The organism is Roseomonas chloroacetimidivorans (assembly GCF_049629625.1).
In the GTDB taxonomy this organism is placed as follows: domain Bacteria; phylum Pseudomonadota; class Alphaproteobacteria; order Acetobacterales; family Acetobacteraceae; genus Roseomonas; species Roseomonas chloroacetimidivorans.
The window spans coordinates 54,644-110,432 of sequence record NZ_JBNBZS010000003.1 but is presented as its reverse complement, the minus strand read 5'-3'; the positions used below and the strand labels follow the sequence as shown (position 1 = coordinate 110,432).

Below are 55,789 nucleotides of genomic sequence, written 5' to 3'. Positions count from 1 at the left end.
GTTGCAAAGCTTCAGCACCTGCGCCTGCCCCGCCTTCTCGCCGCAGAAGAAGGGCTTACCCATGACGCGCAGCACAGGCTCCAGCGCCTCGTACTCCGCGCGCGGGCCGGAAACCATGATGGCCAGCGTTCCCTTTTCCGCCCCGGTGATCCCGCCGCTGACGGGCGCATCGATGGAGGTCCGCCCCTTCTCCTCGAAGGCGGCCGCGACCTGCTGGGCCACACGCGGCCCGGTGGTGGAGAAGTCCACGAAGCGCCGCGCCCGCTGCCCCTGGAGCACCCCGTCCGGCCCCAGCCCCACGGCGCGCACCACATCCGGCGTCGGCAGGCTGGCCAGCACGATGTCCGCCAGATCCGCCACCTCGGCCGGGCTCGCGGCCCGGCGCGCCCCCCGCGCCACCAATGGCGCCGCGGCGGCCTCCACGGGGTCGAAGACCACCAGCGCGTGCCCGGCATCGATCAGCCGCGCCGCCATGCGGCTGCCCATCTGCCCCAGCCCGACGAAACCCAGGACCTCGCCCGCCATCTTTTCCTCCCTCGGCCTAGCCGGCCCTTGCGGGTCTATGCAGCCAGGGTACCAGGCACAAGCAATTTCATGATATCGATATCAGAAATCGGTTCAGGTGCTGCCCCGCTGGATGATCTCGAAGCCCAGATCCACCGCCACCCGCTCGTCGGACCGCCCCTGGATGCGGTCCAGCAGCACCTCCGCGCTTCGGCGGCCGATCTCCTCGCGCGGCAGTCGAAGGGTGGTGATGGGCGGCACGGCGTGGCGCAGCATGTCGATATCGTCGAAGGCGGCGAGCGCGACCCGTCCCGGCACCGGCCATCCGCGCCGCTGGCACTCGAACAGCGCGCCGGCGGCCAGCACGTCCCCCGCGAAGAAGATGGCGTCCGGCGGCGCGGCGCCTCCCAGCAGCCGCACCACCGCCTCGGCGCCGGAGGCGAGGCCCGGCGGCATTTCCAGCACCAGCCGCGGGTCCTCCTCCAGCCCCAGCTCCGTCAGGGCGGCGCGGTAGCCGCGCCGGCGCTCCCGGCTGCGGTCGTTGTTCGCCGCCGGCAGGCTGACAAAGGCGATGCGCCGGTATCCCAGCCGATGCAGGTGCATCACCATGGCGCGCGCCGCGTCGTGGTTGGAGTAGCTGACGAGCATGTCCAACGGGTCGGGCACCAGCGTTCCCGTCTCCACCACCGGCAACCCCGCGCGGCGGATCATCCCGCAGGCGGCCTCGGTGTGGCGCGTGTCATGCAGCATCAGCCCGGCCACGCGCTGCCCCAGGAAGGCGGTGATCAGTTCCTCTTCTGCCTCCGCGCTGTAGCCGCAATCCGCGATCATGAGCTGGAACCCGCTGCCCCGCAGCACGGCCGAGACACCCTGGATCGTTGGAGCATAGAGCGAGTTGCTCAGCCCGGGCACGATCAGCCCAATGACGTTGGATCGCATGGAGGAGAGATTGCCGGCCACGCGATTGGGCACGTAGCCCACGGCGCGCACCGCTTCCTCCACCCGGCGCCGCAACTCCTCGGACACCTTGGTCGGGTCGCGCAAGGCGCGCGACACGGTCATGGGCGAGACGCCGGCCCGCTGCGCAACCTCGCGCATGCGGCTGGCCGCGCCGCGCCCGCCGCCGTCATCCGGCAAGGCGCGGCGCTCCGGCAAGGCAGGATATGGGAGGACATGGCCAGGCATGAGCCAGGACAACGACACCTACGAGATCCACGCGATCCGCTACGCCCGGCACGACCGCCCGGCGCATGAAAACTTCATCGGCGCCGACCCGCATGACAACGCGCCCATGCCGCTGGACTACTTCGTCTGGGCCATTATTGGCCGCGACCGCCGTTTCGTGCTCGACACCGGCTTCGACGCGGCCATCGCCCGCAAGCGCGGCCGCGAGCTGATCCGCACTCCGGCGGAGGGCCTCGCCACGCTTGGCCTCGATGCCGGGACGATTCCCGACGTCATTCTGTCTCACATGCATTACGACCATGCCGGCAACCATGCCATGTTCCCGTCCGCCCGATACCACATCCAGGACCGGGAGATGGCCTATTGCACGGGGCGGTGCATGTGCCACGGCGTGCTGCGCCAACCCTTCGAGGCAGCGGACGTCACGGCCATGGTGAGCCGGGTCTTCGAGGGTCGCGCCAAATTCCACGACGGCTCAGCCGAGATTGCCCCCGGCCTCAGCGTCCACCATGTCGGAGGCCACTCGCTAGGCCTGCAAGTCGTGCGGGTCAGAACCCGCCGCGGCTGGGTCGTGCTCGCCTCGGACGCGACGCATTTCTACGCCAACTTCCGGCAGAGGCGCCCTTTCCCCATCGTCGCCGACGTGGCGCAGATGCTGGAGGGCTACGACACGCTGGAACGCCTGGCGAGCTCCCCGGACCACATCATCCCCGGCCATGACCCGTTGGTGATGCGGATCTATCCCGCCTCCGCGCCGGGGCTGGAGGGCATCGCCGTGCGGCTGGACGCCGACCCGGCAGAGGGCTGAGGCGCCCCCTCCATGCGGGCGCGCCTTTGTCCTAGTCCTTCGCTGGTAGAACCGAGGGGGCTCCGCCCTCTCCGGGCCTCTTCTGGGATGAACCAGCGGTTCCCGCACCCTCCACCCGGCAGCCGCGAGATACCGATCAAACGGGTTTCCAAAGCCTGATCCACCGATCCGGCCTCCGCAGTCGCCTGAGGTCTCCGACCTCAGGCGCACCGTCAGCCAAACCCGTCCGATGAATAGAAGAAGATGATGGTGGAAGGTCCGGAGGGAGGAAGAATTCTTTCTTCCTTCCTCCGGGACAGGCCAACACCCCAGGAGAGATATCCGCCGATTTCAGACAGCCCGAACCCATCCGCCATCCACGTCCAGGATCGCGCCCTGCACATAGGAGGCATCGGGCCCAGCCAGGAAGGACACCACGCCCGCGATCTCCTCCGGCTGCCCGAAGCGAGCCACGCCCGTCTCCTCCGCCAGAGCGCGGGCGGCGGCTTCGGCATCCAATCCGCGCTCGCGTCCTAGGGTGGCGATACGGCCGGCCAAGCGGCCGGTGTGGATGCTGCCTGGGTTGATCGCGTTCACCCGCACGCCGTCCGCCACACCGCGATCGGCCAGCGCCTTGGTCAGGTTCATCAGCGCCGCATTGACCGACCCGCCGATGGTAAAGTCCGCGCTGGCGACGCGCCCGCCCACCCCCGCAATCAGCACGGCCGATCCGTTGGCCGCGCGCAGGTGCGGCCAGGCCGCGCGGCACAGGCGCACGGCGCCGAACAGCTTGAGCGCGTAGCCGTCGGTCCAGGCGCTGTCGTCCAGCTCAAGGAAATCTCCCCGCTGGGTCGCGCCGGCACTGTGCACCAGCAGGTCCAGCCGCCCGAAGCGAGCCAGGGCCTCCGCCACCGCCGCGGCGGCTGCCTCCGGCAGGGAAAGATCGGCCGCGAAGGCGGCAGCGCCGGGCAGCACCTCCGCCTCCGCCCGCAACGCCGCCTCGCTGCGGGCGACCAGCAGAACCCGCGCCCCGTCCGCCGCCAGGCGCCGTGCAACGGCAAGGCCGATCCCGCGGCTGGCGCCGCTTACCAGCGCCGCCCGGCCCTCCAGCCTTCCTGCCATGATACCTGCTCTCCTACTCCAACGTGATACGCGCCTCGCGCACCACGCGGCCGATATTCTCCATGTCCTGCGCCATCAGGCGACCGAACTCCGCCGGCGTGCCCACGGCGACCTCGGCCCCCATGTCCAGCAGCCGCGCCTTCTCCGCCGGGGTGGAGAGGATGGCAGCGATCGTCCCGTTCAGCCTTTCCACCGCGACCGGCGCCATGTCCCGCGGCCCGATGCAGCCGTACCACTCGTCAATGGCGAACCCCGGAAGACCGGCTTCCGCAATCGTCGGCACGTCCGGCAGATAAGACGCCCGCGTGGCAGAGGTAACCGCGATCGCACGCACGCTGCCATCCCGAACAAAAGGCAGGGTGGAACTGGCATTGCCGAACATGAGCTGCAGCGATCCTCCTACCAGGTCTGCCAGGGCTGGCCCGCCGCCGCGATAGGGCACGTGGACCATGTTCGTGCCGGTCGCCAGCTTGAACATCTCACCGGAAATGTGCACGGCCGAGCCGATCCCGGGAGAGCCGAAAGAGAGCTGCCCTGGCCGCTGCCGGGCGAACGCGATCAGCTCCTTCACCGAGTGAACCGGCAGCGAGGGATGCACCGCCAGGATATTCGCCACCCGCGAGTGCAGCAGGATCGGCACCAGGTCGCGCAGCGGGTCATAGGACCGCGGGCGAAGGACGGCCATCGAGACCAACGTACTGGTCACCAGACCGAAGGTGTAGCCGTCATTCGGCGCGCGGATCACCTCGGCAGCCCCGATAGCACCGGAGGCGCCGCCCCGATTGTCGATGACCACCGGTTGGCCGAGTGCGGCGCTGAGCGGCGCCTGCAACTGCCGCGCAAGAATGTCCGCCGTTCCTCCGGGCGGCCAGGTGACGACGAGCCGGACCGGGCGCGTGGGCCAGCCCTGGCCCTGGCCCCGGGCAAGGCGCGGTGCCGCCAGAAGCGCCGCGCCCGCCAACAGGCTTCTCCGTTCCATAACCTGTCTCCTCCACATGCGCCGGTCTTCCGGTCGCGTCCGGTTCAGGTGGCGGACCACCCCCCATCCATCGGCAGCACCGCCCCGGTCACGTCCCGCCCGGAGGGGCCGCATAGGAAGCCCACCATGTCGGCCACGGCCTCAGCTTCCACGAAGCGTCCGGTCGGCTGCTTGCCCTGCAGGACCGCCGCCGAGGCTGCCTCGTGACTCATCCCGCCCGCCACCAGGCCCCCGATGCGCTCCTCGATACCCGGAGTCAGGCTCGTGCCGGGGCAGATCGCGTTGCAGGTGATTCCCTGCTGCGCCGTTTCCGCCGCGACCGCGCGCGTGAGGCCGATGAGCCCGGTCTTGGTCACGACGTAGCCTACGCGGTCCGCCGCACCGATCAGCCCGTAGATCGAGGACATGTTGACGATGCGGCCCCAGCCACGCGCGCGCATGCCGGGCAGGGCCAGCCGGACAGTATGGAAGGCCGCGGAAAGGTTGACCGCGAGATCCGCGTCCCAATGCTCGGTGGGCATCGCGTCAATTGGTGCGAAATGCCTGGTAACCGCGTTATTGACGAGGATGTCGACTGGCCCGGCCGCCGTCATCATGGCCTCGATCTCCTCGGGCCGCGCCAGCTCGGCGCGGTGGTAGGCCACCTCTATGCCGAACTCCTGCGCAAGGGCCTCGCAGATCTCTGCTGCCTCCTCCGGCATGGCGAGGCCGTGGAGCACGATCCCGCAGCCATCCGCGGCCAGGCGCCGCGCCACTGCCAGGCCAAGCCCACCCACGGAACCGGTGACCAGGGCGCAGCGATTGTGCAGCCGGCCGCTCACTGTCGGCGCCCGCGCAGGGGACAATCCATCATTGCCATTGACCCTTGTCCCCAAACGAGCCCATCGTGATATCGATATCAAGAACGGTCCAGCCAACACCGTCAATGGGCTGAGCGGGACGACGAGGAAACGCCATGACCACCATCGCCCGCCGGAGCCTGCTCGCAGCCCTGCCCGCTACTCTCGCCGCCCCGTGCACCCTTCGCGCGCAGAGCAACTGGCCCCAGCGCCCGGTGCGCATCGTCGTGCCCTATGCTGCTGGCGGCGGCACCGACATCTTCGTCCGCTCCCTGACCGACGGTCTGACCCAGGTACTGGGCCAGACCGTGATCGTGGAGAACCGACCCGGCGCCAATGGCTCGATTGGATCGGACTACGTGGCGCGCGCGGAGGCGGACGGCTCCGTCTTCCTCGCCGACACTGGCAGCCACATCATGAACAGTTATGTGATGCCGTCCCTGCCCTACCAGCCGCTCCGCGACTTCGCGCCGGTCGCGCTGCTCTCCCGCTATCCGCTGCTGCTGACAGCCTCCACCGCCGCTCCCTTCCGCGACGTGCCCGGACTGATCGCCGCCGCCAAGGCCGCGCCACGCACCATCGGATTCGGCACCTCGGACGCCGCCATCTCCTATGCCGGGAACCTCTTCACCCGGCTTGCCGGCATCGAGATGGTGGAGATCCCCTATCGCGGTGCCGCGCCGATCCTGAATGACCTGGTGGCCGGCCACCTGCCGACCGCCTGGAACAGCACCGTGGCCGCAACGCAGCACCTCTCCACCGGCCGCATACGGGCGCTCGGCGTCACCACCACCGCACGCAGCCCGCTGCTGCCCGATGTCCCCACCCTCGCCGAAGCCGGCGTGCCGGGCTATGACTTCGCCGGCTGGTACGCGATGGTCGGCCCCGCCGCCCTGCCCGCCACCATCGCCGCGCGCATGCACGAGGCGGTGGTGCAGACGATGCAGATCCCGCGCGTGCGGGAACGCCTGGCCGGGATCGGCGCGGACCTGGGCGTCCTCAGCCCCACCGAGCTCTCGGCCTTCCTGCGCGAGGACGACGTCCGTTGGGCGAGAGCCGCCCGCCAGGGCCTGATCACCCGGGCGCAGTAGGAATGAGCACCTCCCCTAACCGGCCCTTCGCTGGAGAGGCGCTGGGCGGTTTCGTCGCGGCTTCCCGCTGGCCGGAGATCAACCAGGCGCTTCGCCATGAGGCGAAGCGCTCCCTGCTGAACTTCTTCGGCTGCGCGCTCGGCGCCGCCAGGGATCCCGCCGTGGAGACGGCCGCCCAGGTCATGGCTCCCTTCTCCGGCACTGAGCGCGCGACGCTGATTGGCCGGCCGGAGCGGCTGGACGCGATGGGCGCCTCCTTCGTGAACACGATCGCGGCCAACCTGCTGGACTACGACGACACGCACTTGGAAACGGTCATTCACCCCACCGCGCCGGTCGCCTCGCCCCTGCTCGCCCTGGCGGAGATCCACGGCTTCACCGGGGCAGAGGTACTGCACGCCTTCATCCTGGGCGCCGAGGTGGAGTGCCGGATCGGCGCTGCCGTCTCTCCCGGCCACTACAACCGGGGCTGGCACATCACCTCCACCGCCGGTGTGTTCGGCGCCGCGGCCGGTTGCGCACGGCTGCTGGGGCTGAACGCGCACCAGTGCTGGCACGCGCTGGGCATCGCGGCCAGCCAGTCTGCCGGTCTGGTGGAGAACCTGCCGAGCGCCGCGAAGAATGTTGGAATGGGCAACGCCGCGCGAAATGGGCTCCTGGCTGCCCTGATGGCGCAGGCCGGCTACACGGCTGCCCCCGCGGCCATCGAGGGCCCGCTCGGCTGGGCGCGCGCCATGGGCGACATTCCGGACCTCGATCGCATCACGACAGGCTTGGGACAGGACTGGGAGTTCGCCCGCAACACCTACAAGCCCTACCCCGCCGGCATCGTCTTCCACGCCGTCATCGACGCCTGCCTGGAGCTGCGCCAGCGCGTGCAGCCCGGCGACATTGCCTCCGTCCTCGTAGAGGGCGACCAGCTTCTCCTGGACCGCGGCGATCGCGCCGTCACCAGTGCGAGGGACTGCCGCGTGAGCATCCATCACAGCGCAGCCGTGGCCCTGCTACGCGGCTCCGCGGGCGTCGCGGATTTCTCGGAAGGAGCCATGCACGATCCCGGGATCGTTGCCCTGCGCGGCCACGTCCAGGCAAGGCTCGACGCAGGGCTACCCCGCGGCGCTGCACGCGTGACGCTGCACGACAAGAGCGGGCACGAGTTCAGCACTGTCGTGGTGGGCGCACGGGGCAGCGCGGCCCGTCCTCTCACGGACCAGGAGTTGGAGGCGAAGTTCCGGGAGAATGCGTCCATCGGCGGACTGGAGAACGACGCCGGCCTGCTCATACGTAAGATCTGGGACATAGGCGACACGACAAGTCCTACCGCTCTCCTCCGCTCCCTCGGGGCAGCGAAGGATTAGCCAGTGGCCTAATTTGCGCGGGGTAGCCCGCAAGCCTTATCCCTCTAGCGTGTCCGATGAGGGTCGGAGGCACCGCCTCCAACACGCTGGTTGCGCTCGCCCGGTGAGCAATCAGACCATCCGGAACTCCAAGGTCGCAATCCGCCAAGCGACCGAGCACGCAAGGGGCAACGGCTCGGAGTTCGCCTCGAACGCGGCCATGGACTTTGGCAAGCAGTCCCTCAAGACGAGCCGGGAAGTCATCCAGTCCCCCGGGAGAAGCACATCAAGGCTGTCGCCAAGGCCATTCGGCCGCTCCACCCCGAGTGGCCGGTCGTGATTTGCTGGCTTCGCGCGACCGGGATGCGGGTCGGGGAGACGGCGGCGATACGACGGGGACCTAACCGAGACCGCGGCCGGCACCACCCTGACCATCCCGAGGCCCGAGGGCTACCGCTCCGGCAGGATGAGGAAGATCACCCTGTCGGACGCGGCGGTCGCCATGCCTGTCCGACCCGGCACCAGGTGCCGACCACCCTTCGGCGCATGGCCAGACCAGAAGCGGTGCAGCAGTGACTTCTCGCTATGGAGGCTGGCGAGTCGGGACCAGCCCCAATTCCGGCTCTATGACCTACGCACGCCCATTCGGCCGATTGTCCCACCCGGAACCCTATAATGGCGCGCCCATCAAGGGCAGGTTGGACCGGATGCTGGCATCTCGCCGGAACGCGTCGGCCTTGACGAGGCGGTCACGGCGTAGGTAGGACGGCCACCCGGCGTGCCCCGGAGAGGTGCCAGAGTGGCCGATTGGGCCGGTCTCGAAAACCGGAGTAGGGGCAACCCTACCGTGGGTTCGAATCCCACCCTCTCCGCCATCATGACCCGGAAATCTTGGATTTCAGGTCGCTGTACGGTGCCGGACGCGCCAATCCGCAGCCCGGCCGGTCATGTGCGGTGACAGACATTCGGAGGCTCTGGCCTCGGACAGATACTGGCGTCATTCCGCGAGTTGTCTGCTTCACCCCGCCGGAATACGCTGCCAGATCGCTGGCACGGCCTCCTGAGAGGGCCTGGAGCACCTAGAGAAGCGCCCCGGGCGGCCTTTCCGCGGGAACGAGACCAATATCCATACCGGGGCAGACCCGATGCCACGTCATGGGTCATGTTCCGGAAAGCTGATAGCTCACGCCGGAGTAACCGACCCGCGGAAGGGAAAGAGCATTGAAGGCTGTAATCTTGTGCGCTGGTCAGGGCCGTCGCCTGCTTCCTCTGACGGAACACATGCCAAAGTGCCTTCTCCCCGTTGCTGGACGCCCGATCCTCGAGTGGCAGCTTCGGGGTCTGGCCGCGGCAGGCATTCAGGACGTGACTCTTGTCACGGGCTTCGAAGCCGAGGCGGTGGAACAAGCCATTCCAGGCATCGTCCAGCCCGGGATGACGATCCGCACGGTCTTCAACCCGTTCTTTGCCGTTTCCGAGAACATTGGCAGCTGCTTCCTGGTCCGCGACCTGCTCCAGGCACCGGATACGGTGCTGCTGAACGGCGACACGCTCTTCGAAGCGGCCGTGCTGCAGCACCTGCTCGCGGCGCCCAAAGCCCCGGTCACCGTTACCATCGACCGCAAGCCGACCTATGACGCGGATGACATGAAGGTGTCGGTGGACGGAACGCGCCTCAAGGCGATCGGCAAGACCCTGTCGCCCTCCGAGACGAATGGCGAGTCGATCGGGATGCTGCTGTTCCGGGGGCATGGGGGCGGAATGTTCGCGGCGGGCCTCGAAGCCGCGCTGCGGCAACCGGATGGAATCCGCCGCTGGTACCTTTCAGTGATCCACGGGCTTGCCCAGACCGGCGTGGTGCAGGTGACCTCCATCGAAGGCTGCAAGTGGGGGGAGGTCGACTATCCGGCGGACCTCGCGAATGCCGAGGCACTCGTCCGCTCCTGGCCAGCCGCCGCCTCGGCATTGACCCCCGCAACGGCGGAAGGGCACTGAATGACAGCCGCCCCCCTTCCGACCCTGAACTCCGTTCCCAGGCGGCTCGGGGACTTCCCGACCATGGCCGAAGCCCTCGATTACGCTGCGGCCGGCGTGACGGGGCTCGGCTTCCATGATGGCCGGGGCCAGTTGGCCGAGGCCCTGCCCTATCGCCAGCTGCGCCAGGACGCCCTCGCTCTGGCGCGCCGCCTGACCCATGCCGGCCTTGGGCGCGGCGAGCGGGTCGCCATCGTGGCCGAAACCCATCCCGACGTGGTGACGGCCTTCTTCGCCTGCCAATATGCCGGGCTGGTCCCGGCGCTGGTACCGCTGCCGACGGCCTTCGGCGGGCGCGAGACCTATATCGAGCATATCCGCCGCCTGACCCTGGCAGCCCGGGCCTCGGCCCTCTTCGTACCACAGGCCCTGCAGAGCTGGTTGGAGCCCCTGGCCCGCGAGGCCGGGCTGAAGGCCTTCGGCAGCGTCGCTGCGCTGGAGGAAGCTCCGGAAAGCACCCCCATGCCCTCGCCCATGGGCGAGGACGAGATCGCCTATCTGCAATTCTCATCGGGCAGCACCCGCTTCCCCGTCGGCGTCGCGGTGACCCAGCGGGCCTTGATGGAGAATATCCGGGCTATCCTGCAGCATGGTCTCCAGGTCGTGCCCGAGGACCGCGCGGTGTCCTGGCTCCCACTTTACCACGATATGGGGCTGGTGGGCTTCCTGCTGGCGCCGCTGGCGGGCCAGGTGACCGTTGATCTTCTCTCGCCGCAGGAATTCGCCCGGCGGCCGCATCTTTGGCTGCGCCTTCTCTCCTCCAACCGCGGCACCCTCTCCTACAGCCCCAGCTTCGGCTATGAACTCTGCACCCGGCGGGGCCGCCAAGCGCCGGAGAAGGGCCCGGCGCTCGATCTCTCCTCCTGGCGTGCTGCGGGCATCGGCGGCGACATGATCCGCCCGCATGTCCTGGCCCGTTTCGCCGAGACCTTCGCGCCGGACGGCTTCCGCGCCGAAGCCTTCGTGCCGAGCTACGGCATGGCGGAGGCGACGCTCGCCATCAGCTTCACGCCCCTGGGGACCGGCGTTTCCACTGATACGGTGGATCTCGACCAGCTCGAACGCGAGGGCACTGCATCGCCACCTCCGGCCGAAGCCGGCCGGATCCGGACTTTCACCCTCTGCGGACCGCCCCTGCCAGGCACCGAGGTCGAAATCCGGGACGCGGCCGGCTCCCCCCTGCCGGAGCGCCGGGTCGGGCGCATCCTGGTCCGCGGACCGGGGCTGATGCGCGGCTATGATCAGCACCCAGAGGAAAGCGCCGCCGTCCTCTCCCCGGATGGCTGGCTCGACACGGGCGATCTCGGTTATCGCCTGGGCGGCCAGATCGTGATCACCGGGCGTGCCAAGGACCTGATCATCGTCAATGGCCGCAATGTCTGGCCGCAGGACCTGGAATGGACGGTCGAGCAGACCGTGCCCACACTGCGTAGCGGCGATGCCGCCGCCTTCGCCGTCGAGGAGGACGGGACGGAACAGGTCGTGCTGCTGATCGAGGCGCGCGGCATGCCCGGCAGCGCCGAGCGGGAGCGGCTTGTGGCCGATGCTGCGGGTACGCTCCGCGCCCGCCATGGGGTAGAGGCCCATGTCGTCCTGGTGCCGCCGGGCAGCCTGCCGCGCACTTCCTCGGGCAAGCTCAGCCGGACGCTGGCACGCGCCCGCTACCTCGCAGGGGCCTTTGTGGCCCCCGCCCCAGAGCTGGCCGCCATTCAACGATGACAGACGCGCCGCTCGCGGCCGTCACAGGCGGAACCGGTTTTCTCGGGCGCCATGTGATCACCGCCCTGGCACGCGAGGGCTGGCGGGTCCGCATGCTGGTCCGGCGTGAGGTCGTAGCGCCGCCGGAAGCGCCGCCGGTCGAGACCGTGCGCGGCGACTTGGCGGATCCGGACGCGCTCCGGCGCCTCGTCCACGGGGCGCAGGCGGTCGTCCATCTCGCCGGCCTGACCAAGGCCCGCAGGCGATCGGAGTTTTTCGCGGTGAACCGCGACGGAAGCGCCCGGCTCGGCAGCGCGGTCGCTGCGGCGGCGCCCGGGGCGCGCTGCATCCTGGTCTCCTCGCTCGCCGCGCGGGAGCCCCACCTCTCCGCCTATGCCGAAAGCAAGCGCGCCGGTGAGGAGGCCGCGATCGCAGCCCTTGGCGGAACGGGGCGCTGGGTGGTGTTGCGGCCCTCAGTCATCTATGGGCCAGGCGACCGCGAGGGCCTCGTCCTGTGCCGCCTGGCATCCGCCCCGGTCGTTCCGGTTCCCCGTGCACCGGAGCCGAGGATCGCCTTTGTCCATGCGGCGGATGTCGCCTCCGCCATTGTCACCCTTTGCCGCTCGGGGCCTCTCAGGACAGCCTTCGAGGTCACGGATGAGCGCCATGGCGGTTATGGCTGGCGCGAGATCCTGCACCATGTCGGTGGCCTGTTGCGGCGCGAGCCGCGCTTCCTGCCAGTGCCGGATTCCGTGATGCTCGCCGCCGGCGCGGCGGCCGATACCTGGTCATCCATAAGCGGCCGGTCCGCCCTGTTCGGGCGCGGGAAGGCGCGCGAGATCCTGCACCGTGACTGGGCATCAAGCCCTGAGCGACAGCTTCCCAGCCTCGTCTGGGCGCCGCGCATTCCGTTGCAGCCCGGGCTTCAGGACACACTCGAATGGTGGACCAGCCTTGGCCTGCCCGGGACGGTGGCCCGTGCCTGAATTCCGGCGCACCGCCGCGGAAGCGGCTGCTAATTCCGCAGCCCCTCGCGACGGACAGCCTCATAACGGTAGGTGCAGGAGCTGTGGCCTTCCCGCACAACAGCAGGGGCCGAGATATCCCCGGCCGTCAGGCGGTCGCCTTCGATCCGGCCGGCGGCCATGCGGTCCGTATCGGTTCCCTGCATCACCACCTCACCGGCGGGGGAGAGCGTTCCGGTCATCAGGGAGGTTCCGACAGCGGAGCGCCGATGGCGCGAGCGGCGCATCTCGATGAGCCCGTTCTCGACACGAAACCAGATGTTCCGCGCCGTTTCTCGACATGTGAAGGCGGAGCCGACCGGAAAACGCTGGCCCTGGTACCAGCCTTCGAACCGCGCGAGATCCCCGGCAACAGGGGCAACGGGTTCCGCCGCCTGCACCGGCGCGGCGCTCTGCTGGGCGCAGGCAGCCGTCAGGACCACAATGAACATGGCGAGCCCGGCCGATAACGCCGCCCGCCGCCTCTGGAACGACCGATGAGCCAAGCCAACACCTCCGCCAACCGTCCCGTGGTCTTCATTCATACCAACGCGAAGCAGAGGCTGGGCGCCCTGGTCTCGGCCCATTCCTTCCGCCGTAACGCCCGCAATCCGGACGCCTTCGAGGTCCGGCTGCTCGAAGCTGAGGATTGTGGGCCACTGCGCGCGGCTGAGGGCCGGAGCTTCCTCCGCGACGGGCACAGCCGCGTCTGGCACATGGACGACCTGCAATCCTTCACCCCGCTCCGCTTCGCCGTGCCCGATGCCATGGGCCACCAAGGGGTCGCCCTGGTGGTGGACCCCGATGTCTTCGCCGTGGGCGATGTGGGGGAACTTTTCGCCCGTGACCGCGAGGGCAAGGCCATCTGGTGCCGCGCCCGGCCCGGCCATAACGGCGCCCCGGACTACCTGGCCAGTAGTGTCATGCTGCTGGATTGCGCCCGCCTGCCGCATTGGCGCTTTGAGCCGATGCTGGAGGAGCTGTTCGCCGGCCGGCTGGACTATGTGGAGCTGATCGAGCTGCGGCGCGAGAAGCGGGAAACCATCGGCCTGCTGGAGACGGTCTGGAACGATTTCGACCGGCTCGCCCCCGATACCCGCCTGCTGCACACCACCAAGCGCCGCACCCAGCCCTGGAAGACCGGCCTGCCCGTGGATTTCACCCTTCGTGAGCGCGGCTTCGGCCCGATCCCGGCCGCGGTGGTCCGTCCCCTGCTGCGTCTCTGGACCGCCCATGCGCGCTATCGCCCGCATCCCGACCCCAGGCAGGAGGCCTATTTCTTCGCCCTTCTTGCGGAGTGCCTGGATATGGGCTCGGTGACCCGCGAGGAGGTGGAGCATGGGATCAGGGAACGGCATATCCGCCCCGATGCCATGGCTCTGGTGGAGCGCTGCCGCGGTCAGTTCCCGCCGCCTCGGAGGGCAGAAGCGGCGTGATCCGCGCCGCTGCTATTTCGGCCACGGCGGGGGGCTTGCCGCGTACCGGCGCCTCGATCCTGCCCGCGAGCCCCTGATGGCCGAGCACCCGCCAGAAGAACCAGAGGTCACGCGGCCAGCCGGCCAGGCCGCGCCGCACCAGCGCGCCCCAGGCCCGGCCCGCCATGCGCAGGAATGGTGGCGCCGCCCGCTCCTCCTCTTCCGCCAGCCGCAGGGCACGCATCAGGCGCAGCCAGGCCCCGCCCAGCCTTGCCGGGCGGAGCGGGACGAGGCCGACCGGCTTACCGGCGGTGACCGCGTCCGACATCATCGCCACGCTGTCGGCGGTCACGGCGATCTCGTCCGCGAGCGCCAGCAGGCCGGAATAGGGATTTTCTGCACCCGTGCCGGTGAACAGGGCCGCCGGGACGGGCGCCGTTGCCAGCACCGCCCGCACCCGTTGCTCGATCTCGGCCGGGGTCCGGCGGCTGGGGATGGCCAGCACGCTCCCTCCCTGCGCCTCGGCACGGGCGAGCAGTGTCCGGCAGGCCGCCTCGACATCCTCCGGGCGCAGCCGCCAGGGCCAGGAATTGCCGCCCAGGAGGAGAGCCAGCCGTGGCGCCGGAAAATTCTCCAGCCTCTCGCGCCACTGTACCTCGGCCTCGGCCAGCCGCGCCGGGGTCTGCCGGCTCAGGGAGATAGGAAGTTCGAGCACCGTCGGCCCTGGCGGAACGCCGTATTGCGGCGTGGTCACCACCAGGTCGAACCGGGCCGGGTCGCAGCGCGGGCGGCCGATCTGCACGATCCGGCTGCGGCCGCCGGAGCGGGCGCGGATCCAGCGCGCCACCGGCACGCTCCGCTGCCCGACGCCAATGACGAGATCCGGCCAGGGCGGGGCGAGCAGGGCGCGCGAGGCGGCATCCAGGCTGGCGAGCCCGGAATCGCCGTAGCGGTTCGGAAGCAGCCTGAGCCAATTATAGCGAAGGCGAAGCAGCTCCACGCTGCCGCCCAGCGCCTCGGCCAGCGCCAGCACCTGATTGTTGTCGCCGGTCCGCGGGCCGAGCAGGGCCCAGATACGTGGCCGGTCCGGGTGATGCCCTGTCTCCAACCGGATCTGACCTTCAGAAGAGAGTTCAGGATGAGGACCGCCCGCGCCCTGGGCAAGGGTCCGAGGCTCCGGCCAGGCATGCCATGCGTATAAGCTATGTCGCCGGGACGGCCCTTCCCTCCCGGGTCGCCAGCGCGATCAATGTCCTGAAAATGTGCCGTGCCTTCGCTGCCGCCGGGCATGAGGTAACGCTCTATGCCCGCGGACGCCAGGCAGATGCGCCGTCCATCTTTGCGGCCTATGGCATCGAGCCCTGCTTCGACCTGGTCCTGCGCGCGCCGCCGACCCTGCCGCTCGCCAAGAACCTGCTCTATCCCGCTCTGGTCGCGCGGGCGATGGCCTCACGGCCACCGCCGGATCTGATCTATGGCCGGCATGCCTATGCCCTGGCCCGCGCCATCGGCCGGAGCGCCGCGCCCTTCGTGTATGAGGCGCATGCCCTTCCCCTGCGGATGCCCCGTCGGCTGGCTGAATCCTGGCTGTTCCGTCATCCGCGCTTCGCCCTGCTCGTCGCCATATCCCTCTCCCTTGCGGAGGACTACGCAGGCTATGTTCCGGCGCTAGCCGGGCGGCCGGTGATGGTGGCCCATGACGGGGCGGATCCCGTCGAGGCCCCCCTCCCCCCGCCGCCCGGCTCCTGGCCCGGTCGGCCAGAGGCACCGCAGTTGGGCTATGTCGGCCATCTCTATCCCGGGAAAGGAATGGAGATGGTGGAGGCGCTCTCCACCGCATTGCCGGAATGCGACTTTCACGTTGTCGGCGGGACCGAGCAGGATCTGGCCTTCTGGCGTGCCCGCTGTGCCGGCCGGGCCAACCTGCACCTGCACGGCCATGTGCCGCATGCGCTGGTGCCGGCCTGCCTCGCGCGCTTCGATCTGCTGCTTGCCCCACCGGCGCCCAGCGTCGCCTCCGCGGCAGGGCGGGAGATTGGGCGCTGGATGTCGCCGCTGAAGGTCTTCGAATATATGGCGGCGGGAAAGCCCATCCTGGCCTCAGACATCCCGGCGTTGCGCGAGATCCTGTGCGATCGGGAGACGGCGCTGCTCCTGCCCCCGGGCGAGCCGCAGGCCTGGGCCGCGGCCGCGCGCGGCCTGCTGGGTGATCCCGCGGGGGCCGCGGCGCTCGGCGCTCGGGCCCTCGCCGCCTTCCTCGAAACCTATACCTGGGATGCCCGGGCCGCCCGGATCCTGGCGCGTCTGCAGGAGGCCACGGCATGAGCGACACCACGGCTCGCGTCTCGGCCGATGCGCTGTTCCGCCGCATCCTGCGGAATGCAGGGCTGGTTCTCGGCGGCAAGGTGGCGACGGCGCTGCTCAATCTGGCGGCATTCAGCATTGCCATGCACAGCCTGGGCGCGACGCGGATGGGCGTGCTGGTCCTGGTTCACGGCTTCGCTCAGACCGCCTCCTCCCTCGTGAAGTTTCAATCCTGGCAGGCAGTGCTGCGTTTCGGCGCCGGCAACCTCGAACCGGCACGGCGGGCGGAATTCCAGGCCGTGCTGCGCTTCACCGCGGGGCTGGACCTCGCCTCCTCCGTGGTGGGCATCCTGGCCTGCGCCGCTGCGGCTTGGTTCCTCGGCTCCTCCTTCGGCTGGCCGCCGGAGGTCGTGCCCCTCGCCGCGCTCTATGCCACCAGCACGGCTTTCCTGGTCACGGCAACGCCGATCGGCTTGCTCCGCCTCTTTGACCGCTTCGACCTGCTGGCGCGCCGCGATGCGATGGGGGCGGGCTTTCGCCTCGCGGGGGCGGGGCTCGCCGTGGCGCTCGGCGCCGGGCTGCCCGGCTTCCTCGCCGCCTGGTACGCCGCGACGGTGCTCGGCGGCCTGGTGCTGATCGCCGCCGCCTGGCGGGAGACGGCGCGGCGGGGCCTGCTGCGGCCCGATCCATCCGGCCGGCGGCTGCGCGCGACGCAGGCACATCCGGGCATTTGGGGCTTCGCCTGGTCCACGAACCTGATGACCACGCTCTCCCTGGGCTCCAGCCATGTCGCCACGCTCTGCGTCGGCTGGATGCTCGGGCCAGCCGCCGCCGCACTCTTCTCCCTGGCCCGCCAGATCGGGGAGGCCGCGCTGAAGCCAAGCCGCTTCCTGACCCCTGCCCTCTATCCGGAACTGGCACGGCTGGCGGCGGCACAGGACCGGGAAGCGCTGCGCCGGCTGCTCCGCCGCGGTCTCCGCCTCTCCGCCGCCCTGGCACTCGGCCTCCTGCTGATACTCGCGGCGCTGGGTGAATGGCTGCTCCGCATGGTGGGCGGGGCTGAGGCGGCCGGGGCCTATCCCGTCATGCTGCTGCTGGCGGCCGCCGCCTCCGTCGGCTTCGCCGGTTTTGCCCTGGAGCCGCTGCTGGTTTCGGTCGAGCGCCATGGCCTGGCGCTGCGCCTCCGGGCCCTGACAACAGCGGCTTATGTTCCCCTGGCCCTTATCGGCCTGCATCTGGTCGGGTTGGAAGGAGCGGGTCTCGCCTCCATCTTCTCCGCCTTGCTTCTCCTGGCCGGGCAGGCTGTGCCCGCGCTGCAATGGCTCGCCACCCCTGTACCGCCCGGTTCAGAACAAAACTTGCATTACAGTTCAGGGAAGCATTTAACGGACCATGCCCGGGGGGGCATGGGCGTGGTCGACAGGGGAAGTTGAAGATGCTGGACGAGCAGGCTGCCCTGCGGGAAATCACCGCGGCACTCGAAGAGTCTGGGAAGCTGGCCGGTCCGGTGACAATGGAGACCAGCATTCTGCACGACCTGAACTTCGACTCCGTCGGAGCCATCGATTTCATCATGCTGCTTGAAACACGCCTGGACACCATCATCCCGATGGACCGGATGGCGGAGATCGAGACAATTGGCGATCTCGTCCGCGTGCTGACCAGCGAAACGACTACGGCTGCCTGAACGATGCTGGCAAAGTTTCGTGCGCTGCGCACCGAGCATGCGGCGGTGGCCGCTGCCGGGCGGGATCCCTTCGGCGTGGCTTTCGATGCCGTGCTGTCCGCAACCGAGGCTGTGCTGGGCGGGCGACGCATCCTGCTGCTCGGCACCAACAACTATCTTGGCCTGACCTTCAACCAGGACTGCATCGACAGCGCTGTCGCGGCGACCGAGGCGCAGGGCACCGGCACCACCGGCTCCCGCATCGCGAACGGCACCTATGGCGGCCATGCGGCGCTGGAGCGGCGGCTGGCGCAGTTCCTCGGCCGCCGGTCGGCCATGGTCTTCACGACAGGCTATCAGGCCAATCTGGGCGCGCTGGCCGCTCTGGCGGGACGCGGCGACCACCTGCTGCTGGATGCCGACAGCCATGCCAGCATCTATGACGGCGCGCGGCTTGGTGGCGCACAGGTCACCCGTTTCCGGCACAACGACCCGGACGACCTCCGGCGCCGCCTGCGTCTGCTTTCCAACCAGCCCGGCGAGAAGCTGATCGTTGCCGAGGGCATCTACAGCATGCTCGGCGACACCGCGCCGCTGCGCGAGATGGCCGAGGTAAAGCGCGAGGCGGGCGCCTGGCTGCTGGTGGATGAGGCCCATTCGCTTGGCGTGCTCGGCAAGCACGGCCGCGGCCTCGCCGAGGCGGAAGGCGTGGAGGAGGATGTCGATTTCGTCGTCGGCACCTTCAGCAAGAGCCTCGGCGCGATCGGGGGCTTCTGCGCCTCCAATCTCGACGGGTTCGACGCACTGCGGCTTTCCGCGCGCGCCTATATGTTCACCGCCTCGCTGCCGCCCTCGATCGTGGCCTCGGTGATCCAGGCCATCGAGGTGATGGAGCAAAATCCCCGGTTGCGGGACGATCTGCGGCGGAACGGGCAGCAATTGCATGCCGGACTCGCCGCGGCCGGCTTCGCGCTGGGCGCCATGCCGAGCCCCATCGTCTCGCTGCCCATGCCGGACCGCCAGACCGCAGTGCTGTTCTGGAATACCCTGCTGGCGGAGGGCATCTACACCAATCTCGCCCTCGGGCCGGCGACACCGGGCGGGAAGCCTCTGCTCCGCATGAGCGTCAGCGCCGCCCTGACCCCGGCGCAGATCGACATGGCGATCGCCGCGATTGCGCGGACCGGCCAGGAGCTTGGGCTGATCGGCGCCACACTGGCCGCGGCGGAGTAGGAAACCTGCTTCCGGTTTCCCTTCGGACGGATCTTCTGCCGGGTTCCGTCCGGTCAGGAGCATCCATCTGACCGTGGAGGCTGTAGAGCCCGGTCCGGCGGCCGTCGCGTCGCGGCGGCTGGAGGCCGTTCCTCCAGAGGCGGGGCGCGACATCATCGTCCCGGCGCTGCTGCTGCTCGCGGTGGCGTTGCTGGTGCGCCTGCCCTTCCTCGGCAATCCCGTGATCGAGGGCGACGAGCAACTCTATCTGCTGGTCGGCGACCGGATGCTGCAGGGTGCGCTCCCCTATGTGGATATCTGGGACCGCAAGCCCATCGGATTGTTCCTGATCTACGCCGCCATCCGGTCGCTGGGTGGCGAGGGGATCCTCCAGTACCAAATCGTCGCTACGCTCGTCGCCGCCGCGACAGCCTTCCTCATCACGCGTATCGCCGCCGGGATCGCGGCCGGGCGGGGGGCGCTATTCGCCGGAATCACTTACCTCCTCTGGCTCAACGTCTTCGGTGGCGAGGGCGGCCAGTCGCCGGTCTTCTACAATCTTCCGGTCGCCGGCGCCGCCCTGCTGACCCTGCACGCCGTCGCGCGGCCGGGCTCCCCCGCGCAGCTGTTCAGGCTCGGCGCCGCGGCGATGCTCGCCACGGGGCTGGCGATGCAGATCAAGTACACGGCGGTGTTCGAGGGAGTTTTCTTCGGCTGCGCCCTTCTGTGGCAGGGCTGGCGCTCGGGCGCCGGTCTCCCGCGCATGCTGCTCTGGGGCATCGCCTGGGCGGCCTGTGCCCTGCTTCCGACCCTGGGAGCGCTGGCCGCCTATGCCGGCCTTGGCGAGCTCCAGGCCTTCGTCTTCGCGAATTTCACCTCGGTCTTCCAGCGCAACACAGCCGTTGTGGGATCGGCGCTCGGGCGGCTGGGCGGCATGGCCGGGCTGCTTCTACCGCTGGCCATCTGCGCCGGGCTTGGTATCCGCCTCGCCCTGCGTCAGCAGGCCGGGGAGGCGGAAGCGCGTCGCATGGCGGTTTTCGTGGCCGGTTGGGCGGCAACCGCCATCGCCGGCGTGCTCCTGTTCGGCACCTACTACAACCATTACGCCCTGCCGCTGCTCGTGCCGCTTTCGGTGGCGGCCGCGCCGCTGCTCGGCTGGCCCGCGGCACGGCTGGGCCGCGTTCCCGCCATGGCCGCCCTGTCACTCGTCGCGGTGATCGCCGGCGCGGTGCTCACCACCCTGCACCTGCGGTCCCGGGGCAATGGCTCGGAGGTCCGGGCTCTGGCCGAAGCGGTGACGCCCGGCGCCAGCCTCTATGTCTTCGACGGCGAGACCATCCTCTATTTCCTCACCCGCGCCATGCTGCCGACCCCCTATGTCTTTCCGACGCATCTGAACGATCTGCGGGAAGTCGGCGGGATCGGGGTCGATCCTGTGGCCGAGCTGCGCCGCATCCTGGCCTCGCGCCCCGCCTTCATCATCACGACCGACAGCACACGCGCCCGGATCAACCCGACATCCTGGGCCTTGTTGTCAGAGGCGCTGCGGGCCGAATACCAGCCGGTCCGCAGCGTGAAGATTGGAAACCGCCACCGGGTCGTCTTCCAGCGCCTCCCCTGATCGGAACCACACCGGACGGAACAGCTCCGGGGCGCCTCTTTCAACGCACGGCGCCGCGGCGCCGCAGCCGCCAGAGCAGGAGTGGCGCCGCCAGCACGGGATGCCGGCGCTGCCAGTCCGTCAGCTCCACCGTCACGCCCGAATGGCGCGCGACCTTGGCGGCCAGGTAGTCCGGCCCGCCATCGAAGGTGAAGGCGGCCTTAATCAGGCGCATAACGTTCAGCGCCTTTCCGCAGGCGCGCCGCAGGGCCCAGGATCCGCTCCAGCCCCCCGCTGGCCCCGGCCGCAAGCGCCCCTCGCCATCCGCCGTGGCGGAGAGCCCAAGTCGCGCCAGGGCGGCTGGCAGCGCCGGCCCGTACCAGCCAGGCGATGTGGCCAGCAGCCTGTCCGGCCGGTTGCTGCGCTCGGCGCGGAGTTCCGCGCCATAGGTATGAGCGAAGAGCCCGCGCCAGTAATCAGCCGGCGTCCCGGCGGGCGGCCCCAGCCGCACGGCCCAGAGCACCGCTGTTTCCACCGCCTGGGCCACCGCGCGCTCCACCCGCAGCCGGGCCGCCGGATCGCGCGCATGGACCAGCGTCGAGGGCTGGCAGAACCGGGCCCAAATCGTGGTGTCCAACGCGTCGGCGCGCACCTTCCGCTCGAACTGGCGCAGGCTCATCACCGCCACCTTGGCGCGGACTGGCACGGCGCGGCCCTCCGGGCCGACGGGTGCCTCGCCGCGCCAGTGCAGCACATTCGGCGGCAGCAAGGCGTTGAAGAAGGCCAATGCCGCCCGGCCATAGAAGGCCTGATGGCCGCTGGTCAGCACATAAAGGTCGAGCAGACCCGTCGCATCGCCATCGCGCCGGCAGGACCCATAGAACAGCACCGCCGCCACCGCCGGGCCGTGCCGGGCAAGGATGTCCTCGGCCAAGTGCCGGGCGGCCAGCATGGCGGCGTTCGGCTGAGGCGGCGGAGCGAGCTCGGCGGCGGCCAGCGCTTCCAGCGCGTCACGGATGGGTGGCGTCATGGCGTCACGAAGGCGATGCGGTCAGGCGCGGAGAGCACGAGCCCTTCCGGGCCCGGCTCGAACACCTCCCCGTCCAGCACAAAGGGCGTGTCGAGGCGAATAGCCAGCCGCTCCGCCCGGCCACTGCAATAGCCGGATGCTGGCATCCAGGGGCGTGGCCGGCCCTGTCGGGCGGCCCAGAGCGCCGCCAGCAGCCGTTTCGGCGGCGCCGCCACATCGAGCCACCGTACCGCCCCCTGCCCTTCTCCCCAGAACGGCCATAGCCCCAGCATGAGCCGGTCGAGCGGGGTGGCGAGCACGAGGAAGCGGTTTCCGTCGCGGGCCGGCAAGCCATCCGGCGCCACCCGCATCGGCGCGCCGGCCCGCAGCGGGTGCCCGCGCTGCCACCCCACCCTCAGCGCCACCCCCGCGAGGGCCAGCAGCACTGCCAGCCGGTCATGGATACCACGGCGGTGCAGCGTCCTTTCGGCCAGCAGCTTCGCCTCGGTGAAGGCGCCGGCGCCGAAGAGCAGGCCTCGCAGCGGCTCCACCTCATCGAGGCCGGGTCTTGCCACCTCCAGCACCGGCAGTAGCCGGCGGCGCAGCTTGCCGCGATCCGCGGCCGCCCGCAGCCGCGCCAGCGCTGCCTCTCCTGGCCCAGGGCTGCCCAGCACCCGGGCGGCCAGGTTGGTCTTGCCCGTCGCCAGTATGGAAATCTCTGGCGGATGAGGGCCGAAGGCCTCCGGCAGGGCCGTGAGCACCTCGCGCAGCGTGCCGTCGCCGCCCTGCACGGCCAGCAGGTCCACACCCTCCGCCGCGAAGCCGGCGAGTGCCGATTTCAGTTCCGCGCGGCTGGCAGGCGCCGCCTGCGGCAGTCCCGCGGCCTTCTCGCCCAGTCCGAACCGCCCCTCGCGCAGCGCCCGGCTCAGTGGGTTGGTGATCAGGCCGATGCGACGCGTGCCGCTCATGCCTCCAGCCAGGAACGCAGCGGTGCGCGGCGCCGTGCCAGCCCCGCCTGCACCGTCACCACAGCCTGCTCGACGCAGCCGAAAATCGTCCAGGCCGCCACCGCCAGCATGCCCCAATCCGGGCGCCCGGCCAGGGTGCCGAGGCTGAGGAGCAGCAGATTCGGGTTACGCCGCGCGATCCACAGGCGGAAGAAGCTGTCGAAGCGGCGCCAGACATGGATTTCCATACGGTACAGGGCGAGGAACAGTCCCTCCTGCAGTCGCTGCAGCACATAGCCGCCGAAGACCACCGCCCCCACGGCGACAGGATGGGCGAGCGGCAGGCCGACTTCTCCCAGCCCATAGATCCAGGCAAGCCACCAGAAGGGCGGGTGGATCAGGTCGATCGCGTGGTCGAAGACATTGCCGAAGGGCGTCGAGGTGAGCGTCACCCGCGCCAGCTTGCCATCCACCGTATCGAGGAAGGTCATCACCCAGGCCGCCAGCAGGCCGAGCAGGAAGGCCCCCGTGGCGAATAGCCAGAGCGCCAGGAAGACCAGCACCAGGCTGGCCAGCGTGACCTGGTTCGGGGTGACGCCGAGCGCCGCGCAGCCCCGCACGACATGGAAGGCCGGGCGGGGCCAGACATGCTTGGTGATGGCGTCGGTCACGCCCTTGTAGGAGCCGCCAAACATCTCCCATTCGACCGCCCTCCGGGTCTCAGGGGCGAGCCGCAGCAGATACGGGTTCCCGCGCTTCCGCAGCGCCTTGTTGTAGCTGTCCGTCAGGGCGGCCGGCCGCAGGGAATTCAGCCCGGTGAAGACCGGGTCGTCGGCCTTGCACCCGGCCTCCAGCGCGGCGGCGACGGCGCCGGCCGGCGCCTCGGCGGGCAGGTGCGCGGCGACGGGCAGGCCATCCTCCGGCCGGCAAAGCAGCACGCCCGGGCTTTTCGCGAGGCCCGCCACCAGCGCCGCGTCATAGACATGGTCTGCCCTCAGCAGGAGAAGCGTGCGGCTCTCCGTGCCGGCCTGACCCCAGGGTGCGACATCGGCGATCCCGGCCCGGTTCAGCGCCCGGCGGAGAAGGACGGAGCCAGGCATGCTCCAGACCGGAACGGGTGATTCCCCCAGGAGCCGGGCCGCGGGCGCGGCTGGCGCCGGCGCGGCAGACGGGCGAGATTGGGGCGCCCCATGTCCTTTACCCTCGCGCACCTTTCCGATCTGCACCTGCCTGTTCCCCCTGGGGCTCTTCGCCCGCTCGGGCAACTCGCGGGGAAGCGCTTGCTGGCCTATCTCGCCTGGCGGCGCAAGCGCCGGCGTGCCGTGCCCGCGGCCGGGCTGCTGGCCGATATCGAGGCCGCTGGCGCCGACCATATCGCCGTGACCGGCGATCTCACCAACCTCGCTTTGCCCGCCGAATTCGCCGCGGCGCGGGACTGGCTGGAGCGGCTGGCGCCGCCCGGGCGGCTGACGGTGGTGCCGGGCAACCATGATGCCACCGTGGCCGTACCCTGGGCGACGGGCATCGGAAGCTGGCAGGCCTGGATGATGGATGACGCGCCGGCCCCCGGTGCCGCCCCCTTCCCTTTCATACGCCGGCGTGGGCCGGTGGCCCTGATCGGACTCTCTTCCGCAGTGCCGACCATGCCCGGCTCCGCCGCCGGCAGGCTCGGGCCGGACCAGCTTGCCCGGCTGCCGGCGCTTCTCGACGCCGCCCGGCGAGAGGGGCTGTTCCGGGTCGTGCTGGTGCATCATCCGCCCGCCCTCGGGCCGGGCGGGCGGCGCAAGGCGCTGGGCGACCGCGCGGCACTGCGTGACATCCTGGCCCGGCACGGGGCGGAGCTGGTGCTGCACGGGCATCACCACGTCCCTCTTCAGGATGAGCTTCCCGGACCGTCCGGCCCCATCCCCGTGCTCGGCACGCCACAGGCCCTGGCGGGCGGGCACAACAGGCCGGGATGGCAGCTATGCCGGATCACCCCGGCGGAAACCGGCTGGCTGCTCGAAACCACCCTCCGGATCCAGGACCCGGCCACCGGCAGCTTCCGGGAGGCCCAGCGCCATACGCGCCGGCTTGCGCCTTCGGTCAGTACCGAAGATGGATCGTCATGCGGGATTCACCTGACGGCACGGTGAAGCGGACATCGCCGAAGGATGGCAGCCCCACCGTCGTCGGGGCGTCATTGGAAAAGCCGTAGCCCTCGGCCGGCAGGCCGATCAGCGTGCGGTTGAAGTCGTGATCGTTGTTCTCGTCGTGATAGACGGCGATCGCATAATCGCCGGGTGACGAAAGCGCGAAGCAGGCCTCGGCTGAGGGGCCCTGAAGCGTGATGCGCTGGCGCGCCAGATAGGCGCGGTGGGCCAGGAATTTCTCAGGCCGCGGCCCGTAGATCGTGATGGTGGCATTCCCCGCGACCCGGCGCGCGCCGGTGACCGTCACCCGCAGCCTTGGCCCCTCCGGCGCATCCGGCGCGGCGCAAGCCGCCGCGCGAGGTTCGGACGCCGTGGCCGGGGCGGCCGCGATGAGCAGCGGCGCGGCGATGAGGAGAAGGGCCAGTGTCGGGCGGTGCGCCGGCCGGAACCTGGAACCCGGCCCGAACTGGCGGGCCTGGGGGCCTGCTCCTATAGTCCGCGCGGAGCAGAGCCCGGCCGTTACACTGTCGGAATCCGCTCGGCTCACCCGTAATACCGGTCGCGCGAGATTCCAGATGCCAAGCGCCACGCTCACCAAGTTCGGCTACCCCGCCACCCTGATCGGCGAAACCGACCACTGGACCGTGTTGCTGCGGCCGCAGCAAGTCACGCTCGGCTCGCTGGTGCTGGTCTGCCGCGAGCCGGTCACCAGCTTCGGCGCTGTCAGCCCCGCCGCCTTCGCCGACCTGCATCGCGCCATCACCCGCATCGAGGCGATCCTGCGGGAATTCGTGAGCTATGAGAAGATCAACTACCTCATGCTGATGATGGTGGATCCGGACGTCCACTTCCACGTCATCCCCCGTTACAGCGAGGCACGTACTCATCTCGGCCGCAGCTTCCCTGATGCCGGCTGGCCGGGCCCGCCGGCGCTGGGCCAGGCGGTGGAGCCAGAGGACACGCTGCGCGACGACATCCTCCAGCGCCTCCGCGGTGCCTGGGCAGCCGCGGAAGCGTGAGCCGCAGATTCGCCGCCGGCATCGACCGGGGGCCACCGGCCAGGGGCGGGCTGGTCAGCCGCTACCTGTTGCGGTTGCTGGCGAAGCCCCTCGCGGCCACGCTGCTTCTGGTTCTGCCAGCGCTGCTGCTGGAGCGGCTGCTGCGGCTGTTCAACCTGCTGGTCGGTACCGGAAGCCCCGCCGCCTCGATCGTCGAGCTGCTGCTCTATCTGATTCCGCATTATCTCGGCCTGGCGATGCCGGCGGCTTTGTTCCTGGCCGTCTATGTGGTCGTCGCGCGGCTGAGCCAAGATCATGAGCTGGACGCGCTTCAAGCCTCGGGCTTCTCGCTGGCGCGCCTGAGCTGGCCGTTCCTGGCGGTCGGGCTGCTCTGCGCGGCGCTTGGCGTCGGGCTCTACGGCTATGTCCAGCCGCTCAGCCGCTACTCCTATCGCGCCGCTTTCCATGCCCTGACCAATGCGGGCTGGAATGCGACGCTGATACCCGGGGAATTCGTGCAGATCGGCCACCGGCTGACGGTCTATGTCGAGCGGCGGGACGCCGCGGACGGGCTGCTGCGCGGCGTCTTCCTGCATCAGCGGCGGGAGGATGGCGGCGAAGTGCTGACCACCGCCGCAACGGGCCGGCTGCTTGTCAGCGCCACGGATAGCGAATTGCTGGTGGAGCTTGAGGACGGCCAGCAGATCACCCTGTCTCCCGGCGGAGAGGCCTCGACCCTGCGCTTCACCAATTCAGCCCAGTCGCGGCCCTTCGTCCGGCGCCTGCCTATCTTCCGCCTGCGTGGCGTTGATGAGCGGGAGATGACGATGCATGAACTCTGGGCAGCCCGGAGCCTGCCGGACCCGCCGGTGCCGCAGCGCCGCATGGAGGGCGAGTTGCACGGGCGGCTGGTGCGCTCCGTTTCGCTCCTGCTCCTTCCGCTCCTGGCGATGCCCATGGGGCTTGCGGCGAAGCGGTCGCGACGCTCGGTCGCCATCCTGCTCGGCGCGGTGATCCTGGTGGTCTATCAGCAAGCGTTGCAGCTGATAGAATCCCTCGGCGATGTCGGGCGTATCGACCCGCGCCCCGCACTTTGGATCCTCTTCCTGCTTTTCGCCGCCTTTTCCATCCTGGTCTTCCGGCACAGCAACAGGAACCCGAACGAGGGGGCTTTCGACGGCGTGCTCGCCCGCCTCGACATGGCCGCGAACACCGCCGCCCGCTGGCTGCCGCGGCGCCTGAGAGCCTCTTCGTGATCCTCAACTCGGTTGCCGGTCGCTACCTGACGCGGATCTTCATCAGCCGCACGGCCATGGTGCTGTTGGGGCTGGCAGCGTTGCTGCAGCTCCTGGACCTGCTGGACAAGGCGAGTGACGTGCTGGCCCGCGGCGGGGTTCTGGATATCGGCCGCTACGCCCTGCTGCGCCTTCCGACCACCCTCGGCCAGATCCTCCCCCTGGCCGTGCTGGTGGGGGCGATCCTGACCTTCCGGCGCCTCGCCTCTACGCTGGAGGTGACGGCTATGCGGGCAGCCGGCATCGGCACCTGGCGCATCCTGGGGGCCCTTCTGCCGGCCTGCGCGCTTGCCGTTGCCGTGCAGTTTGCGTTGCTTCTCGGCATCGCGCCACGGACCGAGCGGGCCCTGGCGGACTGGTGGGACAGGCGCGAGGCGCCAAACCAGCCGATTGCCCTTTCGCAGCGCCTCTGGCTGCGCAACGGCACCGATATCGTCGCGGCGGATGCGGTTTCCCGGGATGGCAGCGTGCTTGAGGGCCTGCTGCTCGTCCGCCGGGACGCGCATGGGCAGGCGCTGGCCCGGATCGACGCGCGGCGCGCGGCATACGGGCCGGCAGGCTGGCGGCTGGAGGAGGTGCGCCTTGTCCGGCCGGGCGAGGACCGAACCACCACGGCGCCGGATCTTGCCTGGCCTGAGGGGCCGCCGCCCCGGATGATGCGGGATCTCGCCCGGCCGACCGACGCCCAGCCGCTCGGCCGGCTTCTCGCGGGGCGGCGGGGCGAAGGCGCCGTCACGCGGGGCCCCGCCTATTACGCGACGCGGCTGCAAGTTCTCGCTGCCATGGCGGTGGAGCCTTTCATCATGGTGCTGCTCGCCATCCCCTCGGCCTTCGGCCTGCCGAGGCAGACGGGCGCCGCCCGGCGTGCCGCGGTTGGACTGGTGCTCGGCCTGGGCTATCTGGTGGTTGGCGGCCTGATGAGGGCAGTCGGCGAGGCTGGCGGGCTGGGCCCGGTACCAGCGGCCTGGATCACGCCGCTGTGCTTCTCCGTCGCCGGCTTGCTATGCCTCTGGCGCGAGGAAGCCTGAGGGGACCCGCGTGGTCCATGATCGGGAATCGGGAGAGCAGCATGTATGGTCCGTGGCGCGGCGGACGGAGTTTCGATCTCGGGCGCATGACGCTGCGGGAACTGGTACGCGCCTATGCCGCGCATCCGGCGATCCATCTCTATGTCGTCCTGGCGGTGCTGAGCGCCGGGCTGGCTGTGTACTGGGCGCCGGAAGGTGGGTCGCTCCGCCCGCTCCTGGCCGTGCTCGCCACTATCCTTGCCTATCCGCTGGCCTGGTACCTGATCCACCGCTTCGTCCTGCATTCGCGGTTCCTCTACCGGTCTCCGCTGACGGCGGCGCTGTGGAAGCGGATTCATTTCGACCACCACCAGGACCCGCACCGGCTGGACGTGCTGTTCGGCGCGCCGGTGACCACGGTGCCGACGATCCTGGCCATCCTGGTGCCGATGGGATGGTATGTAGGCGGCGGGCCCGCGGGCATGGCGGCGGCGGTGGCAACCGGCTTCGTCATCACCTGCATCTATGAATTCTGCCACTGCATCCAGCACCTGAACTTCAAGCCGCGCAGCCGCCTGCTGCGGCGGATGAAGGAGTTGCACCTGGCCCACCACTTCCACCATGAGGGCGGCAATTACGGCATCACTAGTTTCGTCATCGACCGGACCTTCGGCACCTATTACGGCGAGGTCCGGCAGCGGCCGCGCAGCCCGCATGTGTTCAATCTCGGCTATGACCGGGCAGAGGCGGCGCGTTTTCCCTGGGTGGAGAAGCTGACCGGCGCGCCGCCGCGCGACCGTCCGGCCCGGCCCGGCGAAACGGCGTGATCCTGCCGCCAGCGCGGGCCTCCTCCGTCGAGATCCTGCCGGTGACCGACCGCGCCGGTCTCGACCGCTTCATCCGCCTGCCCAATGATCTGTTCCAGGCCGATCCCGCCTGGGTTCCGCCGCTTCTCATGGAACGCCGCGACGCCTTGTCGCCGAAGAAGAACCCGTGGTTCCGCCATGGCGAGGCCGCGTTCTGGATCGCCCGCCGGGATGGCCGCGATGTTGGCCGTATCAGCGCACAGGAGGACCGGTTGGTGCCGGGCGGGGACAAGGGACGCCCGGCCCATTTCGGCCTGCTGGCGGCGGAAGACGACGCTGAGGTCTTCGCGGCACTGCTGGAAACGGCGGAAGCCTGGGCCCGGGCGCGCGGGCTCCGCGTGATGCAGGGTCCCTTCAGCCTCTCGATCAACGAGCAGACCGGGCTGCTGGTCTCCGGCTTCGACACCCCACCCATGCTGATGATGCCCCACGACCCGCCCTATGCCGGGCCACGGCTGGAGCAGCTCGGCTACCACAAGGCCCGCGACTTGTTGGCCTATGTCTCGGAGCCTTCGGTTCCGATGCCGCGCGCGGCCGCACGCGCCGTGGCGCGCGGCCTTCCCGCCGGTGTCACGCTGCGTCCCATGCGCCGGGACAGGCTGCAGGAGGAAGTTGCTGTCCTCATCGATATCTTCAACGAGGCCTGGTCCGGCAACTGGGGCTTCGTGCCCTTCACCGCGGAGGAAGTGGCGCATCTCGCCAAGGAACTGCGCCCGCTTCTGAACGAAAGGCTGGTCTGGTTTGCGGAGATGGAGGGCCGGCCGGTGGCCTTCGGGGTCTGCCTGCCCAATCTGAACGAGGCGATCCGCGACCTTTCCGGACGGTTGCTGCCCGTTGGCTGGGCCAAGTTGCTTTGGCGCCTGAAGGTCACGGGGGTTTCCACCGCGCGCGTGCCGCTAATGGGCGTACGCCGGCAATTGGGCGCGGGGCTGCTGGGCCGGGTCCTGCCGCTTTTCCTTGTTGAGGCGATGCGGAAGGAAGCAATCGCCCTCGGCATCAAGCGCATCGAGATGTCCTGGGTTCTGGAGGATAACCTGCCCATGCGGCACCTCGCAGAATCCTTCGGGGCCCGCGTCTACAAGACCTACCGCGTCTACGAGAAGGAACTCCCCGCGTGACCGTTGACGGCGTGACCGCCCTGGTACTCGCCGGGCAGCGCCGTGGGACGGATCCGATGGCCGCGGCCGCGGGCCTGTCACACAAAGCGCTACTGCCGGTGGCCGGTGTTCCGATGCTGCTGCGTGTTCTCGCGGCGTTGCGGGCAACGCCGGGCATCGGGCGCATCGTGGTCTCGATCGAGGCACCGGAGACGACGCTCGACGGTGTCGATGGCCTTGAAGGTGTCATCCTGCGTCGCTCGGAAGCCAGCCCGGCCCGCAGCGCCGCCGCCGTGTTCGAGGAATTCGGCGCACCCTTGCTGGTGACCACCGCCGACCATGCCTTGCTGACGCCGGCCATGGTGACGCATCTTTTGAAAGCCGCCCCGCCGGAGGCAGCGGCCCTGGCGGCGCTTGCGCGGCAGGAGACGGTGCTGGCCGACTTCCCGGACACGCGGCGCACCTGGCTGCGCTTCCGCGACGGTGCCTTCAGCGGCTGCAACCTGTTCCTTCTGGCCCGGCCCGAGGCGGCGCGGGTTCTTCGTTTCTGGCAGGCGCTGGAGCAACGCCGGAAGCAGCCCCTCGCAATGGCGCGGATGCTGGGACTGGTGCCGCTGCTGCGCTACGCGCTGGGGCGCCTGACCTTGCGGGGCGCGCTGGACGCGCTCGAACGGCGCTGCGCGGCCCGGCTCGCCTTTGTCGACATGCCATTCGGCGCCGCCGCGGTGGATGTGGACAAGCCGGCTGACCTCAGCCTCGTAGAGACAAGGCTAAGCGCCAGCGTCAGCTGATCCGCAGCAGATGCGCATGGTTCGCGAAGGATGCTCGTTCTTCTGCGGGGAAGGTCACCGGCTGACTCTCACCTCCTCCGAGCCCCACCATTCCGCAGCAAATCCACGACAGCGCTGCCTGGACGAAAGCGGCGGAGCGCGGCGCACTGACGAGTACCGTTTTTGCTGTGGCCGGGTCGTATAGGGGAGTAGCCCCTGGGGGACCGGCTTCCGGGGCCCGCCTCCGGGTCCACCACAGCCCAACCACATTAACTTATGATAGTTTGGCGATCCAGGTTCAGGCCCTACCCTTCCGCATCAGGAGCAAAGTGACTGGCAGGCTCGCCACGGTCCCGGACGGTGGCCAGTACCGATCGCTTTCTTCGCGGGCTCCTCACTGCACCTGCCTGAGGATCACCGCCGCCCCATCCAGCGGCGGTGTCAGGGGCCGCGCTCTCGGCCCCGATCAGCGCTTCCGCTTATCGGAAGCCTTCGGCGCATCCTTCGCCTTTGTCTTCGCCTCCGCCTTGGACAAGGCCTTCTTCGGCTTCTTCGGCTTGTCGACCGTCACAGGCTCGGCCAGTGCCGCTTCCTTTGACTGGGGAGCCGTAATGTCAGCCGCAATGGGCGCCGGGCTACCCTCTGCCGCAACTTCACGCTCGGCTTGGTCCCAATGCGCCTGATGCTGTCCCTCCGGGCGTCCCTCCCGCTCCCATATCTCGTAGGCGCGTTGCTGGATGCGTGCGCTGTCTGGCATCAACTCCTCACTCCGTCAGACCGCGCTTTGGCGGCAGGAACCCACAGCATCACCACTGAGGCACGCCCTCACAAGGGTTCAATCCTTCCCGGACCGGCAATGCCGCACCTCCACGGCGCCTCAAGGTGGCGACTCCGAGGTTTCGCGCAGTGAAAGATTCGTTTCCATGGCCAGGATCAGATTTTGAACCGAACCGACAACGATCTCGTGTCAATCCTGACCAGGATGGGCCTGCTCATGGGCGCGTACTCTCGGCTAACCTCCGTAGCGGTAGCTGTGGTGGGCCCAGAGGCGGGTCCCGCAAGCCCGGTCCCCAAGGGGTCGCACCCCTGCACGACCCGGCCACAGCAACCGCCCATTCACCGGCGCCGCCCCGATCGCGGCGCCGGTGGAAAGGCGCCAAGGCTGGCAACGCCAATCCTGCATCTCGCCACCGCCTCAACCTGACGCCTGGGCGGCCAGAAGGTCAGTCCAGGTCGTTGTGCCTTATACTATCCTCGATAGTGGTCAGGACGGCATAGGCCAGGTTCAGCTCGTTCCAGGCGGCGAATTCGGCCATGCCGGAAACAACAGAATGGGAGCAAGCGGGAAGCGGCGTGCCAGCCGTAGGCCAGGCCGGCAGAAGGACAGCTTGCCGGGTAAGAGGCCTTGCACGCGGCGTGATACTCTGCTGGGTGTGGCGCTGCTGATTTTTCAGTCCCCTGCGCAGCGTCCGAAGCACGTCACAGGCCAGCGACAGCAACCTGCCGGGAATATTCAACTTCGGCCCGACGACCAGGGCCTTCTGCCACCGGATCAGTGCCTCGCTACCTGGAGAACACCTTTCGACTAGCTTTCCGGGCTTCATGATTCCGTCTTCGGCTGCGTTCGGCGTGCTGGATTCGATGCCCCGGCGGCCTGCTGGGCCGTGATCGTCCCATACCCAATCGTGGTGATCGGGATTTGCCCAGCGCGCAAGCATAGGGATGTGACAATCAGGCCTGCGCCGCGACCTCGCGGATCGCGGCCCGCTCCTGTTCCGCAGCCATCGGCTGTTCCTGTTCTTCCTGCTCGCCGGATCGCTGGCAGGAGCCGATGCGCCGTGCCGATGAAAGCACCAACTTCCCAGCGCCTCAGGCGCTGCCGCGCCGGATCAGTTCGAAGCCCAGATCCCGTTCCGGCCCGCCCGTGGCACCGGACATGCGGCCCAGCACCATATCCGCTGCGGCGCGGCCGATGCCGCGCGGGTTGACGCCAATGGTGGTGACGCCTGGCGGGATCTCGGCCGCGATGTCGAAATCGCCGAAGCCCGTCACGGCGATCCGGCCCGGCACCGCCCATCCCTGCAACTGGCATTCGAGCACGGCGCCGGCGGCGAAGGCGTCGGTCGCGCAGAACAGGGCGTCCATTGCCGGATCGCGCGCGAACAGCGCCCGCACCGCCTCGCGGCCCCGCGCGATACCGGAGGGGCCCTCCTCTGGCTGAAAGACAAGGTCGGTGGGCAGGCCGGCGGCCTGCATGGTTTCGCGGAAGCCCTCGCGGCGGCTGGCGAAGCGATGGGTGGTCACGCGGGGGAAGTCCACATAGCCGATGCGCCGCCGCCCTGTGGCGATCAGGTGTTCCGCCATCCGCCGTGCCGCCAGGTGATTGGAAAAGCCGGCGGCCATGTCCATCGGCGGCTGGTCGAGATTCCAGGTCTCCACCACCGGGATGTCGGCGCCGCGGATCATGGTGCGCGACAGTGGCCCGTGATCCACCCCGATGACAACGAGTGCATCCGGCCGATGGCCGAGAACGGTGGCCACTGCGCGCCGCTCCTCCTCGGGCGCGGGACCGCACTCCGCGATCAGAAGCTGGTAACCCGCCTCGCGCAGAGGGCCGGAAAGGCCCTCCAGCGTGTTGCCAAACTGCACCTCGGAAAGCGAGGGGATGGTCGCCGCCACCACGTGGCTGCGGCTGGAGGAGAGCTGCGCTGCGGCCCGGTTGGGCACATAGCCGAGCTTGGCCGCGGCTTCCGCAATCCGGGCCCGCGCCTCGGCTGAAACGCGGCCGGAGTCCCGGTAGGCGCGGGAAACCGTCATCATGGAGACGCCGGCCATCCGGGCCACATCGGCCATCCGCACCCAGCCGCTGCCACGCTTTCCCATCCGGTCCTTACCGATGAATTCCTCCACGAGAGATGCCATGGATCCAATATCCATCATGGCAATCTTTCCTGGCCGGGCAATTGGAGGACGGACCGATCGCCCGATCCTTCAGAAGGGACGCGCGACGGGTTCGTCGCGATATGGCGCGCCCTGGCATGGGGCTGCGGCCTTGCGGTGCCACGCGCAGGATGTCGGCGTCTTGCGTGGCGGGAGGGCGGCCATGCCTGGACCTGCAACGCGACGTGCGATCTTGCAGATGTAATCCACTTGGGCCGCCGTCATGTCGCGCCAGAAAGGCAGACCGATGGCACGGGAGGCGATGGCTTCCGTGACCGGCAGAAGATCGCGCGGGCAGTCGGCATAGGCGGGCTGGCGGTGACAGCCTTCGCCCCACCAGCGCAGTGTGCCGATGCCCTCCCGCGCCAGCATTTCGACCCCCTCCAGCCGCTCCGCCGGCCAGAGGACGGAGAGGGTGGCGCTGACCCAATCTTCCCCGAAGCCGGGCGCCAGGGGCAACCGGGTCTCGCCAGCCAATGCCTCCGCATAGAGACGCGTCACGGAGAGCCAGCCCGAGCGTGTTTCCGGCCAGACATCCAGTGCGGCGAGGCCGATCGCCGCAGCATATTCCGACAGCTTGGCATTGGTGCCGGCCAGCATTGCCTGCCGCGCGCCGAGGAAGCCGAAATTGGAGAGGCGCCGCAGCCGCTCCAGCCAAGCCGGATCGCGGGAGAGTACCGCGCCGCCCTCCCCGATCCCGAAGCTCTTGGTGGCGTGCAGGCTGACGATGACCGGGCTGTTCCCGGCGCGCATGGGCCCGCCTGCGCGCAGCGCATCGAAGGCGGCGGCGGCGTCGATGATGACGGGAATGCCCGTTCGGGCCGCCAGCGCGTCCCAGCGCACCGTGTCGATCGGGCGGCCAAAGGGCGCGACAACGAGGATGGCGCCGATGTCCCGCAGGTCACGGCGCGCTTCCACCGCATCGGGATCCAACGCCCAGGTCGCGGCGTCCACATCCGCGAAATGCGGCACCAGCCCAGCTCCCCGCACAGCCCCGGCACTGGCGACGAAGGTCCAGGAGGGCAGCAGGCATTTCCGCCCCGGCGCCGCGCCGCAGGCCCGCAGCGCGAGGGTGAGAGCGAGCGTTGCATTCGCCGTCAGCGCCACCTGATCCGGTGCCAGGCCCCAATGGGCAGCCAGCCGTGATTGCAGGCGCTGGCAGAGCTGGCCGTGATTCGCGTACCAGCGATTCGCGTCGATCTCCTGCAGATAAGGCAGGATGGCGCGGGCTTCGGGCAGGCGCGGGCGCGCGACGGGAATAACAGGCGTGGTCCCGCCACGCGCGAGATTCAGGTCCGGCGCGGCGAGCGGACCGCTGCTGGCATCGGGACGGGTCGCATCCAGGGGCATGGGGCCGCTCCTGATCATCCTGATCGGGCGCCGTCCGCCAGTGCGGATGGCCAGGGAGAGGCTAGGGTGGGAATCTTTCCAACCCGTTTCTGTCACGCGGGCTCAGACGGCCCGTGCCGGGACATTGAGGCCGGGTCAGCCGCGCATGGAGGCTGCCGGCAGCCGCGTGCGCGCGGCTGCTAGGCGGGCTGCTGTCGGGAACGTTCTGGCAGCCAGGGCCAGCGGGACTGGCGCGGCGCCGAGCAGCCGTGCCAGCAGCCCGGCCCAGCGCATCGGCCGGTCCAGCCGGCGGTTCAGGGTAGCGTGGAAATCAGGGGCAGGCCGCCCCGCCAGGATGGCTTGCGCGGCAGCGATTCCGCCAACCAAGGCCATTGCCACGCCATCCCCGGCCAGAGAGGGCACCACGGCGAACTGGTCGCCGACGCGGTAGAGGCCGGGATCGGCCCCCTTCCCGTCCCGATGGCGGAAACCATAGGGCAGGCCGGCCACTGCCATCGGGCGGGGCAGAAGCGGCTTGGCATCCCGCAACAGCGCCGCTGCGAGAGCGGAGCCCGCGGCGACACGCGCGAGCAGCGCGGCCGGGTTCCGCGCCTCCGGCCCGGCCTCGCCCAGCGCGGCACAAAGATTGGCCCCGCCATCCGGGCGGGGCTGGAGCCCGGCATAACCGCCCGGGAAGGGCAGCAGCAATACCGCCCGGTCCAGGGGGTCGCGAAGACGCAGAGGAAGCTTCAGCCCAACGGCCTCGCCCCGCGCGCGGCGGCTATGGCCGCGCAGCTCGTGCTTGCCAGTGGCCAGCACCAGCGCGGGGGCATCCAGCTCCGAATTGTCTGAGAGACGGGCCGACCAGTGGTGCCCCTTCCTTGCCGCCGCCATTACCGCCCGGCCGCGCAGAAGCTGCGCTCCGGCCGAGGCGGCAGTCGCAAGCAGCGCCTCGTCCAGCACAGCACGGGGCAGGCTCCAGGCGGCAAAGGGAAGCGGCCAATGCGCATCCTGCCTGCCCGCGGCCAGACGGCCCGCCTCGATCGGCAGCACGCCCAGCGCAGGCAGCGAAAGACCCAGCCCATCCAGCAGATCGGCCGCATCCGGCCCCAGGAACTCGCCGCAGACCTTTTCGCGGGGCGCCGCCTCACGCTCGACCAGCATCACCCGCGCGCCGCCGCGCGCCAGGGTGATGGCCGCGGCGGCGCCGGCCGGCCCGCCGCCCAGCACCAGCGCGTCCGTCACCTCGTGCCGAGGCCCGAGACGATCCAGCGAAAAGGAAAGGCCCAGCGCAGTTCCGCCCGCACGCCGGCACGCGCGATCAGCGCTTCCCAATCCGCCCGTGAGAAGCCGCGCGCGATGGAGACCGTGCTGTCATGCACGACCATCGGGTCCATCCGCAGCATTCGCACCCCGGCCCAGACCACCACCCAGGGCAGCATGTGCCGATGCAGGTCGCTGACGAGCCAGCCCTGCCGGGCCCGCGCCTCCATCCAGCGCAGGAAGCGCGGCAGCGTGACATCCTCCAGGTGATGCGTGAACAGGGCGCAGATCACCACATCGAAGCGCTCAGCCGGATCCAGATCGAACAGATCGGCGGTGATCCAGCGAACGGGCAGGTTGGGATGCCGTGTATGGCCATGCGCCGCCGCATGGGGCGAGCGGTCCAGCGCCGCCATTTCCAGCGCCACACCGCGCCGCGCGCCCCAGTCCGCGATCCGCGCGAGCATGTCGCCACCCCCGGCGCCGACATCCAGCACGCTGAGCCGCCGTGCGCCGCTGCGCCGTGCCAGCGCATCCAGCCATCGCAAGGTCGGCCGATAGGCCAGGCTCATGCGGTTGATGCGTTCGAGGTCCCGCAGCGCCGAGGAGAAAGCCGTAAAATCCTGGGCCGCGTCATCCATGATTTCCGGTGCGGTGGAGCGTGCGCGCAGCATCGGCCCCGGCTCCCTCAGACCGTCGCGAAGCGCATGGTTTCGGCGGAAAGGCCGGGGCCGAAAGCCATGGCGATTCCCCGGCGCCCGGGGCCCAGCTCCGCCAGCACGTCGCGCAGCACGAACATGACCGTGGGGGACGACATATTGCCATGCCCCGCCAGCACGGCACGGGAATGCGCCAACGCGCCCTGCGGCGGGCGGCAGGATTCCTCCACCGCGTCCAGCACGGAGCGGCCGCCGGGATGGATGGCCCAAAGATCGAATTCCTCCGCCCCGGCGCCGTCCAGCAGATCGGGCAGGCGCGGCGGCAGGGCACGGGCCAGGCTTTTCGGCACCTCGCCGGACAGAACCATGTCGAAGCCGTTGTCGCCCACACGCCAGGCGATCTGCTCCCGTGCCTCGGGCAACAGGGCACAGCGGAAACCGTCGAGCCGCAGCCCTTCCGGCTCGGCGCTGACCAGGGCGGCGGAGCAGCCATCGCCGAAAAGAAGGAAGCAGAGAAGCTGCTCCACCTCGGGGCGCTCCTGCAGATGCAGGGTGCAGAGTTCCAGATTCACGACGAGCACGCGGGCCCTGGGATCGGCGCGTACGGCATCGCGCGCCAGGCGCAGGGCCACGATGGCGGCCTGACATCCCATGAAGCCGACATTCGTACGGGCCACCGTTTCCTCCAGGCCGAGATGGGCGGCGATGGCATGGTCCAGCCCCGGCGCCACAAAGCCTGTGCAGGACGCGGTAATAAGGTGGGTGATCCCCTTCGGCACGCCGAGCGCGCCCAGCGCCGCGAAGGCCAGGGGCGGCGCCTCGGCTTCCCACCGTGCCATGCGCGCGCGGGTCGAAGGGAAATGGCCGGGGGCATAGAAGCCCTCATCATCCACATAACCGGGGCGGCCATCGGGTCGCAGCACGCTCCATCGTCGGACAATGCCGGCGCGGTCGGCCATGCGGGCAAAGAGGCGGCGCTCCCGCCCTTCGGGAATCAACCCCTCCGCGAAGGCGCGGAAGGTGCCGTGGACCTCGTGGCTTGGCGTCGCCGTGCCGATCCGGTTCAGGAAAACGAAATCCATCGCCCGATAAATCGGGGCGACAAGGAAAATTATCAGAGGCACCAGAAGGGCGCCCCGAACACGAGACCGGGATCGGTCGCCCCGCGGAGCGGGATGACCGGATCAGCGCCCCGGATTTGCGCCCTGGATTAACGCCAAGTCGGACCCGGTGCCTTCCGGACGCGGCGGTTCACCTCCTCAGCGGAGGCGATGTTGCCTTCCCAGAAGTCGTCGATCAGGTCGCGATTGGCCATGACCCAGGCCGAGACACGCTCGAAGTCCTGCTGGCCCAGACCGCCACTCACCTGCATGACAATCGGCTCAACCATCAGCAGCGTCAGCCGGTCCGTGTCCAGCCGCGTGCCGGGGGTGACGGCGACGAGGATATTGTCCTCCCCATGGCCGCGGCGCAGCCAGACCACCTGCGGCAGGCCGGTCAGGTGGGAGCGGATGCGGATCATGTCGTCCATGATCTGGTCCACCGGGCCGTTCTCGACAGGCTCCTCCCGGCGCGCACGCCGGTCGTCGCGCTGGCGGTCCTCGCGACGCTCGTCACGGGGGCGCTCATCGCGGGAACGATCCTCGCGGACCTCATCGCGCGGGCGCTCGGCACGGGGACGGTCCTCGCGGCGTTCATCACGCGGGCGCGGGCCGGCCTGGATCGGCACGGGGCGCGGCTCCTGGCGCATCTCCGGGCTGGGCTCGGGGATGATTTCCGGGCGGGGCGGTTCCGGGGCCGCCGCCGGCGGCTCGACCGGGGCGGGGGCAGCCGGCGGCTCGGCCGCCTGGGCCGGTGCGGGCTCCATCTCGGCAGCCGGCTCCGGCGGCTGGGCGCGGCGGAGGCTCACGCCCTCGTCGTCCACCGCCAGTTCGATCGAGAGATCGGCCTCGAACACCATCCGCAGGGCAGCTTCGAAGGATTCGCGGAAAGCAGCCATGTCGGTGCCGGACGTGCCGAAGCGCTCCATCAACTCGGCCCAGGGCGTGGTGACCGTGGCATCTGCGGTCGCGCGCAAAAGAGCCTCGCGGGTCCAGGCATGAGCGTCCATCGCCTCAGCGGAACCGGAAAGCGCGCGCAGGATGCCGCGATCCAGCGGCACGGCATGCTCACTCAGGCTGGTTAGGAAACGGGTATTCAGCTTCACCTGCGCCGGCCAGCCGCCGCCGCGCGGGCGGCTGCGCGCATCCAGCACGCTCAGCTCCGGCCCGTCATCGACCGAGACCGAGACTCGCGCGGCCAGCAGGCGCTCCAGCTGCTCGGCAAGCGGCGCGGCCGCCCCCTCCACCAGCCCCATCCGGGCGGCGAGGGCAGCGGAGTCGGCGCCCAGCGTCACCGTCGGGCTGCCGGAACGAAGCGCCGCGTCACAAAGAAAGGCGAGCAGGAGGCGCAGCCCCGGGCCATCCGGCAGGGTTTCGCCAGCCGTACCAGGGGCAACGCGCAGGGCGGCATCCGCGCCGTCGCGCCGCCATGCCTCCTTGCCCGGCGCGACCGGCAGGCCGAGGCGGCAAAAGGCAGCGTGCTGCCAAATAACGGATTCGGGCGCGGACGCGCGATCGGCTTCCGCCGCGACGGCTGGATCGGGGCTGGACGTCATGGACGGTTTGGATTCGAACTCAAAAGAGATGGTGAGGATGGCCGCATGGCAAATAACGTCAGCAGGGCGGCCGGACTTTTATGCAGATAATTGCCGCAGCCTGCGGCGGCAAGCCCGGCGACACCAGAAGCGGTGATCCGCCGCGCGGATCGGCCCCCGATGCCGAAGAAAAACTACGGGCCCCGAAAAGATTCAGGCCCCGAAAACATTGGGTAGCGGACGCCCTGTCGGGCCTGGGCCACAGTTCCCTCGCCGGCATTCCGGCGAAAAAAAAGCCGGCCCGTGATCGGGCCGGCTTCGTCATGTCACCCCTCACATCGGAGGGGCCTCGCCGGAGTCGCCGGCGAGAGGCCGTCAGACGGCCTCCTTCAGCTCCTTGGCGGGGCGGAAAGCGATCTTCTTGCTGGCAGCAATCTGGATCTGCTCGCCCGTCGCGGGGTTACGGCCCATGCGGGCCGGGCGCGACTTCACCTCGAGGATGCCAAGGCCGTTGATGCGGATCTTGGCGCCTTCCTTGAGATGATCGGCGAGAGACTGAACGAAATCGTTCACGATCGTCTCGGCCTGCTTCTTCGGCATCTCGTGGCTTTCTGCCAGACCGGCCGCAAGCTGCTTCAGGCTGACCACCGCCGGGGCTGCGGACTTTGCCGCACCCTTCGCGGGGGCCTTCGCCGCCGTAGCCTTTGCCGCGGGCTTCTTGGGTGCCGCTGCCTTTGCCATGTGAACCGCCTGTCTGTTGCGCGTGGTCGCCGAAATCACCACGAAGCGGGGCGGCCAACAATAGGGATGGGGATTTTAGCCAATAAAGACGGGCAAAATTGGCATCGATGCCACAGTTGCCCGCCCGGAGGCCCGCTACGACTCGGGTACGTTGCGGCGCAACTCAGTCAACCAGGCCGCCGCCGTGCCGTCCGAAGGGGCTCGCCAGTCACCGCGCGGGGAGAGAGAGCCGCCCGCCGACACTTTCGGCCCATTGGGTAGGGCAGAACGCTTGAACTGCGAGAATCCGAAGAAGCGGTTGAGGAAGACCTCCATCCAGCGGCGGATCGTCGGCAGGTCGTATTCGGCCCGGCGAGACTCCGGAAAATGCGGCGGCCAGGATCCGCGCGCCGCATCCGACCAGGCCCGGTGCGCCAGGAACGCGATCTTCGAGGGGCGGAAGCCGTAGCGTAGGACATAAAAAAGGTTGAAGTCCTGCAATCCATAGGGGCCGATCTTCGCCTCGGTGCTCTGGATGGCGCCGCTGGCATCGGCCGGCACCAGCTCGGGCGAGATTTCCGTGTTCAGAATGTCGCGCAGCACGTCGGAGACCTCGGCTTCGAAGATCCCCTCCTCCGCCACCCAGCGGATCAGGTGCTGGATCAGCGTCTTCGGCACGCCGCCATTGACGTTGTAGTGCGACATCTGGTCGCCAACGCCATAGGTGCACCAGCCCAAGGCGAGCTCGGACAAGTCGCCCGTGCCGAGCACGATCCCGCCCTCATTATTCGCGGCGCGGAAAAGATAGTCGGTGCGCAGCCCGGCCTGCACATTTTCGAAGGTTACGTCATAGACCGGCTCGCCGCCCGCGAAGCGGTGGCCGAGATCGGCGAGCATCTGCTTCGCGGAGGGCCGGATATCCAGTTCCCGCGCGGTAATGCCGAGCGCCCCCATGAGCCGGTGCGCGCTGGACTTCGTGCCTTCGCTCGTGCCGAAGCCGGGCATGGTGAAGCCAATGATGTCGGTGCGCGGCCGCTGCATCTGGTCCATCGCGCGGGCCGCGACAATCAGCGCATGCGTCGAGTCGAGGCCGCCGGAGACGCCGATGACGATCTTCGGATCGCCGATCGCGCGCAGGCGCTGCATCAGGCCGGAAACCTGGATCGCATAGGCTTCGTAGCAATCCTGGTTGAGGCGCGCGGGATCGGCGGGAACAAAGGGAAAGCGTTCCACCCGGCGCTCAAGGCCGATGTCCTCCATCGGAGGATCGAGGCGGAAGGTCACGGTGCGGAAGGCGTGCGGCTGGATGCGGCGGTTATCGTCGAAGGTACCTTGGCGCGCCCGTTCCTGCCGCAGCAGGTCGAGATCGGTATCGGCAAAGACGATCTGCTGCCCGGCGGGAAAGCGCTCGCTCTCGGCCAGCGTCGCGCCATTCTCGAATATCGAGACCTGGCCATCCCAGGCGAGGTCGGTCGTGGATTCACCCGCGCCGGCCGCCGCATAGACATAGGCGGCGATGCAGCGTGCGGATTGCGAGGCGCAGAGCAGCCGCCGCGTCTCCGCCTTCCCGATCGTGATGTTGCTGGCGGAGAGATTCGCCAGAACCAAGGCGCCGGCCAGCGCCCCCGCATTGCTTGGCGGGCTGGGCACCCAGAGATCCTCGCAAATCTCCGCATGGATAGTCAGCCCCTGCACATCCTCCGCCTGGAAAAGCAGGTCGGGACCGAAAGGGGCTTCCAGCCCGCCGATCCTGATCGTGCCGCCCTCTGTGCCGGCGCCGGAGGCAAAATGCCGACGCTCATAGAACTCGCGGTAATTCGGCAGGTGGATTTTCGGCACCACGCCGAGCAACCGGCCGCGATGGATGGCCAGGGCGCAGTTGTAGAGCCGCCCGGCATAGCGCAGTGGCGCGCCGACCAGCAGCACGGGCATCAGATCGGCCGACTCGGCCACGATGCGCTCGACCGCCGCCACCACTCCATCGAGCAGCGCGTCCTGCAGCAACAGGTCGTCGATCGCATAGCCGGAGACGCCGAGTTCCGGGAAGACAGCCATGGCGGCGCCGCGCGCGTCGCAGTCCCGCGCGGCCGCGAGGATGGCCGTGGCATTGGCGTCCGGATCGGCCAGGGTGCAGCGCGTGGTGCAGGCGGCCAGCCGCGCGAAGCCGTGACGGTAGAGTGCGTGAAAGGTCATCGTGGACTGAACGATCCAGGGGGCGCAGCGTTGACGGCCCGCCGGGGGCGGATCGTCGGGGTAGCCACCATCGCCGCCCGGCGGTGCCTGAGGCAAGACGCGGCCACGTCACGATCCGGCGCCTGTCCAAAGCAGACCCTGCGCGTTACGCAGGCGCTGCCCCTCCGAATGCCGGGATAATCGCCGCATGCCTGATTCCAGCCCCCGGGTGGGTGCGGATTCCGTTTCCCCCTCGCCTCCCCCTTCATCGCCGGCGCCCCAGGCCTCCCGCCGGATCGTCTTCAGCGGCGCGCTTCTCTGCATGCTTCTGGCGGCTCTTGACCAGAACATCGTCAACACGGCGCTGCCGCGCATGGTGGCGGATCTCGGAGGGATGGCGCATCTGTCCTGGGTGGTGACGGCCTTCATGCTGTCCTCCACGGTCACCACCCCGCTCTATGGCAAGCTGTCCGACACCTATGGGCGGCGGCCCATGTTCCTGGTGGCGATCACCCTGTTCCTGCTGGGCTCGCTGCTCTGCGGCACGGCGGGGTCCATGACGCAGCTCATCCTTTTCCGGGCCCTGCAAGGGTTGGGGGCGGGTGGCTTGCTGGTTCTGGCCCAGGCCTCCGTGGGCGATGTGGTGTCCCCGCGGGAACGGCCGCGGTACCAGGGGCTGTTCACCGGCACCTTCGCCCTGGCCAGCGTGGCCGGGCCGCTGCTGGGCGGGATCATCACCTCGGCCCTCTCCTGGCGCTGGGTGTTCTATGTGAACCTGCCGATCGGGGCTCTGGCGTTGCTGCTGATCGGGCTGGGCCTCCGCACCCCACCCTCCCGCCGCGGCCGGCCGCTGGACTTGGCGGGGCTGCTGCTGATGGCAGCCTTCACGACAGTGCTGTTGCTTTTCCTCGCTTGGGGCGGGGTGGAGTTCGCCTGGGTTTCGGCCCCGAGCTTGGGGCTGGCGGTGCTGGTCATCGCCCTTTTTGCCGGCTTTCTGTGGCGGGAGGCGCGGGCGCAGGATCCGCTGATCCGGCTGGGCCTGTTCCGCAACCCCGTCTTCGCGCGCGGCGTGACCGTCGGCGGAATGATGACCTTCGCCATGCTTGGCTCGACAGTCTTCCTGCCACTTTATTTCCAGCTCGTCCTGGGGATGGACCCGGCCCATGCGGGGGCAATGATGCTGCCGCAGGTGATCGGCATGGTGATCTCCTCCGTCCTCGGCGGACGGGCCGCATCGCGGCTGGGGCGGAACAAGGTCTTCATGCTCTGGGGCCTGGGGCTGGAGGCAGTGGCGCTGTGCGGGCTGGCCCTGCTCTCATGGCTCGCGGCGCCCTCCGCCGCCTTCCTCCTTGCCCTGGCGGCGCTGGGGTTGGGCATGGGGATGGGGATGCCGAACCTGACCACCGCCGTGCAGAACGCGGTGGCCTACAAGGAACTGGGCGCGGCGACGGGGGCGATGACCTTCGTGCGGTCACTTGGCAGTGCGGTGGGGGTGGCGGCCTCGGGCGCCATCCTGGCAGCACGGCTCGCGGGGCCGGTAGATGTGGAGGCAATGACGCGGGGCGGCGCACAGGCCCTGGCATCGCTCACCCCCGAGCAGCACGCCTTGCTGGGCGAGGCCTATCGCACGGCACTGGTGGGATGCTTTACCCTGAGTGGCGTGGTGATGACGGCCGCCTTCCTGCTCGTGCTGGGCCTGCCGGAACAGACCCTGCGTGGATCGGTGGACGACAGGCCCGCCTGAACCGAAGCCCCCGCCGCACGTTCCCGGGCCAGGAGGGCCAAGCCCATGAGCGACCGACCGGATAGCGAGACCATGGAGGAGCGCATCCAGCGCCTGGAGCGCCAGCGCGTGGCGCCGGCGGAGGAGGTAAGAAAAGTGCCCCGGGAGGCCGAGGACCGGATGGAGACAGCCGAGGACGAGGCCGCCCGCCCGCCGGAGGGAACAGGTCTGCCCCGCCCGTGACGCCGGGCGTCCCGCGGCAAAGCCATGTCGCGGCCCCGGCTGGCCCGTGGTAACGCGCGGCCATGGCTACCCCTTCCCTCGCCGCCGCGCGGCGTATTGTCGTCAAGATCGGCTCAGCCCTGGTCGTGGACCCGGAGACGGCGGCACCGCGTGCGGAATGGCTGGCCTCGGTGGCCGCCGATGTGGCCCGGCTGCGGGCAGGCGGGGCGGAGGTGGTGCTGGTCTCCTCCGGCGCCGTGGCGCTGGCGCGTCACGCGCTGGGGCTGACGCGCCGCGCCCTGCGGCTTGAGGAGAAGCAGGCCGCCGCCGCAGTCGGGCAGATCCGGCTGGCCGGCGCCTGGGAGCAGGCGCTGGGCGGCCATGGCATCACTGCCGCCCAGGTGCTGCTGACCCTGGAAGATAGCGAGGACCGCCGCCGTTACCTCAATGCACGGGAGACGCTGAAGACCCTGCTGCATCTCGGCTGCGTTCCCGTCATCAACGAGAACGACACGGTAGCGACCGCCGAGATCCGCTTCGGCGACAATGACCGCCTGGCCGCCCGCGTGGCGGAGATGATCGAGGCCGATGTGCTGGTCCTGCTATCGGACATCGACGGCCTCTACACCGCCGATCCCCGCCGCGATCCGGCCGCGCAGCACCTGCCCATCGTGGAGCGGGTGACGGAGGAGATCATGGCGATGGGGGGCGATCCGCCGCCCGGCTATTCCTCGGGCGGGATGCGGACGAAGCTGATCGCGGCACGCATCGCGACCGGCGCGGGCTGTGCCATGGCTATCGCGCTGGGGAAGGAGCCGAACCCGCTTTCCGCCATGCTGGATGGCGCCCGTGCCACCTGGTTCCTGCCGGCGCCGGAAGGGCGCTCCGCCCGCAAGAGCTGGATTGCGGGCTCGCTGGCGCCGCTCGGGCGGCTGGTGGTCGATGACGGTGCGGCCAAGGCGCTCGCCGAGGGCGGCTCCCTCCTTCCCGCCGGCGTGCGGGAGGTGGAGGGGCGATTCGAGCGGGGCGATCCGGTCAGCGTGCGGGATCTCGGGGGCCGCGAACTGGCCCGCGGCCTGTCTGCCTACGATTCAGAGAGCGTGCGCCGCATCGCAGGGCGGCGCAGCGCGGAAATCGAACCGATCCTGGGCTGGCGTGGACGTGATGTAATCATCCACCGTGACGATTTGGTGCGCGTATAGAAACAGCAGTCTTGCAACCATGCGTTGAGGTCGACTATCACAGCAATGTGAATGACCTGTCCTTCTCAACGACGCGGTATGCGGACGAGACCTGCCTCTGCCTGCATGTGCAGCGGGCGGCACGGCGGCTTGCGCGGCGTCTCGACAACGCTCTGCGGCCGATCCAGCTGACCAACGGGCAGTTCTCGCTGCTTGCCGCGCTGGACCGCCCGGAACCGGCCAGGATGGGGCCGATCGCGGAGCTGCTGGCCATGGATCGCACGACGCTGATCGCGGCGCTCAAGCTCCTGGAACGACGCGGGCTCGTGGACATCGCGGTGGATCCTCGGGACCGACGGGGCCGGCTGCTCTCGCTGACGGAAGCCGGACACCGGCTGCTGGCTGCTGCGATGCCGATCTGGACACGATTCCACGCGGCGGTGACCGCGAGACTGCCGGAAGACGAGGCCGACCGACTCCGCACGGCCCTGCGCGCGATCTCCTGACCGGCCAAGGCGACTTCCGGTAGGCCTCTGCCCCGTCGACTCCGGGACTTCCGGAGCCGGGCCAGCGCATTTTTGGTCCATGCGCCCTCGCTTCCGCTGCTCCACCTCCTTGTTGAAGGAGCGGCCTCACGCTTCCGGGCGCTTCCTCCTGGAGCGACCTTCCTCAAGCCGCCAGCAGCTTTACCCGCGCCGGGTCCAGGGCGAGCGAGGCTCGGCCGCCGATGGGCAAATGCCCCTCCCCGCCCGTATGTGGCGCATCCACCAGCACCTCCGCCCCCGCCACGCGCACGCCGTAGCGGATGCTCGCGCCGAGAAACTCGCGGTGAACGATTTCCCCTTCCAGCAGACGCCGACTCGAAGAAGCTGAATCGGCGCCTGTGGCGGCGGGCAGCAGCGCTACATCCTGCGGGCGGAACATGAGGCGGGCGCCCGGGGGTGCCTCGGCGCCGGGCGGCAGGGGAATGCGGGTTCCGCCCGCGATCTCAAAGGCCCGGGCGGCGCCGTCGCGCAGCACCGTGCCTGGCACGATGTTGGCGGTGCCCAGGAAGCCCGCGACGAAGAGGTTAGCGGGGTGGTCGTAAAGCTCCATCGGCGTGCCGACCTGCTGCACCACACCGTCATTCATGACGGCAATGCGGTCGCAGATCGTGTTCGCCTCCTCCTGGTCATGGGTGACGAAGATAGTGGTCAGGCGCAGCCCCTGCTGGAGATCGCGCAGCTCCCGCCGCACCTGCACGCGCAGGCGGGCATCGAGATTCGAGAGGGGCTCGTCCAGCAGCAGCACCTTCGGGCGCACGGCCACCGTGCGGGCCAGCGCCACGCGCTGCTGCTGACCGCCGGAGAGCTGGGCGGGGCGGCGGTCGCCCATCCCTTCCAGCCCCACGAGCCTCAAGGCTGCATCCACACGCAGGCCGATCTCGGCGCGCGGCACCCGGCGTTCTTCCAACCCGAACGCAACATTGCGGCGCACGGTCATATGCGGCCAGAGCGCGTAGGACTGGAACACCATCCCGACATCGCGCTTCCAGGGCGGAAGGTCCGAGATGTCTTGCCCGCCTACCAGAACGCGGCCGCGCTGGGCCGTGTTGAAGCCGGCGATCAGCCGCAGTAGCGTCGTCTTGCCGCAGCCGGAGGGGCCGAGAAAGGCGAAGAATTCACCGGGGCGGATCTCCAGGTTCACGTCCTTCAGGACGCGAGTGGTGCCGTAGGAGAGGTCCACCCCCTCCACGCGGATGCCGGCGGGTTCGCGGGCAAGAAGATCACTCATGCGGATTTCCTCCCGCCGCCGCGCTCGGCGACCAGATGGGACAGCCAGGTGGAAAGGCCGACGATCACCACGGCGATAATTCCCAGCGCCGCTCCGGCGCCGCGCCCGGCCGGGGACTGCATGAAGACATAGAGGCCATAGGCCAGCGGCGCGTCCGCGCTGGACTGCACGAGCATCAGCGTGGCCGAAAGTTCCACCGCCGCCGTGGCAAAGGAGGTGACAAAGCCGGCCGCCAGCCCGCCCGCCATAAGCGGCAGCACAATCCGTCGCACCACACGCAGGCGGCGAGCGCCGAGATTCTCGGCTGCCTCCTCCAGGCTGGCGGAGATCTGCTGCAACGCGGCGGTGCAGGCACGCAGCGCATAAGGCAGTCGCCGTATGGCCAGGGCCAGGACGATAATGCCCCAAAAGGCTGCGAGCGAGCTGCCATTCGGCAGAGTGATGCCGAAGAAGGTGCGGAGATAGCCGATGCCCAGCACCAGCCCAGGAACGGCCAGCGCCGACATTGCGAGGTAATCCAGCCAGCGCGCACCGGCCATGCGCGTGCGCAGCACGAGATAGGCGATGGTGGTGCCGATGATGATGTCAATGAGCCCGGCGAGCCCCGCATAGATCAGCGTGTTGGTGATATATTGCGAGCTCTCCGCGAAGACGCGGGCATAATGGGCAGCGGTGTAGCCATCCGGCAGCGGCGCGAAGGACCAGATCGTCGCGATAGAGAGCAGGAACAGCCCGAGATGCGGGGCCAGCACCAGCGCCAGGATCGCGAGGATCAGCGCATAAGCCAGCACGGCCTGCCCCTTGGTCATGCGCCGGCGCGCGAGCCCGCCACCGCCCCGCTGCACCGTGGCGTAGTCCTTCCCGCGCAGCGCGAGGGATGACACCCAGAGCGACAGCACGGAGAAGAGGATCAGGACGACGGAGATGACGTAGCCGATCGGGTCCTCCAGCCCCACGGAGGTGATCCGCAGATAGGCCTGGGGCGCCAGCATCTCCCGCACATTCAGCAGAAGCGGCGTCGCGAGGTCGTCGAAGACCTTGATGAAGACGAGGCTGGCGCCCGCGACATAGCCGGGCATGGCCAGCGGCAGCACGATCCGGCGGAACAGGCGGAAGCCATGCGCACCCAGATTCTGCGCGGACTCTTCCATCGCACGGTCGATGTTCTTCAGGCTGGCGACGAGGTTGAGCAGGATGAAGGGAAAGTAATGGATGGACTGGACGAAGATCACCCCGTTCAGCCCCTCCATGAAGGGAATGTTGATGTCGAAATAGTCGCCCAGCAGCAGGTTCACGCTGCCGGTGCGGCCGAAGAGCAGCCCCATCGCCACCGCGCCGGCGAAGGGCGGCATGATCAGCGGCAGGACGCCCAGGGTCTGCACGAGGATGGCGCCACGAAATTCGAAGCGCGTCGTGAAATAGGCCAGCGGCAGCGCGATCAGGCTCGCCACCACCACCGACATCAACGAGACATAGAGCGAGTTGATGAAGCTTGTCGTGAAAAGGTCGTTCGACAGGAAGTCGCCGAAATGCGCGAGGGTAAAGCTCCCTGTCGCGCGATCCTGGAAGGCAACGGTGATGACAGTCAGCACCGGCACCACCAGGAAGGCGAGAAGAAAAAGCGCGACCAGCCCAAAGGCCGCAGCCTCCCCCGGCCGCGCGGCCCAGCGGCGGCGGGCACCGGGCACCGGGGGCGCGGAAGTGGTCGCCTCGACGGCCGCCGTGGCCGGGGTAACCGCCACCTTCAGCCTGCTGCCTTTGCGGCATCCGCGGCCTTGGTCGCCGCGGCCTGGTACTTCTCCCGCGCGAAAGCGGCCCAGCGCTGCTCCAACTCCGCCTGACGCGGCCCACCGCCCCTTCCGGCGAAGGCACCGGTGATCTCCTCCGACGAAGCCTCGGCCTCGGTGATCGGCATGGCGGAGATCAGGGCGCGGGCCTCCGTGAGCAGGGCGCGGGCCTGGGCGTTATCCCTGCGGGCCAGCTTCGTCTCGACATCGCCGATCGCCTTGGCGGCGCGCTTCAGCCCATCCAGATTCGTCCCGATGGTCTGGTCATAGAGCGCGTCCACCACGGCATAGCGCTTGCCGGATTTCTCCACGTCGAAATGCAGGCTCGGCATGCCGATGGAGCCGGCGAAGGGGTTGGGATAGCCAGCCGGTGCCTTGGCATAGACAGACGGGTTCACCGGCAGGCGGCGGATGGTCGGCTCCAGCAGGATTTCCTGCCCCTTCTGGGAGAGCAGGAAGTCGATGAAAGCCCTCGCGCCCGCCGGGTTCGGCGCGTTCTTCACGATGGCGATGTTGGCCGGCACCACCGTCGTGACAGAGGGATAAACGAACTTCACCGGGAAGCCCGCGCCCTGGGCGGAGAAGGCGAAGAAGTCGATCACGATGCCGATGCCGACCTGGCCGGAATTCACTGCATCCGGCACGCCGAAGCTGCGCTCCGTGATCTGGCGGAGATTGCCGGAGAAGCCCTTCACCGTGGCCCAGCCCTTCTCCCAGCCCTCGCCCTGCAGAATCGTCTCGAGCGTCAGATGCGTGGTGCCGGAGCGCGACGGCGCGGTGATGATGACGTGGTCGTGATAGATGGGCTTCGCGAGGTCCGCCCACTCCTTTGGCTCAGGCAGGCGATTGGCGCGCATGTAGCGCTCGTTCCACATGATGCCGTAGCCGGAGGCGGCGAAGCCGGTGACGTAGCCCTCGGGATCGTTGATCGTGTAGGGACCGATCCTTTCCGGGATGCCCTGAGCATTGGGCTTGTAGGGCTCCAGCAACCTGGAGGTCTTCAGCACCTCGAAGGCGTCGGGGGCGGAGGCCCAGAACAGGTCCACGGCGTTATTGGAGCGTGTCTCCTGCACGAAGCGCACGCCGGCGGTGGTGTTGCGGTTCTGGATGTCGAGCGTGGTTCCGGGATGCGCCTGCTCGAAGGCGCGCTTGAAGGGGCCGGTGACATCATTGGAGAAGGAGGTGACCACCGTCACCTTGCCAGAGACGCCCTGGGCCTGCGCGGCGCCCGCGACCGAAGCGGCGGCGATGACGCCGAGGGTGCGGCGGCTCAGGACCGGCTGGTTGGAACGCATCATCCCCTCCGTTACGTTTTTATGACTATCCCGGTTCTCGGGCAGGCCCCTGGTCCTGGCAAGCCCGCCGGGCACGGCAGATGTGCGGCCGGCGGGGGCCCGTTACGCTTCCACTTCCCGCCCCGCGGCGCTACCGATGCACCATGAACGCGATTGTCGACCCCGCGAAGGATTCCGCCGCCATCGCCCGTGCCGCGCTGGAGGAGGCCGCCCGTGCCGCCCGCGCCGCCGCGACCATCCTGGCCCGCGCCCCGCGACCGACGAAGGACCGCGCTCTGATCGCGGCAGCGGCCGCCCTGCGCGCGCGCGAATCGGAGATCCTGGCGGCGAATGCCGCTGACCTGGCGGGGGCGCCCGATCTGACGGACGCCTTCCGCGACCGCCTGACCCTCACCCCCGCCCGTGTCGAGGCCATGGCGAAGGGACTGGAGGAGGTCGCCGCCCTTCCCGATCCCGTCGGCCGCGTGCTTGCGGAATGGACCCGGCCCAATGGGCTGGTGATTCGCCGTGTCGCCCAGCCCATCGGCGTGGTCGGCATGATCTATGAAAGCCGTCCCAATGTCGGCGCCGATGCCGCCGCCATCTGTCTCAAGGCCGGCAGCCCCGTGATCCTGCGCGGCGGCAAGGAGAGCCTGAACAGCGCCGCCGCCATCCATGCCTGCATCGTGGAGGGCCTGCACGCCGCCGGCTTGCCGGAGGCCTGCGTGCAGGTCGCGCCGAACACGGACCGCGCCTTCGTCGGTGCCATGCTGGCGGCAGCCGGGATGATCGACCTGATCATTCCCCGAGGCGGCAAGGGGTTGGTGACGCGGGTACAGCAGGACTCGCGGGTTCCCGTGCTCGCCCATGCCGAGGGGCTCTGCCACACCTACATCCACGAGGCGGCGGATCCGGAGATGGCGCGCTCCATCCTGGCCAATGCCAAGATGCGCCGCACCGGCATTTGCGGCTCAACCGAAACGCTGCTGATCGATCGCGCCGTCGCACCCTCGCTGCTGCCCTTGCTGGTGTCGGATCTGCGCGCGCTGGGCTGCGACTTCCGCGCTGATGCCGAGGCGCGCGCCATCGTGCCGGACCTCAGGCCGGCAAGCGACGCCGATTTCTCGACGGAGTGGCTGGACGCCATCCTCAACATCGCCGTGGTCGATGGGGTGGAGAGCGCGCTGGAGCATATCCGCCGCTACGGCAGCGAGCATACCGAGGCCATCGTCACGCAGGACGAAACGGCCGCCCGGCAGTTCCTGGACGGGCTCGGCTCGGCGGTGGGGATGTGGAACGCCTCGACCCAGTTCTGCGACGGTGGGGAATTCGGCTTCGGCGCGGAGATCGGCATCGCCACCGGCCGCCTGCATGCGCGTGGGCCGGTCGGGTTGGAGCAGCTCTGCACCTGGCGTTACCATGTGATCGGAACCGGACAGCTTCGCCCCTGATCCGGCCAGCCGTGGGACCATTCCCCGGTTTCGGGAGGAGATCACAAACCCATGCGCCGCATCGCGCTGATGGCCATCGCGGGGGCTGCAACAGCCCTTTTCACCCCGCTCGCCGCCCGGGCCGCCTGCCCGTCGGATGCGGAGGTGGCGCGCATGGCCCAGGACATCCTGGGCAACCACCCGGCCCAGGCCTATCCGGGGCTGACGATGGAGGATGCGCCTTGCGCGCGGGCGAAGATCGTCACGCTCATGCAGGCGCAGCTCGGCGCGCCGGTGGGCTACAAGGTCGGGTTGACCAATGAGGCGGCGCAGCAGCGCTTCGGCATTCCCCATCCGGTGCGCGGCACCATCTATCAGGCGACCATCCGCGCCCATGGCACCGCTGGCCGCCCGGCCGAGGTGCCCGCCACCTTCGGGGCCATGCCGGCGGTGGAGAGCGACCTGCTGGTTCGCGTGCGCGACGAAGGGATCAACGAGGCCGGCACGGATCACGTCGCCATCCTGCGCCACCTGGACCAGGTGATTCCCTTCATTGAATTGCCCGACCTCGTCTATGCGCCGGGGCAGATGAGCGGGCCGGGCCTTGTCGCCATCAATGTCGGCGCCCGGCTCGGCGTGGTGGGCGATCCCGTCCCGGTCCAGGCGACGCCGGACTTCGCCGCACGGCTGGGCCGGATGACCGTCATCATGGCGAATGACCAGAAAGAATTGTCCCGCGCCCCCGGCACGGCGCTGCTCGGCCACCCGTTGAACGTCATTCCCTGGCTGGTGGAGGATCTGCGCCGGGACGGGCTGCGCCTGAAGGCGGGCGATATCGTCTCGCTCGGGGGCTTCTCCGCCGCCGTTCCGCCTGAGGCCGGGCGCACGGTCACCGTCACCTATGAGGGGCTGGCCGACCGCCCCGTTACCGTCTCGGTGCGAACGCCCTGATTCCTCGCCCTTTCAGCCGGCCGGGGCGTTAGCCGCGCCATGCCGCCCCCCGTTCCCCCGGTCGGCCGCGAGAAGGCGCCATCCCAGCGCCCGTCGCCGTCGCATCGCAGCCCCGGCAAATGGGGTGATGGGCGGCGCGTGCGGATCGGGCTGCTCGGCGGCTCCTTCAACCCCGCCCATTCCGGTCACTGGCATGTGGCCGACATGGCGCGCCACGTGCTGCGGCTGGACGAGGTGTGGCTGCTGGTTTCCCCTGGCAACCCGCTGAAGCCGAATGCGGGCATGGCGCCCTTCGCCGAACGCCTCGATTCGGCACGCCGCATCGCCGATGGACGCAAGGTGATCGCGGTGGATGTGGAGGAGAAGCTGGGCATCCGGCAGACGGAGCGCACCCTGTCGCGGCTGCGGCGGCTGTTCCCCCGCGCCGAATTCGTCTGGATCATGGGGGCGGATAACATGATCCAGCTTCCGCGCTGGCGGCGCTGGCGGAAACTGGCGCAGAACACGCATATGGCGGTGCTGCCCCGCCCCGGCTACACACGGCGTGCACTGCACGGCGCGGCGGCGTCGCTGCTGCGGCGGCATCGCCGGACTTGCGGCGCGCTGCTGAGCCGTGCATCCCATGCCCGGGACGGGCAAGCTGGTGGCCAGCCGGGCCACGCGAGCTGGTGCATGGTGCCCGCCCGCGAGCATCCGGCCAGCGCAACCGCCATTCGCGCGCTGCGGGCCTCGCGGGCACACGCAACCGCGGCCTCGCCCGCCCATTCAGACCTTGTAACCCCGGCGCTGTCGCCCGACGCGCCGGCCGAAATACGCTGAACCATCGCGCCCCGCGCGATACGAGACACAGGAGCCAAATATGGCCCGCACCCCGAAGGAACCGACCCGCCCCGCCCGCAGCCCGGCCAGCCGTGGCGCTGGTGCGCGCAAGCCAGCCTCTGCGGCCGGTCGCGCGACGGCGAAGCCCGCCAAGCCGGCCGCGCGCGCAGCCAAGCCGGCACCCGCGCGCAAGCCAGCGCCGGCAACCCGCGCGAAGATGCCGGCCGCGTCCAGCAAGGCGCCGGCGGCACGGACCAGGGCGCCAGCGAAGGCAGCGCCGGCCCGCACGGCAAAGCCGACCCCGGCGCGGGCCGCCAAGGCGCCCGCGGCGAAGGCGGCGCCGGCCCGCAGCACCAGGTCCACCCCCGCGCGGGCCACCAAGGCGCCCGTGGCGAAGGCGGCGCCGGTGCGCAGCACCAGATCCGCCCCCACGCGTGCCGCCAAGGCTCCCGCGGCGAAGGCGGCACCGGCGCGCAGCACCAGATCCGCCCCGGCGGCCACGCCCGCCCGCGCGACCAGAACCGCCGCACCGAAGGCCACCGCCAGCCGGACGGCGCCCCGCCCCGCGACGTCACGCACGGCCAAGCCCGCCGCGCCCACCAGGCCGGCCACGACGCGAGCTAAGGCACCAGCGGCGACGGCTCCGCGCGCCGCCGCAGGTCGCACCGCGACTGCTACCAAGGCGCCCGCTCGGACCGCTACCAAGGCGCCCGCTCGCGCGCCGCGCGCCCGCACTGCCGAGCCCGCGCCACCTGTGACCCCGACCCGCGCTCCGCGCCGGGCCGCTGAGGCCGCGATCGATCCGAACGCCGCCCGCATTGCGGAGCTGGAGGCGGAATCCGCCCCCACCCCGCGCAAGCGGGCCGCCGCGGCCGGGCCGAAGAAGCGCGGCAAGGCCACCCCGACCCGCGCCGCCCCGAGCCCGGACCGGCTGGAGGCGCTGGTGCGCGCCGCCGTCGCGAGCCTGGAAGACGACAAGGCCGAGGATGTGGTGGTGCTGGACGTTTCCACCCGTTCCGCCTTCGCCGACCGCCTGGTGGTCGCGACCGGCTTGGCCGAGCGCCAGATCGAGGCCATGGCGCGGCATGTGGAGGAGGCGCTGGCTGAGCAGGGCATCCGCCGCATCCGCACCGAGGCCTCGCCCGAATGGGTGCTGCTCGATGCCGGCGACCTGGTCATCCATCTCTTCAAGCCCGAGGCGCGGGCTAACTACGCGCTGGAGCGCATGTGGGGACCGGAGAGTCCTGCGCCGGAGGAGTCCTCCATGCCGGAGGCCCGCCCTGACACCACGGACGAAGCCGGAGTGGATGCCGGTCCGGAGACAGACGATGAGACCGGACCGGATGGGGAGCAGCCCGACCCGCGAGAGCCAATGGTCGATGGTGGCCCGGAGGATGCCCAGGCCGGGGATGCGCAGGACCGCCTCAATATGGGGGAGGTCGGCGACGGCCGGCCGGCGGGCGATGGCAACGGTGCCATCCTTCCCCCCGGAGAGGCCCTGGACGGCCCCGCCGGCTTCGCCTTCGACACGACGGGTGAGGACCTGCAGCCGAACTTCCCCGACGAGTTGTCCGATGCCGAGGACCGGACGCGCGGCAAGCCGGGCCAGGGCGACTGAAACCGCCCCTGCTGCTCGCCGTGGGCCGTGCCCGCGGCGGGCCAGAGGCGGCCCTGTTCGAGCATCACAATGCCCGCCTCCGCCCTCCCCTTCTTCTGCGCGAGTTGGCGGAGGCGCGCGGCGCCCCCACCGAGATCCGCCGGCGGGAAGGCATGGCCATCCTTGAGGCGCTGCCGGATGGGGCGCTGGTGGTCGCGCTCGATCTCGGCGGCGAGATGCCGGACAGCGAGCGCCTCGCTGCCCTGACCGCCCGATGGGCGGAGGCGGCCCGTCCCCTGACCTTCGTCATCGGCGGCGCGGAGGGGCTGGACGAGGCGGTGCTGGCGCGGGCGGATCACCGGCTCTCGCTCGGCAAGCTCACCTGGCCGCATATGCTGGTGCGCGGGCTGTTGGCC

Annotated in this window: 52 protein-coding genes, 1 tRNA gene and 1 pseudogene (2 of these 54 cut by a window edge); 29 read left to right on the top strand and 25 right to left on the bottom strand. The window is 69.6% G+C overall.

Going from position 1 to position 55,789, the window contains the following annotated elements; translation table 11 throughout:
- Positions 1-564: the 5' portion of an NAD(P)-dependent oxidoreductase gene (locus ACO1BU_RS02750; protein ID WP_424134597.1), read on the bottom strand. The gene continues 372 nt to the left of window position 1, outside the view; the window shows 564 of its 936 coding nt (coding positions 1-564); the start codon lies at positions 562-564; the stop codon falls past the left edge of the window.
- A 54-nt stretch (positions 565-618) separates the two neighbouring features.
- Positions 619-1,659, bottom strand: coding sequence for a LacI family DNA-binding transcriptional regulator (locus ACO1BU_RS02745; protein ID WP_424134366.1), 1,041 nt, complete (start codon positions 1,657-1,659; stop codon positions 619-621).
- A gap of 28 nt (positions 1,660-1,687) precedes the next feature.
- Here ACO1BU_RS02745 and ACO1BU_RS02740 point away from each other — a divergent pair, with 28 nt between their 5' ends.
- On the top strand, positions 1,688-2,497 hold the full coding sequence (locus ACO1BU_RS02740; RefSeq protein WP_424134365.1) for an N-acyl homoserine lactonase family protein: 810 nt from the start codon (positions 1,688-1,690) through the stop codon (positions 2,495-2,497).
- Between the two features lie 330 nt (positions 2,498-2,827).
- Here the strand turns inward: ACO1BU_RS02740 and ACO1BU_RS02735 are convergent, their stop codons facing one another.
- Genes ACO1BU_RS02735 through ACO1BU_RS02725 form a run of 3 tightly spaced genes read right to left on the bottom strand, consistent with a single transcriptional unit; the run spans position 2,828 to position 5,398 of the window.
- A complete protein-coding gene (locus ACO1BU_RS02735; RefSeq protein ID WP_424134364.1) occupies positions 2,828-3,598 on the bottom strand; it encodes an SDR family oxidoreductase in 771 nt (256 codons plus the stop codon).
- A gap of 13 nt (positions 3,599-3,611) precedes the next feature.
- The gene (locus ACO1BU_RS02730; RefSeq protein WP_424134363.1) at positions 3,612-4,577 is read right to left on the bottom strand and encodes a tripartite tricarboxylate transporter substrate binding protein; all 966 of its coding nucleotides are present in this window, start codon (positions 4,575-4,577) and stop codon (positions 3,612-3,614) included.
- A gap of 44 nt (positions 4,578-4,621) precedes the next feature.
- The gene (locus ACO1BU_RS02725) at positions 4,622-5,398 is read right to left on the bottom strand and encodes an SDR family NAD(P)-dependent oxidoreductase (RefSeq protein WP_424134362.1); all 777 of its coding nucleotides are present in this window, start codon (positions 5,396-5,398) and stop codon (positions 4,622-4,624) included.
- Between the two features lie 134 nt (positions 5,399-5,532).
- Here ACO1BU_RS02725 and ACO1BU_RS02720 point away from each other — a divergent pair, with 134 nt between their 5' ends.
- From ACO1BU_RS02720 to ACO1BU_RS02695, 6 genes are all read left to right on the top strand, one after another.
- Positions 5,533-6,507, top strand: coding sequence for a tripartite tricarboxylate transporter substrate-binding protein (locus ACO1BU_RS02720; RefSeq protein WP_424134361.1), 975 nt, complete (start codon positions 5,533-5,535; stop codon positions 6,505-6,507).
- A 2-nt stretch (positions 6,508-6,509) separates the two neighbouring features.
- Positions 6,510-7,865: an MmgE/PrpD family protein gene (locus tag ACO1BU_RS02715; RefSeq protein ID WP_424134360.1), complete on the top strand. Its 1,356-nt coding sequence runs from the start codon at positions 6,510-6,512 to the stop codon at positions 7,863-7,865.
- A 764-nt stretch (positions 7,866-8,629) separates the two neighbouring features.
- Positions 8,630-8,719: transfer RNA gene (locus ACO1BU_RS02710), tRNA-Ser, on the top strand.
- Between the two features lie 346 nt (positions 8,720-9,065).
- Positions 9,066-9,839: a phosphocholine cytidylyltransferase family protein gene (locus ACO1BU_RS02705; protein WP_424134359.1), complete on the top strand. Its 774-nt coding sequence runs from the start codon at positions 9,066-9,068 to the stop codon at positions 9,837-9,839.
- Entirely contained in the window at positions 9,840-11,597 is a 1,758-nt protein-coding gene (locus ACO1BU_RS02700; protein WP_424134358.1) for a fatty acyl-AMP ligase, read from the top strand.
- Complete coding sequence (locus tag ACO1BU_RS02695) at positions 11,594-12,562, top strand: NAD-dependent epimerase/dehydratase family protein (protein WP_424134357.1); 969 nt, start codon at positions 11,594-11,596, stop codon at positions 12,560-12,562. The genes ACO1BU_RS02700 and ACO1BU_RS02695 overlap by 4 nt, the downstream gene beginning before the upstream one ends.
- Positions 12,563-12,591: 29 nt before the next feature.
- Here the strand turns inward: ACO1BU_RS02695 and ACO1BU_RS02690 are convergent, their stop codons facing one another.
- Complete coding sequence (locus ACO1BU_RS02690; protein ID WP_424134356.1) at positions 12,592-13,032, bottom strand: hypothetical protein; 441 nt, start codon at positions 13,030-13,032, stop codon at positions 12,592-12,594.
- A gap of 45 nt (positions 13,033-13,077) precedes the next feature.
- On the opposite strand from ACO1BU_RS02690, the gene ACO1BU_RS02685 reads away from it, so the two are divergent.
- A complete protein-coding gene (locus ACO1BU_RS02685) occupies positions 13,078-14,016 on the top strand; it encodes a hypothetical protein (RefSeq protein ID WP_424134355.1) in 939 nt (312 codons plus the stop codon).
- Here ACO1BU_RS02685 and ACO1BU_RS02680 read toward each other — a convergent pair.
- A complete protein-coding gene (locus ACO1BU_RS02680) occupies positions 13,925-15,103 on the bottom strand; it encodes a mitochondrial fission ELM1 family protein (protein ID WP_424134354.1) in 1,179 nt (392 codons plus the stop codon). The two genes, ACO1BU_RS02685 and ACO1BU_RS02680, sit on opposite strands and share 92 nt — an antisense overlap.
- 83 nt (positions 15,104-15,186) lie before the next feature.
- Here ACO1BU_RS02680 and ACO1BU_RS02675 point away from each other — a divergent pair, with 83 nt between their 5' ends.
- From ACO1BU_RS02675 to ACO1BU_RS02655, 5 genes are all read left to right on the top strand, one after another.
- Positions 15,187-16,320 carry a glycosyltransferase family 4 protein gene (locus ACO1BU_RS02675; protein ID WP_424134353.1) on the top strand — a complete coding sequence of 378 codons (1,134 nt, stop codon included), beginning with the start codon at positions 15,187-15,189 and terminating at the stop codon, positions 16,318-16,320.
- Positions 16,317-17,732: a lipopolysaccharide biosynthesis protein gene (locus tag ACO1BU_RS02670; RefSeq protein ID WP_424134352.1), complete on the top strand. Its 1,416-nt coding sequence runs from the start codon at positions 16,317-16,319 to the stop codon at positions 17,730-17,732. Before ACO1BU_RS02675 ends, ACO1BU_RS02670 begins: the two co-directional genes overlap by 4 nt.
- A gap of 2 nt (positions 17,733-17,734) precedes the next feature.
- Entirely contained in the window at positions 17,735-17,986 is a 252-nt protein-coding gene (locus ACO1BU_RS02665; RefSeq protein ID WP_424134351.1) for an acyl carrier protein, read from the top strand.
- A gap of 3 nt (positions 17,987-17,989) precedes the next feature.
- On the top strand, positions 17,990-19,198 hold the full coding sequence (gene spt, locus ACO1BU_RS02660; RefSeq protein WP_424134350.1) for a serine palmitoyltransferase: 1,209 nt from the start codon (positions 17,990-17,992) through the stop codon (positions 19,196-19,198).
- 73 nt (positions 19,199-19,271) lie between these two features.
- Positions 19,272-20,798 (top strand): hypothetical protein, encoded by a 1,527-nt coding sequence (locus ACO1BU_RS02655; protein WP_424134349.1) that lies wholly within the window; start codon positions 19,272-19,274, stop codon positions 20,796-20,798.
- A 40-nt stretch (positions 20,799-20,838) separates the two neighbouring features.
- Here ACO1BU_RS02655 and ACO1BU_RS02650 read toward each other — a convergent pair whose 3' ends face one another.
- From ACO1BU_RS02650 to ACO1BU_RS02640, 3 genes are read right to left on the bottom strand one after another with little or no spacing between them, the layout of a single operon-like run.
- Positions 20,839-21,807 carry a hypothetical protein gene (locus ACO1BU_RS02650; protein ID WP_424134348.1) on the bottom strand — a complete coding sequence of 323 codons (969 nt, stop codon included), beginning with the start codon at positions 21,805-21,807 and terminating at the stop codon, positions 20,839-20,841.
- A complete protein-coding gene (locus ACO1BU_RS02645) occupies positions 21,804-22,754 on the bottom strand; it encodes a diacylglycerol kinase family protein (RefSeq protein WP_424134347.1) in 951 nt (316 codons plus the stop codon). Before ACO1BU_RS02645 ends, ACO1BU_RS02650 begins: the two co-directional genes overlap by 4 nt.
- Positions 22,751-23,833, bottom strand: coding sequence for a CDP-alcohol phosphatidyltransferase family protein (locus ACO1BU_RS02640; RefSeq protein ID WP_424134346.1), 1,083 nt, complete (start codon positions 23,831-23,833; stop codon positions 22,751-22,753). Before ACO1BU_RS02640 ends, ACO1BU_RS02645 begins: the two co-directional genes overlap by 4 nt.
- Before the next feature lie 90 nt (positions 23,834-23,923).
- On the opposite strand from ACO1BU_RS02640, the gene ACO1BU_RS02635 reads away from it, so the two are divergent.
- Positions 23,924-24,868 (top strand): metallophosphoesterase family protein, encoded by a 945-nt coding sequence (locus tag ACO1BU_RS02635; protein WP_424134345.1) that lies wholly within the window; start codon positions 23,924-23,926, stop codon positions 24,866-24,868.
- Here the strand turns inward: ACO1BU_RS02635 and ACO1BU_RS02630 are convergent.
- The gene (locus tag ACO1BU_RS02630) at positions 24,819-25,412 is read right to left on the bottom strand and encodes a DUF2141 domain-containing protein (protein WP_424134344.1); all 594 of its coding nucleotides are present in this window, start codon (positions 25,410-25,412) and stop codon (positions 24,819-24,821) included. The genes ACO1BU_RS02635 and ACO1BU_RS02630 overlap by 50 nt on opposite strands.
- Before the next feature lie 28 nt (positions 25,413-25,440).
- On the opposite strand from ACO1BU_RS02630, the gene ACO1BU_RS02625 reads away from it, so the two are divergent.
- From ACO1BU_RS02625 to ACO1BU_RS02600, 6 genes are read left to right on the top strand one after another with little or no spacing between them, the layout of a single operon-like run.
- A complete protein-coding gene (locus ACO1BU_RS02625) occupies positions 25,441-25,884 on the top strand; it encodes an HIT family protein (RefSeq protein WP_424134343.1) in 444 nt (147 codons plus the stop codon).
- Positions 25,881-27,119: an LptF/LptG family permease gene (locus ACO1BU_RS02620; protein ID WP_424134342.1), complete on the top strand. Its 1,239-nt coding sequence runs from the start codon at positions 25,881-25,883 to the stop codon at positions 27,117-27,119. Before ACO1BU_RS02625 ends, ACO1BU_RS02620 begins: the two co-directional genes overlap by 4 nt.
- A complete protein-coding gene (locus tag ACO1BU_RS02615) occupies positions 27,116-28,186 on the top strand; it encodes an LptF/LptG family permease (RefSeq protein ID WP_424134341.1) in 1,071 nt (356 codons plus the stop codon). Before ACO1BU_RS02620 ends, ACO1BU_RS02615 begins: the two co-directional genes overlap by 4 nt.
- 41 nt (positions 28,187-28,227) lie before the next feature.
- Positions 28,228-28,992: a sterol desaturase family protein gene (locus tag ACO1BU_RS02610; RefSeq protein WP_424134340.1), complete on the top strand. Its 765-nt coding sequence runs from the start codon at positions 28,228-28,230 to the stop codon at positions 28,990-28,992.
- A complete protein-coding gene (locus tag ACO1BU_RS02605; RefSeq protein ID WP_424134339.1) occupies positions 28,989-30,149 on the top strand; it encodes a GNAT family N-acetyltransferase in 1,161 nt (386 codons plus the stop codon). The genes ACO1BU_RS02610 and ACO1BU_RS02605 overlap by 4 nt, the downstream gene beginning before the upstream one ends.
- On the top strand, positions 30,146-30,919 hold the full coding sequence (locus ACO1BU_RS02600) for an NTP transferase domain-containing protein (protein ID WP_424134338.1): 774 nt from the start codon (positions 30,146-30,148) through the stop codon (positions 30,917-30,919). The genes ACO1BU_RS02605 and ACO1BU_RS02600 overlap by 4 nt, the downstream gene beginning before the upstream one ends.
- Before the next feature lie 445 nt (positions 30,920-31,364).
- On the opposite strand, the gene ACO1BU_RS02595 is transcribed toward ACO1BU_RS02600, so the two are convergent.
- The 10 genes from ACO1BU_RS02595 to ACO1BU_RS02550 form a co-directional block, all read right to left on the bottom strand.
- The gene (locus ACO1BU_RS02595; RefSeq protein ID WP_424134337.1) at positions 31,365-31,655 is read right to left on the bottom strand and encodes a DUF2934 domain-containing protein; all 291 of its coding nucleotides are present in this window, start codon (positions 31,653-31,655) and stop codon (positions 31,365-31,367) included.
- 466 nt (positions 31,656-32,121) lie between these two features.
- Complete coding sequence (locus ACO1BU_RS02590; protein WP_424134336.1) at positions 32,122-32,616, bottom strand: hypothetical protein; 495 nt, start codon at positions 32,614-32,616, stop codon at positions 32,122-32,124.
- Positions 32,617-32,767: 151 nt separating this feature from the next.
- A complete protein-coding gene (locus ACO1BU_RS02585; protein WP_424134335.1) occupies positions 32,768-33,838 on the bottom strand; it encodes a LacI family DNA-binding transcriptional regulator in 1,071 nt (356 codons plus the stop codon).
- A gap of 51 nt (positions 33,839-33,889) precedes the next feature.
- Positions 33,890-35,188 carry a DegT/DnrJ/EryC1/StrS family aminotransferase gene (locus tag ACO1BU_RS02580; protein ID WP_424134334.1) on the bottom strand — a complete coding sequence of 433 codons (1,299 nt, stop codon included), beginning with the start codon at positions 35,186-35,188 and terminating at the stop codon, positions 33,890-33,892.
- Between the two features lie 135 nt (positions 35,189-35,323).
- Positions 35,324-36,412 (bottom strand): NAD(P)/FAD-dependent oxidoreductase, encoded by a 1,089-nt coding sequence (locus ACO1BU_RS02575; protein ID WP_424134333.1) that lies wholly within the window; start codon positions 36,410-36,412, stop codon positions 35,324-35,326.
- Positions 36,409-37,104, bottom strand: a complete 696-nt coding sequence (locus tag ACO1BU_RS02570) for a methyltransferase domain-containing protein (RefSeq protein ID WP_424134332.1) — start codon at positions 37,102-37,104, stop codon at positions 36,409-36,411. The genes ACO1BU_RS02575 and ACO1BU_RS02570 overlap by 4 nt, the downstream gene beginning before the upstream one ends.
- 14 nt (positions 37,105-37,118) lie before the next feature.
- Positions 37,119-38,171 (bottom strand): type III polyketide synthase, encoded by a 1,053-nt coding sequence (locus ACO1BU_RS02565; protein ID WP_424134331.1) that lies wholly within the window; start codon positions 38,169-38,171, stop codon positions 37,119-37,121.
- Positions 38,172-38,299: 128 nt separating this feature from the next.
- On the bottom strand, positions 38,300-39,745 hold the full coding sequence (locus ACO1BU_RS02560; RefSeq protein WP_424134330.1) for a replication protein RepA: 1,446 nt from the start codon (positions 39,743-39,745) through the stop codon (positions 38,300-38,302).
- Between the two features lie 354 nt (positions 39,746-40,099).
- A complete protein-coding gene (locus ACO1BU_RS02555; RefSeq protein WP_424134329.1) occupies positions 40,100-40,465 on the bottom strand; it encodes an HU family DNA-binding protein in 366 nt (121 codons plus the stop codon).
- 135 nt (positions 40,466-40,600) lie between these two features.
- Positions 40,601-42,637 carry an NAD(+) synthase gene (locus tag ACO1BU_RS02550; protein WP_424134328.1) on the bottom strand — a complete coding sequence of 679 codons (2,037 nt, stop codon included), beginning with the start codon at positions 42,635-42,637 and terminating at the stop codon, positions 40,601-40,603.
- A gap of 187 nt (positions 42,638-42,824) precedes the next feature.
- Here ACO1BU_RS02550 and ACO1BU_RS02545 point away from each other — a divergent pair, with 187 nt between their 5' ends.
- From ACO1BU_RS02545 to ACO1BU_RS02530, 4 genes are all read left to right on the top strand, one after another.
- Entirely contained in the window at positions 42,825-44,360 is a 1,536-nt protein-coding gene (locus tag ACO1BU_RS02545; RefSeq protein ID WP_424134327.1) for a DHA2 family efflux MFS transporter permease subunit, read from the top strand.
- Positions 44,361-44,405: 45 nt separating this feature from the next.
- Positions 44,406-44,582 (top strand): hypothetical protein, encoded by a 177-nt coding sequence (locus ACO1BU_RS02540; protein WP_424134326.1) that lies wholly within the window; start codon positions 44,406-44,408, stop codon positions 44,580-44,582.
- A 62-nt stretch (positions 44,583-44,644) separates the two neighbouring features.
- On the top strand, positions 44,645-45,763 hold the full coding sequence (proB, locus tag ACO1BU_RS02535) for a glutamate 5-kinase (RefSeq protein WP_424134325.1): 1,119 nt from the start codon (positions 44,645-44,647) through the stop codon (positions 45,761-45,763).
- 11 nt (positions 45,764-45,774) lie between these two features.
- A complete protein-coding gene (locus tag ACO1BU_RS02530) occupies positions 45,775-46,248 on the top strand; it encodes a MarR family winged helix-turn-helix transcriptional regulator (RefSeq protein WP_424134324.1) in 474 nt (157 codons plus the stop codon).
- Positions 46,249-46,411: 163 nt separating this feature from the next.
- On the opposite strand, the gene ACO1BU_RS02525 is transcribed toward ACO1BU_RS02530, so the two are convergent.
- From ACO1BU_RS02525 to ACO1BU_RS02515, 3 genes are read right to left on the bottom strand one after another with little or no spacing between them, the layout of a single operon-like run.
- Positions 46,412-47,515: an ABC transporter ATP-binding protein gene (locus ACO1BU_RS02525; protein ID WP_424134323.1), complete on the bottom strand. Its 1,104-nt coding sequence runs from the start codon at positions 47,513-47,515 to the stop codon at positions 46,412-46,414.
- Positions 47,512-49,257, bottom strand: a complete 1,746-nt coding sequence (locus tag ACO1BU_RS02520) for an ABC transporter permease (RefSeq protein WP_424134322.1) — start codon at positions 49,255-49,257, stop codon at positions 47,512-47,514. Before ACO1BU_RS02520 ends, ACO1BU_RS02525 begins: the two co-directional genes overlap by 4 nt.
- Positions 49,258-49,259: 2 nt before the next feature.
- Complete coding sequence (locus ACO1BU_RS02515) at positions 49,260-50,597, bottom strand: ABC transporter substrate-binding protein (protein ID WP_424134321.1); 1,338 nt, start codon at positions 50,595-50,597, stop codon at positions 49,260-49,262.
- 143 nt (positions 50,598-50,740) lie between these two features.
- Here ACO1BU_RS02515 and ACO1BU_RS02510 point away from each other — a divergent pair, with 143 nt between their 5' ends.
- The 3 genes from ACO1BU_RS02510 to ACO1BU_RS02500 are packed head-to-tail and all read left to right on the top strand — an operon-like array spanning position 50,741 to position 53,776.
- Positions 50,741-52,027: a glutamate-5-semialdehyde dehydrogenase gene (locus ACO1BU_RS02510; RefSeq protein ID WP_424134320.1), complete on the top strand. Its 1,287-nt coding sequence runs from the start codon at positions 50,741-50,743 to the stop codon at positions 52,025-52,027.
- 51 nt (positions 52,028-52,078) lie between these two features.
- Complete coding sequence (locus ACO1BU_RS02505; RefSeq protein WP_424134319.1) at positions 52,079-52,957, top strand: 2-keto-4-pentenoate hydratase; 879 nt, start codon at positions 52,079-52,081, stop codon at positions 52,955-52,957.
- A gap of 39 nt (positions 52,958-52,996) precedes the next feature.
- Positions 52,997-53,776, top strand: coding sequence for a nicotinate-nucleotide adenylyltransferase (locus ACO1BU_RS02500; RefSeq protein WP_424134318.1), 780 nt, complete (start codon positions 52,997-52,999; stop codon positions 53,774-53,776).
- Here ACO1BU_RS02500 and ACO1BU_RS02495 read toward each other — a convergent pair.
- The gene (locus ACO1BU_RS02495; RefSeq protein WP_424134317.1) at positions 53,723-54,388 is read right to left on the bottom strand and encodes a hypothetical protein; all 666 of its coding nucleotides are present in this window, start codon (positions 54,386-54,388) and stop codon (positions 53,723-53,725) included. The genes ACO1BU_RS02500 and ACO1BU_RS02495 overlap by 54 nt on opposite strands.
- A 214-nt stretch (positions 54,389-54,602) precedes the next feature.
- Here ACO1BU_RS02495 and rsfS point away from each other — a divergent pair.
- A pseudogene (gene rsfS / locus ACO1BU_RS02490) lies at positions 54,603-55,016 on the top strand (ribosome silencing factor); the annotation flags it as partial.
- Between the two features lie 398 nt (positions 55,017-55,414).
- A protein-coding gene (locus tag ACO1BU_RS02485; protein ID WP_424134316.1) for a 23S rRNA (pseudouridine(1915)-N(3))-methyltransferase RlmH crosses the window boundary here: on the top strand, positions 55,415-55,789 show its 5' portion. Its footprint extends 69 nt past the window's final position; the window shows 375 of its 444 coding nt (coding positions 1-375); its start codon is at positions 55,415-55,417; the stop codon falls past the right edge of the window.

What these genes read in the sequence shown, in the direction of transcription:
- ACO1BU_RS02560 (WP_424134330.1), bottom strand. Translation starts at nt 39,745, where the DNA reads ATGACGTCCAGCCCCGATCCAGCCGTCGCGGCGGAAGCCGATCGCGCG.
- ACO1BU_RS02685 (WP_424134355.1), top strand. Translation starts at nt 13,078, where the DNA reads ATGAGCCAAGCCAACACCTCCGCCAACCGTCCCGTGGTCTTCATTCAT.
- ACO1BU_RS02675 (WP_424134353.1), top strand. Translation starts at nt 15,187, where the DNA reads ATGCGTATAAGCTATGTCGCCGGGACGGCCCTTCCCTCCCGGGTCGCC.
- ACO1BU_RS02555 (WP_424134329.1), bottom strand. Translation starts at nt 40,465, where the DNA reads ATGGCAAAGGCAGCGGCACCCAAGAAGCCCGCGGCAAAGGCTACGGCG.
- ACO1BU_RS02610 (WP_424134340.1), top strand. Translation starts at nt 28,228, where the DNA reads ATGTATGGTCCGTGGCGCGGCGGACGGAGTTTCGATCTCGGGCGCATG.
- ACO1BU_RS02570 (WP_424134332.1), bottom strand. Translation starts at nt 37,104, where the DNA reads ATGCTGCGCGCACGCTCCACCGCACCGGAAATCATGGATGACGCGGCC.
- ACO1BU_RS02590 (WP_424134336.1), bottom strand. Translation starts at nt 32,616, where the DNA reads ATGCTTGCGCGCTGGGCAAATCCCGATCACCACGATTGGGTATGGGAC.
- ACO1BU_RS02715 (WP_424134360.1), top strand. Translation starts at nt 6,510, where the DNA reads ATGAGCACCTCCCCTAACCGGCCCTTCGCTGGAGAGGCGCTGGGCGGT.
- ACO1BU_RS02645 (WP_424134347.1), bottom strand. Translation starts at nt 22,754, where the DNA reads ATGAGCGGCACGCGTCGCATCGGCCTGATCACCAACCCACTGAGCCGG.
- ACO1BU_RS02670 (WP_424134352.1), top strand. Translation starts at nt 16,317, where the DNA reads ATGAGCGACACCACGGCTCGCGTCTCGGCCGATGCGCTGTTCCGCCGC.
- ACO1BU_RS02730 (WP_424134363.1), bottom strand. Translation starts at nt 4,577, where the DNA reads ATGGAACGGAGAAGCCTGTTGGCGGGCGCGGCGCTTCTGGCGGCACCG.
- ACO1BU_RS02690 (WP_424134356.1), bottom strand. Translation starts at nt 13,032, where the DNA reads ATGTTCATTGTGGTCCTGACGGCTGCCTGCGCCCAGCAGAGCGCCGCG.
- ACO1BU_RS02700 (WP_424134358.1), top strand. Translation starts at nt 9,840, where the DNA reads ATGACAGCCGCCCCCCTTCCGACCCTGAACTCCGTTCCCAGGCGGCTC.
- ACO1BU_RS02550 (WP_424134328.1), bottom strand. Translation starts at nt 42,637, where the DNA reads ATGACCTTTCACGCACTCTACCGTCACGGCTTCGCGCGGCTGGCCGCC.
- ACO1BU_RS02500 (WP_424134318.1), top strand. Translation starts at nt 52,997, where the DNA reads ATGCCGCCCCCCGTTCCCCCGGTCGGCCGCGAGAAGGCGCCATCCCAG.
- ACO1BU_RS02650 (WP_424134348.1), bottom strand. Translation starts at nt 21,807, where the DNA reads ATGACGCCACCCATCCGTGACGCGCTGGAAGCGCTGGCCGCCGCCGAG.
- ACO1BU_RS02510 (WP_424134320.1), top strand. Translation starts at nt 50,741, where the DNA reads ATGAACGCGATTGTCGACCCCGCGAAGGATTCCGCCGCCATCGCCCGT.
- ACO1BU_RS02545 (WP_424134327.1), top strand. Translation starts at nt 42,825, where the DNA reads ATGCCTGATTCCAGCCCCCGGGTGGGTGCGGATTCCGTTTCCCCCTCG.
- ACO1BU_RS02640 (WP_424134346.1), bottom strand. Translation starts at nt 23,833, where the DNA reads ATGCCTGGCTCCGTCCTTCTCCGCCGGGCGCTGAACCGGGCCGGGATC.
- ACO1BU_RS02525 (WP_424134323.1), bottom strand. Translation starts at nt 47,515, where the DNA reads ATGAGTGATCTTCTTGCCCGCGAACCCGCCGGCATCCGCGTGGAGGGG.
- proB (WP_424134325.1), top strand. Translation starts at nt 44,645, where the DNA reads ATGGCTACCCCTTCCCTCGCCGCCGCGCGGCGTATTGTCGTCAAGATC.
- ACO1BU_RS02505 (WP_424134319.1), top strand. Translation starts at nt 52,079, where the DNA reads ATGCGCCGCATCGCGCTGATGGCCATCGCGGGGGCTGCAACAGCCCTT.
- ACO1BU_RS02695 (WP_424134357.1), top strand. Translation starts at nt 11,594, where the DNA reads ATGACAGACGCGCCGCTCGCGGCCGTCACAGGCGGAACCGGTTTTCTC.
- ACO1BU_RS02735 (WP_424134364.1), bottom strand. Translation starts at nt 3,598, where the DNA reads ATGGCAGGAAGGCTGGAGGGCCGGGCGGCGCTGGTAAGCGGCGCCAGC.
- spt (WP_424134350.1), top strand. Translation starts at nt 17,990, where the DNA reads ATGCTGGCAAAGTTTCGTGCGCTGCGCACCGAGCATGCGGCGGTGGCC.
- ACO1BU_RS02595 (WP_424134337.1), bottom strand. Translation starts at nt 31,655, where the DNA reads ATGCCAGACAGCGCACGCATCCAGCAACGCGCCTACGAGATATGGGAG.
- ACO1BU_RS02740 (WP_424134365.1), top strand. Translation starts at nt 1,688, where the DNA reads ATGAGCCAGGACAACGACACCTACGAGATCCACGCGATCCGCTACGCC.
- ACO1BU_RS02585 (WP_424134335.1), bottom strand. Translation starts at nt 33,838, where the DNA reads ATGATGGATATTGGATCCATGGCATCTCTCGTGGAGGAATTCATCGGT.
- ACO1BU_RS02540 (WP_424134326.1), top strand. Translation starts at nt 44,406, where the DNA reads ATGAGCGACCGACCGGATAGCGAGACCATGGAGGAGCGCATCCAGCGC.
- ACO1BU_RS02580 (WP_424134334.1), bottom strand. Translation starts at nt 35,188, where the DNA reads ATGCCCCTGGATGCGACCCGTCCCGATGCCAGCAGCGGTCCGCTCGCC.
- ACO1BU_RS02625 (WP_424134343.1), top strand. Translation starts at nt 25,441, where the DNA reads ATGCCAAGCGCCACGCTCACCAAGTTCGGCTACCCCGCCACCCTGATC.
- ACO1BU_RS02515 (WP_424134321.1), bottom strand. Translation starts at nt 50,597, where the DNA reads ATGCGTTCCAACCAGCCGGTCCTGAGCCGCCGCACCCTCGGCGTCATC.
- ACO1BU_RS02665 (WP_424134351.1), top strand. Translation starts at nt 17,735, where the DNA reads ATGCTGGACGAGCAGGCTGCCCTGCGGGAAATCACCGCGGCACTCGAA.
- ACO1BU_RS02635 (WP_424134345.1), top strand. Translation starts at nt 23,924, where the DNA reads ATGTCCTTTACCCTCGCGCACCTTTCCGATCTGCACCTGCCTGTTCCC.
- ACO1BU_RS02720 (WP_424134361.1), top strand. Translation starts at nt 5,533, where the DNA reads ATGACCACCATCGCCCGCCGGAGCCTGCTCGCAGCCCTGCCCGCTACT.
- ACO1BU_RS02565 (WP_424134331.1), bottom strand. Translation starts at nt 38,171, where the DNA reads ATGGATTTCGTTTTCCTGAACCGGATCGGCACGGCGACGCCAAGCCAC.